Annotated in this window: 48 protein-coding genes and 1 pseudogene (2 of these 49 running past the window's edge); 24 read left to right on the top strand and 25 right to left on the bottom strand. The window is 71.2% G+C overall.

Annotated features, from left to right (window positions below):
• From OG379_RS13900 to OG379_RS13910, 3 genes are all read right to left on the bottom strand, one after another.
• Positions 1-577 carry the 5' portion of a hypothetical protein gene (locus OG379_RS13900; protein WP_405662546.1) on the bottom strand. It extends 3,068 nt beyond the left edge of the window, so the window shows 577 of its 3,645 coding nt (coding positions 1-577); the start codon lies at positions 575-577; its stop codon lies off the left edge, out of view.
• Between the two features lie 167 nt (positions 578-744).
• Positions 745-2,043: a citrate synthase gene (locus tag OG379_RS13905; RefSeq protein WP_073746777.1), complete on the bottom strand. Its 1,299-nt coding sequence runs from the start codon at positions 2,041-2,043 to the stop codon at positions 745-747.
• A gap of 197 nt (positions 2,044-2,240) precedes the next feature.
• Entirely contained in the window at positions 2,241-4,472 is a 2,232-nt protein-coding gene (locus tag OG379_RS13910; protein WP_405662549.1) for an ATP-dependent RecD-like DNA helicase, read from the bottom strand.
• A gap of 188 nt (positions 4,473-4,660) precedes the next feature.
• Between OG379_RS13910 and OG379_RS13915 the strand changes: the two genes are divergently transcribed.
• On the top strand, positions 4,661-6,082 hold the full coding sequence (locus OG379_RS13915; protein WP_405662550.1) for a hydrolase: 1,422 nt from the start codon (positions 4,661-4,663) through the stop codon (positions 6,080-6,082).
• A gap of 22 nt (positions 6,083-6,104) precedes the next feature.
• On the opposite strand, the gene OG379_RS13920 is transcribed toward OG379_RS13915, so the two are convergent.
• Positions 6,105-7,100: a hypothetical protein gene (locus OG379_RS13920; protein ID WP_405662552.1), complete on the bottom strand. Its 996-nt coding sequence runs from the start codon at positions 7,098-7,100 to the stop codon at positions 6,105-6,107.
• A 448-nt stretch (positions 7,101-7,548) separates the two neighbouring features.
• Between OG379_RS13920 and OG379_RS13925 the strand changes: the two genes are divergently transcribed.
• Positions 7,549-8,160 carry an ATP-binding protein gene (locus OG379_RS13925; RefSeq protein ID WP_405662554.1) on the top strand — a complete coding sequence of 204 codons (612 nt, stop codon included), beginning with the start codon at positions 7,549-7,551 and terminating at the stop codon, positions 8,158-8,160.
• 53 nt (positions 8,161-8,213) lie between these two features.
• Here OG379_RS13925 and OG379_RS13930 read toward each other — a convergent pair whose 3' ends face one another.
• Complete coding sequence (locus tag OG379_RS13930; protein ID WP_405662557.1) at positions 8,214-8,621, bottom strand: RidA family protein; 408 nt, start codon at positions 8,619-8,621, stop codon at positions 8,214-8,216.
• Between the two features lie 127 nt (positions 8,622-8,748).
• Between OG379_RS13930 and OG379_RS13935 the strand changes: the two genes are divergently transcribed.
• Complete coding sequence (locus OG379_RS13935) at positions 8,749-9,129, top strand: winged helix-turn-helix transcriptional regulator (protein WP_405662559.1); 381 nt, start codon at positions 8,749-8,751, stop codon at positions 9,127-9,129.
• A 73-nt stretch (positions 9,130-9,202) separates the two neighbouring features.
• Here the strand turns inward: OG379_RS13935 and OG379_RS13940 are convergent, their stop codons facing one another.
• The 4 genes from OG379_RS13940 to OG379_RS13955 form a co-directional block, all read right to left on the bottom strand.
• On the bottom strand, positions 9,203-11,140 hold the full coding sequence (locus tag OG379_RS13940) for a glycosyltransferase family 2 protein (protein WP_405662562.1): 1,938 nt from the start codon (positions 11,138-11,140) through the stop codon (positions 9,203-9,205).
• Positions 11,141-11,439: 299 nt separating this feature from the next.
• Complete coding sequence (locus OG379_RS13945) at positions 11,440-12,273, bottom strand: sugar phosphate isomerase/epimerase family protein (RefSeq protein ID WP_393759199.1); 834 nt, start codon at positions 12,271-12,273, stop codon at positions 11,440-11,442.
• Positions 12,270-13,412, bottom strand: coding sequence for a dihydrodipicolinate synthase family protein (locus tag OG379_RS13950; RefSeq protein WP_405662565.1), 1,143 nt, complete (start codon positions 13,410-13,412; stop codon positions 12,270-12,272). The genes OG379_RS13945 and OG379_RS13950 overlap by 4 nt, the downstream gene beginning before the upstream one ends.
• A complete protein-coding gene (locus OG379_RS13955) occupies positions 13,409-14,560 on the bottom strand; it encodes a Gfo/Idh/MocA family protein (protein WP_405662567.1) in 1,152 nt (383 codons plus the stop codon). The genes OG379_RS13950 and OG379_RS13955 overlap by 4 nt, the downstream gene beginning before the upstream one ends.
• 110 nt (positions 14,561-14,670) lie before the next feature.
• Between OG379_RS13955 and OG379_RS13960 the strand changes: the two genes are divergently transcribed.
• Both OG379_RS13960 and OG379_RS13965 read left to right on the top strand, forming a co-directional pair.
• A complete protein-coding gene (locus OG379_RS13960) occupies positions 14,671-15,738 on the top strand; it encodes a LacI family DNA-binding transcriptional regulator (RefSeq protein WP_393759193.1) in 1,068 nt (355 codons plus the stop codon).
• A 59-nt stretch (positions 15,739-15,797) separates the two neighbouring features.
• Positions 15,798-16,586 carry a sugar phosphate isomerase/epimerase family protein gene (locus OG379_RS13965; protein WP_405662570.1) on the top strand — a complete coding sequence of 263 codons (789 nt, stop codon included), beginning with the start codon at positions 15,798-15,800 and terminating at the stop codon, positions 16,584-16,586.
• A gap of 1 nt (position 16,587) precedes the next feature.
• On the opposite strand, the gene OG379_RS13970 is transcribed toward OG379_RS13965, so the two are convergent.
• Positions 16,588-17,508, bottom strand: a complete 921-nt coding sequence (locus tag OG379_RS13970; RefSeq protein ID WP_405662572.1) for an EamA family transporter — start codon at positions 17,506-17,508, stop codon at positions 16,588-16,590.
• Between the two features lie 91 nt (positions 17,509-17,599).
• Here OG379_RS13970 and OG379_RS13975 point away from each other — a divergent pair, with 91 nt between their 5' ends.
• The 5 genes from OG379_RS13975 (at position 17,600) to OG379_RS13995 (ending at position 23,233) form a co-directional block, all read left to right on the top strand.
• On the top strand, positions 17,600-18,511 hold the full coding sequence (locus tag OG379_RS13975) for a LysR substrate-binding domain-containing protein (RefSeq protein WP_405662574.1): 912 nt from the start codon (positions 17,600-17,602) through the stop codon (positions 18,509-18,511).
• Between the two features lie 97 nt (positions 18,512-18,608).
• Positions 18,609-19,217, top strand: a complete 609-nt coding sequence (locus tag OG379_RS13980) for a helix-turn-helix domain-containing protein (protein ID WP_405662576.1) — start codon at positions 18,609-18,611, stop codon at positions 19,215-19,217.
• Entirely contained in the window at positions 19,214-20,506 is a 1,293-nt protein-coding gene (locus OG379_RS13985; protein ID WP_405662578.1) for an MFS transporter, read from the top strand. The genes OG379_RS13980 and OG379_RS13985 overlap by 4 nt, the downstream gene beginning before the upstream one ends.
• Before the next feature lie 147 nt (positions 20,507-20,653).
• Complete coding sequence (locus tag OG379_RS13990; RefSeq protein ID WP_405662580.1) at positions 20,654-22,492, top strand: glycoside hydrolase family 3 protein; 1,839 nt, start codon at positions 20,654-20,656, stop codon at positions 22,490-22,492.
• Between the two features lie 117 nt (positions 22,493-22,609).
• Positions 22,610-23,233: a hypothetical protein gene (locus OG379_RS13995; RefSeq protein WP_405662581.1), complete on the top strand. Its 624-nt coding sequence runs from the start codon at positions 22,610-22,612 to the stop codon at positions 23,231-23,233.
• A gap of 39 nt (positions 23,234-23,272) precedes the next feature.
• Here OG379_RS13995 and OG379_RS14000 read toward each other — a convergent pair whose 3' ends face one another.
• From OG379_RS14000 to OG379_RS14030, 7 genes are all read right to left on the bottom strand, one after another.
• Entirely contained in the window at positions 23,273-24,754 is a 1,482-nt protein-coding gene (locus OG379_RS14000; RefSeq protein ID WP_405662583.1) for a S28 family serine protease, read from the bottom strand.
• 77 nt (positions 24,755-24,831) lie between these two features.
• Positions 24,832-25,233 carry a hypothetical protein gene (locus OG379_RS14005; RefSeq protein WP_405662585.1) on the bottom strand — a complete coding sequence of 134 codons (402 nt, stop codon included), beginning with the start codon at positions 25,231-25,233 and terminating at the stop codon, positions 24,832-24,834.
• Positions 25,234-25,374: 141 nt separating this feature from the next.
• A complete protein-coding gene (locus OG379_RS14010) occupies positions 25,375-29,145 on the bottom strand; it encodes an ABC transporter ATP-binding protein (protein WP_405662587.1) in 3,771 nt (1,256 codons plus the stop codon).
• 154 nt (positions 29,146-29,299) lie between these two features.
• Positions 29,300-30,163, bottom strand: a complete 864-nt coding sequence (locus OG379_RS14015; RefSeq protein ID WP_405662589.1) for a serine hydrolase — start codon at positions 30,161-30,163, stop codon at positions 29,300-29,302.
• 223 nt (positions 30,164-30,386) lie between these two features.
• Positions 30,387-32,069, bottom strand: a complete 1,683-nt coding sequence (locus tag OG379_RS14020) for a thiamine pyrophosphate-binding protein (protein ID WP_405662591.1) — start codon at positions 32,067-32,069, stop codon at positions 30,387-30,389.
• Entirely contained in the window at positions 32,066-33,034 is a 969-nt protein-coding gene (speB, locus tag OG379_RS14025; RefSeq protein WP_393759167.1) for an agmatinase, read from the bottom strand. Before speB ends, OG379_RS14020 begins: the two co-directional genes overlap by 4 nt.
• Before the next feature lie 103 nt (positions 33,035-33,137).
• Positions 33,138-34,601, bottom strand: coding sequence for a sodium:solute symporter (locus tag OG379_RS14030; RefSeq protein ID WP_405662595.1), 1,464 nt, complete (start codon positions 34,599-34,601; stop codon positions 33,138-33,140).
• Between the two features lie 121 nt (positions 34,602-34,722).
• On the opposite strand from OG379_RS14030, the gene OG379_RS14035 reads away from it, so the two are divergent.
• On the top strand, positions 34,723-36,225 hold the full coding sequence (locus tag OG379_RS14035) for a PucR family transcriptional regulator ligand-binding domain-containing protein (RefSeq protein WP_405662597.1): 1,503 nt from the start codon (positions 34,723-34,725) through the stop codon (positions 36,223-36,225).
• Between the two features lie 21 nt (positions 36,226-36,246).
• On the opposite strand, the gene OG379_RS14040 is transcribed toward OG379_RS14035, so the two are convergent.
• The 3 genes from OG379_RS14040 to OG379_RS14050 form a co-directional block, all read right to left on the bottom strand.
• Positions 36,247-36,903 carry an RDD family protein gene (locus OG379_RS14040; RefSeq protein ID WP_405662599.1) on the bottom strand — a complete coding sequence of 219 codons (657 nt, stop codon included), beginning with the start codon at positions 36,901-36,903 and terminating at the stop codon, positions 36,247-36,249.
• A gap of 260 nt (positions 36,904-37,163) precedes the next feature.
• Positions 37,164-37,784: a hypothetical protein gene (locus OG379_RS14045; protein ID WP_405662601.1), complete on the bottom strand. Its 621-nt coding sequence runs from the start codon at positions 37,782-37,784 to the stop codon at positions 37,164-37,166.
• A 109-nt stretch (positions 37,785-37,893) separates the two neighbouring features.
• Entirely contained in the window at positions 37,894-38,358 is a 465-nt protein-coding gene (locus tag OG379_RS14050; RefSeq protein WP_405662604.1) for a hypothetical protein, read from the bottom strand.
• Positions 38,359-38,463: 105 nt separating this feature from the next.
• Here OG379_RS14050 and OG379_RS14055 point away from each other — a divergent pair, with 105 nt between their 5' ends.
• Entirely contained in the window at positions 38,464-38,874 is a 411-nt protein-coding gene (locus OG379_RS14055) for a RidA family protein (RefSeq protein ID WP_405662607.1), read from the top strand.
• A 47-nt stretch (positions 38,875-38,921) separates the two neighbouring features.
• On the opposite strand, the gene OG379_RS14060 is transcribed toward OG379_RS14055, so the two are convergent.
• From OG379_RS14060 to OG379_RS14075, 4 genes are all read right to left on the bottom strand, one after another.
• Positions 38,922-39,416: a hypothetical protein gene (locus tag OG379_RS14060; RefSeq protein ID WP_405662610.1), complete on the bottom strand. Its 495-nt coding sequence runs from the start codon at positions 39,414-39,416 to the stop codon at positions 38,922-38,924.
• A gap of 229 nt (positions 39,417-39,645) precedes the next feature.
• Positions 39,646-40,773 carry a tetratricopeptide repeat protein gene (locus OG379_RS14065; protein WP_405662613.1) on the bottom strand — a complete coding sequence of 376 codons (1,128 nt, stop codon included), beginning with the start codon at positions 40,771-40,773 and terminating at the stop codon, positions 39,646-39,648.
• Entirely contained in the window at positions 40,770-42,038 is a 1,269-nt protein-coding gene (locus tag OG379_RS14070) for an ATP-binding protein (RefSeq protein WP_405662615.1), read from the bottom strand. The genes OG379_RS14065 and OG379_RS14070 overlap by 4 nt, the downstream gene beginning before the upstream one ends.
• 167 nt (positions 42,039-42,205) lie before the next feature.
• Positions 42,206-43,054, bottom strand: a complete 849-nt coding sequence (locus tag OG379_RS14075; RefSeq protein ID WP_405662617.1) for a helix-turn-helix transcriptional regulator — start codon at positions 43,052-43,054, stop codon at positions 42,206-42,208.
• Positions 43,055-43,292: 238 nt separating this feature from the next.
• Between OG379_RS14075 and OG379_RS14080 the strand changes: the two genes are divergently transcribed.
• The 6 genes and pseudogenes from OG379_RS14080 to OG379_RS14105 all read left to right on the top strand — a co-directional run bounded on the left by OG379_RS14080 (position 43,293) and on the right by OG379_RS14105 (position 48,266).
• Positions 43,293-44,234: an SDR family oxidoreductase gene (locus OG379_RS14080; protein WP_405662619.1), complete on the top strand. Its 942-nt coding sequence runs from the start codon at positions 43,293-43,295 to the stop codon at positions 44,232-44,234.
• A 96-nt stretch (positions 44,235-44,330) separates the two neighbouring features.
• Positions 44,331-44,762: pseudogene (locus OG379_RS14085) on the top strand (hypothetical protein); the annotation flags it as partial.
• Between the two features lie 119 nt (positions 44,763-44,881).
• Positions 44,882-45,490, top strand: coding sequence for an SMI1/KNR4 family protein (locus OG379_RS14090; RefSeq protein WP_405662622.1), 609 nt, complete (start codon positions 44,882-44,884; stop codon positions 45,488-45,490).
• Positions 45,491-45,752: 262 nt separating this feature from the next.
• Entirely contained in the window at positions 45,753-46,421 is a 669-nt protein-coding gene (locus OG379_RS14095) for an RNA polymerase sigma factor (RefSeq protein WP_405662624.1), read from the top strand.
• Positions 46,418-47,500 carry a CU044_5270 family protein gene (locus OG379_RS14100; RefSeq protein ID WP_405662626.1) on the top strand — a complete coding sequence of 361 codons (1,083 nt, stop codon included), beginning with the start codon at positions 46,418-46,420 and terminating at the stop codon, positions 47,498-47,500. The genes OG379_RS14095 and OG379_RS14100 overlap by 4 nt, the downstream gene beginning before the upstream one ends.
• Before the next feature lie 127 nt (positions 47,501-47,627).
• Complete coding sequence (locus OG379_RS14105) at positions 47,628-48,266, top strand: hypothetical protein (RefSeq protein WP_405662629.1); 639 nt, start codon at positions 47,628-47,630, stop codon at positions 48,264-48,266.
• Positions 48,267-48,305: 39 nt separating this feature from the next.
• Here the strand turns inward: OG379_RS14105 and OG379_RS14110 are convergent, their stop codons facing one another.
• Complete coding sequence (locus tag OG379_RS14110; RefSeq protein WP_405662631.1) at positions 48,306-49,160, bottom strand: alpha/beta fold hydrolase; 855 nt, start codon at positions 49,158-49,160, stop codon at positions 48,306-48,308.
• Positions 49,161-49,358: 198 nt separating this feature from the next.
• On the opposite strand from OG379_RS14110, the gene OG379_RS14115 reads away from it, so the two are divergent.
• The 6 genes in view from OG379_RS14115 to OG379_RS14140 are tightly spaced (at most 52 nt apart) and all read left to right on the top strand, a layout consistent with a single transcriptional unit that may run on beyond the window.
• Positions 49,359-50,651, top strand: a complete 1,293-nt coding sequence (locus tag OG379_RS14115; protein WP_405662634.1) for an ABC transporter substrate-binding protein — start codon at positions 49,359-49,361, stop codon at positions 50,649-50,651.
• A gap of 31 nt (positions 50,652-50,682) precedes the next feature.
• Positions 50,683-51,624: a carbohydrate ABC transporter permease gene (locus tag OG379_RS14120; RefSeq protein ID WP_405662636.1), complete on the top strand. Its 942-nt coding sequence runs from the start codon at positions 50,683-50,685 to the stop codon at positions 51,622-51,624.
• A 14-nt stretch (positions 51,625-51,638) separates the two neighbouring features.
• Positions 51,639-52,466: a carbohydrate ABC transporter permease gene (locus OG379_RS14125; RefSeq protein ID WP_405662638.1), complete on the top strand. Its 828-nt coding sequence runs from the start codon at positions 51,639-51,641 to the stop codon at positions 52,464-52,466.
• Positions 52,463-53,515, top strand: a complete 1,053-nt coding sequence (locus OG379_RS14130) for a LacI family DNA-binding transcriptional regulator (RefSeq protein ID WP_405662641.1) — start codon at positions 52,463-52,465, stop codon at positions 53,513-53,515. Before OG379_RS14125 ends, OG379_RS14130 begins: the two co-directional genes overlap by 4 nt.
• Positions 53,516-53,567: 52 nt before the next feature.
• Entirely contained in the window at positions 53,568-55,502 is a 1,935-nt protein-coding gene (locus OG379_RS14135; protein WP_405662643.1) for a cellulase family glycosylhydrolase, read from the top strand.
• Between the two features lie 38 nt (positions 55,503-55,540).
• Positions 55,541-57,671, top strand: the 5' portion of a protein-coding gene (locus tag OG379_RS14140; RefSeq protein ID WP_405662646.1) for a glycoside hydrolase family 3 N-terminal domain-containing protein. 203 nt of this gene lie beyond the right edge of the window; the window shows 2,131 of its 2,334 coding nt (coding positions 1-2,131); the start codon lies at positions 55,541-55,543; the stop codon falls past the right edge of the window.

The following is a 57,671-nucleotide window of genomic DNA, read 5'->3' on the forward strand; positions in this document are numbered from 1 at the left end:
TGTCGAGCCGCGGGTGGCGGGCCAGGGCGGCGCGGACACGGGAGTCGCCGTGGTCGAGGACTGCGGTGACGAGGGACGGCGCGGGGAGCGTCCCGCCGGCGAGCAGCTCCGTCGCCACCTGTTCGGGAAGGCCGGCCAGGGCGACGGCGGCGTGCTGCGGCTCGACGTGCTCCAGCAGCAGGCCGAGCGTGGCGTGGACGCTCCGGGGCGCGGGCGGGACGACAGCACCCTCGGCGGGGGGCTTCTCAGGCACCGGCGCCTCGGCGAGCACTTGGGGCAGGCTGCCCCGGTGGCCGACGAGCGCGTCGTGCAGGCCACGCCACCGCTCCACGTCACCGCCGAGCTGACTCCCGGCCAACTCACGCAGCAGCAGTGCGGTTTGGCGGTCGACTCCGCCCGCGGCGGCGACCTTGGCCGCGACCGTACGTGCCGGACGCGTCTGCTGTACGGCCCGGAGAGCGGCGCCCGCCTCGCCCTGGGCCGACACGGCGCTCCCATCACTTCCGGGTGTGCCGGAGGACGCGCCGAGGAGTGCGCGCAGCACGCGGCCGGCGGGCCCGGCCTGCATTTCTGTCATGGTCGACATGCTAGGTCCGGCCCGGGACTCGGCCGCCCCCGGAACGCCGAATCGCCCCGTACACCGCGCTCGATGATCGAGCACGGCACGCGGGGCGAAGGGAGTGGACCTCGAAGGCCCGGTACGTCAGCGGCTCCGGCAGGGCGGAACCGACGGGTGGTCGGGGATCAGCGGCCCTCGACCGGGACGAAGTCGCGCAGGACCTCGCCGGTGTAGATCTGGCGCGGGCGGCCGATGCGGGATCCCGGCTCCTTGATCATCTCGTGCCACTGGGCGATCCAGCCGGGGAGGCGGCCGAGCGCGAACAGCACGGTGAACATCTCGGTCGGGAAGCCCATGGCGCGGTAGATCAGGCCCGTGTAGAAGTCCACGTTGGGGTAGAGGTTGCGCGAGACGAAGTACTCGTCGGAGAGCGCGTGCTCCTCCAGCTTGAGCGCGATGTCCAGCAGCTCGTCGGACTTGCCGAGCGACGACAGCACATCGTGGGCCGCGGCCTTGATGATCTTGGCGCGCGGGTCGAAGGACTTGTACACCCGGTGGCCGAAGCCCATCAGGCGGACGCCGTCCTCCTTGTTCTTCACCTTCTGGATGAAGGAGTCGACGTCGCCGCCGTTGGCCTGGATGCCCTCGAGCATCTCCAGCACCGACTGGTTGGCGCCACCGTGCAGCGGGCCCCACAGGGCCGAGATACCGGCGGAGATCGAGGCGAACATGTTCGCCTGCGAGGAGCCGACCAGACGCACGGTGGAGGTCGAACAGTTCTGCTCGTGGTCCGCGTGCAGGATGAGCAGCTTCTCGAGCGCCGAGACGACGACCGGGTCCGGCACGTACTCCTGGGCCGGCACGGAGAACGTCATCCGCAGGAAGTTCTCGACGTAGCCGAGGTCGTTGCGCGGGTAGACGAACGGGTGACCGATCGACTTCTTGTACGCGTACGCCGCGATCGTCGGGAGCTTGGCCAGCAGCCGGATCGTCGAGAGGTGACGCTGCTCCTCGTCGAACGGGTTGTGGCTGTCCTGGTAGAAGGTGGACAGCGCGCTGACGACCGAGGACAGCATGGCCATCGGGTGGGCGTCGCGCGGGAAGCCGTCGAAGAAGCGCTTGACGTCCTCGTGCAGCAGCGTGTGCTGGGTGATCTCGTTCTTGAAGGCCGACAGCTCGTCGACCTTGGGAAGGTCGCCGTTGATCAGCGTGTAGGCGACCTCGAGGAACGTCGAGCTCTCGGCGAGCTGCTCGATCGGGTAGCCGCGGTACCGCAGGATGCCCTGCTCACCGTCGAGGTACGTGATGGCGGATTTATAGGCGGCTGTGTTGCCGTATCCGCTGTCCAGCGTGACCAGGCCCGTATTGGCCCGGAGCTTCCCGATATCGAAGCCCTTGTCGCCGACGGTGCTGTCGATCACCGGGTAGGTGTACTCGTCATCGCCGTACCGCAGTACTACAGCGTTGTTGGTGTGCTCGCTCACGTCATCCCTCACCGACGTAGTGCCTCTTCTTCGAGGTGCCCTGACTGTCTCCACCCTCCCCCATTTGGCGCAGGAGAGTGCACTCGGGGTCGTCCATTGGACCTACCGACGGCACTGAGTGCCGCCAACTTGCCCATCCTGCCCCCTCCACCCCGGTTCCGGAAGGGCTCAGTGATGTATCCCACCGTTTTGATCGATCATTTTTCCGGGAAGTCTTCCGACGCCCCGTCGCGGAGCCGGAAATCCAGCGCTGTGCAGCGCCTGCCTGCGGAAACCGTGCGGACGGCCTGACCGATGGCCTTGCGCGAACCGACCAGTACGACGAGCTTCCTGGCTCTGGTCACCGCGGTGTAGAGCAGGTTCCGCTGGAGCATCATCCAGGCGCTGGTGGTGACCGGAATGACGACCGCCGGGTACTCGCTGCCCTGCGAACGGTGGATGGTCATCGCGTAGGCGTGAGCCAGTTCGTCCAGCTCGTCGAAGTCGTACGCGATCTCCTCGTCCTCGTCGGTGAGAACCGTCAGCCTCTGCTCGTCCGCGTCGAGACCGGTGACGACCCCGACCGTGCCGTTGAAGACTCCGTTAACGCCTTTGTCGTAGTTGTTTCTGATCTGCGTCACTTTGTCCCCGACCCGGAAGACCCGGCCGCCGAACCGCTTCTCGGGCAGACCGGGACGGCCCGGGGTGATGGCCTGCTGGAGCAGTCCGTTGAGATGGCCCGCGCCCGCCGGGCCGCGGTGCATCGGGGCGAGGACCTGCACGTCACGACGGGCGTTCAGGCCGAACCTGGCGGGGATGCGGCGGGCCGCGACATCCACGGCGAGCACGCCGGCGTCCTCCGTCTCGTCCTCCACGAAGAGGAAGAAGTCGTCCAGTCCCTGGGTCAGCGGCGGCACCCCGGAGTTGATCCGGTGCGCGTTGGTGACGACACCGGACTTCTGGGCCTGCCGGAAGATCGTGGTCAGCCGGACCGCCGGAACCGGGCCGTCCTCGGCGAGCAGATCCCGCAGCACCTCCCCCGCACCGACCGAGGGCAGCTGGTCCACATCGCCGACCAGCAGGAGATGGGCACCGGGTGCCACCGCCTTGATCAGCTTGTTGGCGAGCAGCAGATCGAGCATCGACGCCTCGTCGACGACGACGAGGTCGGCGTCCAGCGGCCGCTCCCGGTCGTACGCCGCGTCCCCGCCGGGCTTCAGCTCCAGCAGCCGGTGCACGGTGGACGCCTCGGCGCCGGTCAGCTCCGAGAGCCGCTTGGCGGCCCGCCCGGTGGGGGCGGCCAGCACCACCTTCGCGTTCTTCGCACGGGCCAGCTCGACGACGGAGCGGACGGTGAACGACTTCCCACAGCCCGGGCCGCCCGTCAGCACGGCGACCTTCTCGGTGAGGGCGAGCCGGACGGCCGCCTCCTGCTCGGGCGCCAGCTTCGCCCCCGTACGCCCGGCGAGCCAGGACAGCGCCTTGTCCCAGTCGACGTCGCCGAAGGCCGGCATCCGGTCCTCCGGCGTACGCAGCAGACGCCGCACCTGTGCCGCGAGGGAGATCTCGGCACGGTGGAAGGGGACGAGATACACGGCGGTGAGCGGCTGCCCGTCCTCCGGACCCGGCACCTTCTCACGCACGACACCCTCGGGATCCTCCGCGAGCTCGGCCAGGCAGTCGATGACGAGACCGGTGTCGACCTGGAGCAGCTTCACCCCGTCCGCGATCAGCCGCTCCTCGGGGAGGAAGCAGTGCCCCTGGTCGGTGGACTGCGACAGGGCGTACTGCAGTCCGGCCTTGACCCGCTCCGGGCTGTCGTGCGGGATCCCGACGGCCTGGGCGATGCGGTCGGCGGTGAGGAATCCGATGCCCCAGACGTCGGAGGCCAGCCGGTAGGGCTGGTTCTTCACCACGGAGATCGAGGCGTCCTCGTACTTCTTGTAGATGCGGACGGCGATGGAGGTGGAGACACCGACGGTCTGGAGGAAGACCATGACCTCCTTGATCGCCTTCTGCTCCTCCCAGGCCGCGGCGATCATCTTCGTCCGCTTCGGCCCGAGCCCGGGCACCTCGACGAGCCGCTCCGGCTGCTGCTCGATGATGTCCAGGGTGTCCACGCCGAAGTGGGTGGTGATGCGGTCGGCCATGACCGGCCCGATGCCCTTGATCAGACCGGAGCCGAGGTAGCGCCGGATGCCCTGGATGGTGGCGGGCAGGATCGTCGTGTAGTTCTCGACGGTGAACTGCTTGCCGTACTGCGAGTGGGAGCTCCAACGCCCCTCCATCCGCAGCGATTCACCGGGCTGCGCGCCGAGCAGCGAACCGACGACGGTGAGCAGGTCCCCCGCCCCGCGCCCGGTGTCGACGCGGGCGACCGTGTAGCCGTTCTCCTCGTTGGCGTACGTGATGCGCTCCAGGACGCCTTCGAGCACGGCGGTGTTGGACATGGTTCCGACGGTATCGGGTGGGTCCGACAGCCCGCGCCGGGACTACGGCACCTGTGGCCACGACGGCTCCACACGTGCCACCTCGGTCACAGGTCCGGGAGCGGGGGCAGCAGGTCCCGCCTCTTCGGGCACCTGCCGTGCCCCGTGGCTTCCTGACTCGGCACCATAGCCACGTTTAACGTCCGGGAGTGAGCCTCTGGACTTCCCTTGAGCCCGCCTCCACGACAGTGGACCCGGGTGGCAGTGCGACTGTGCGGCTGCGTCTTCGTAACACCGGTGACGTGGTGGAGGAGTACCGCTTCGAGGCGGTGGGCTCTCTCGCGCCCTGGACCGCCGTGGAGCCGCAGTCGCTGCGGTTGTACCCGGGGACCACGGGGTCGGTGGACCTGACGTTCGCTCCGCCGCGTACGCCGGATGCGACGGCGGGGCCGAATCCGTACGCCGTGCGGATCACGCCGACGGAGCATCCGGAGGCGACGACGGTTCCGGAGGGGAACGTCACCATCACTCCGTTCACGGAAGTGCGGGCGGAGTTGATACCTCCGACGGTGAAGGGCCGTTTCCGTGGCCGTCCGAAACTTGCCGTGGACAACCTGGGCAACACGAAGCTGACGGCGTCGGTGAGCGGCAGCGACAACGGCGATCAGCTGTCGTACGAGATTCATCCGGGCCATGTGCAGATCGAGCCGGGCCGTGCGGCGTTCGTGAGGACGACGCTGAAGCCACGGCAGATCATCTGGTTCGGGTCGGCGGAGCAACGGCCCTACACCCTGGCCGTGCAGCGGTCGGGTGTGACACCGCTGGACGTGGAAGGCACGTACGTGCAGCGGGGTTTCCTGCCGCGCTGGCTGGTGGCCCTCCTCAGTCTCCTCCTGGCGCTGGCGATCACGTTCGTGATGCTGTGGATCGCCTACAAGCCCCAGGTCCGCAGCACCGCCACCGAGAAGGTCCAGGAGCCCGGCATCAGCACGCTGCCACCCTCTCCCTCACCGTCCGCCGGCGCGCCGAAGGCCCCGTCCGCCGAGGCCACGGCCCCTCCGGCCGCGGCACAGCAGACGGGCGGAGCGGGGACGGAAGGCGGCGGTTCCGAGGAGGAGGAGACCAAGGCCCCGGAGAGGACGGCGGCGACCGCCGTCCAGCAACTGGCCGCGAAGGATCCGGGCGGCCGGCACATCTGCTACCGGGTCTATGCGGCGGGCCAGGGCTGGACCGACGCCGTGTGCGACGGTGAGACGGCGGGCGCGGCGGGCGAGGGGGTGCCGCTCAAGGCCGTCAACATCGCCGTGGCCGGAACCAACGGCACATCCGGCGGCGCTTTCACCCCCGACCCCGCGTCGACCAAGGGCGAGGGACACTTCCCCGAGCCGTGGTCGAACGCCGCCGACGGCATCGACAACTACGTCGGCAGCACCAAGAAGGACGCCCCGGACCTGATGGGGTTCACGATCAGCGTCGACGCCGGCAAGGGTGCCGTCTGCCAGTCCACCTATGTCAACAGCGACGCCTGGCTCGGCCTGGCCTGCGACGATCCCCAGAACGGGCTCGAATTCACCTACGCCGGCACCCACGACGACACATCGTGGATCGAGGCGGTCAAGCTCAGGGTGTGACCGGACGTTGACCGGCGCCCGGTCAGGAGCGGCGTCGTACGTCGAAGCTGATGTGGAAATTGCCGCCCGCGTCCTTGGTCAACTCGCCCCCCGAGATGAAATACGCGCGCTCCGGGGGAAGTCCCTTCACCTTGTTGTACGTCTGCACGGTGTTGAGCGTGGATTTTCCGTTGACCGTGCCCATCATCTGCCTGTACTCATCGCTGTCCTCGGGGAAGGAGACCTTGGACTTGTCGCCGAGGATGCCACCCAGGGTCTTCTTGGCCTGCTCTCCCGAGATGTTCTGCCGGTAGATGCGGTCCGGCAGCTTGTCCGGGATCCCGGCAGAGGCGGTCTTCTCCTCCGCCAGTGCCCCCTTGACCTTTTTGTTCAGCGCGCCGCCACTGAGGCCGCCGCTCGTACCGAGTACCGAATCGGCCGCTGTCCACTGGTTGAGGAAGACGTCACTCGCGGTATAGGCGGGAGGCGGGACCACCTCCCCGGTCTCCGGGTCCTCCGTGTCCTTGCTCTGGCGGTAGTTCTCCATCATCACCGCGAAGGAACCGCCGTCGTCCTTTCCGAAAAGGTTCTTGAACGCCCCGCCCCTGAGCGGCGGCTTCCCCGAAGCGTCCTGCGGGTCGGCCTTGTAGTCCTGGGACTCTTCACCGATCTCGATCATCTCGCCCGGGACCTCCCGCCCGAAGGCCTTCAGCGCCGACGAATGCCTGGCCTTTGCACCCACGTCGGCATTCTTCTCATGCGCGTTCGTCTTCTCGATCCACGCGTCGAGCCTCTCCTGCGGGTCCTCCACGATGCGTTGCACCGGAACACCGGCCCCGGGGCCGCTCCGCATGGCCCTCTGCAAGGCGGCATTGCCGGCAGTGCCCTGAAAAGCGGCGACCTGTGACGCCGTGAGCAGCTCCCGCGAAGCCGGTGACACCCCGGCGTGCGGCCGACGGAGGCTCACCTGCGGGGGCGTACGGGCCCTGGCGCCGCGCACGGTCCAGGAGTCACGGTCGAGTCGCTCGCGCTCGGGCATGCTCGATCTCTTCTCTCCGTCTGCGGCACAGCTCCGGCTCAGCCTCACCCGGTCTGCAACGTCTGCCAAGGCCTGCCAGGGCACTTCCCGGGAGACAGTTGCCTGCCCTCCCGGTCATCCACTCCTCACCTGCGTCTGGACGGTCCCGGGAGAAAGTCGTCTCCGCGGAGCCGGAATCGCCCCCGTGGCGGCCCTCGGGCGGCGCACGGTCCGACGGGGAGCGCCATGCGTGAGGGGCAGGCGCTGCCCGCCCCTCCCGGCCCTCCAGTGCCCGTGCACGCTCGCAGCGCACCTGCTACGACCTGGTACGGCGTACCGGGCAGGACTAGATTCATGCCTCGCGAGGAAGTCCGTTCGGACGCCGCCTCGTTCGGTGGCGAGGCACCGCTTCCCCGTTCTCGATGTGGTTGCCGACGAGGCGGTCACCTGCCTGGGTGGAGATTCTCCAGTGGACAGATCAAGGGCTTCCTGGCGCAACACGACGCACGACTGGGCCGGCACCGTCGACCTCGACCATCTGTCGGACATTCGGCGGCATCCGGCCGTGTTCGCTCCCGGAGGGACCCTGCACCTGGTCCTCGAAGTCGTCGCCTACGCGGCCGACGAGGCGGAGTGCGGCGGCGGAGGGCACTGCCGCGTCACCCTCCACCCCGACGGTTCCGTGTCCGTGGCCGACGACGGGCGAGGCACCGACACCCGACTCGACGAACACGGCCAAGTCGTCAGGAAGCCGGTCATGGCCACGAAGGACCTGCGGTTCTTCGACTTCCCGGAGGCCAGGACGCTCCCGGACGGCCATCCCCGCCGTGGCATGTCCGCGGTCGCCGCGCTCTCTGACCGGCTCGTCCACACCAACCGCCGCCGCAATGGATCCTGGACCCAGCGCTACGAGCGAGGCGTCCCGGTGACCGGCCTGGAACCCGTCGCCGACGACGGTACGACCGGGACGGTCGTGCATTTCCACCCCGGTGAACTCGTGGCTCCGACGGGCCGGTCGGCGCGCGACATCGCCCGACTGGCCACGGCGTGGCCGCGGCTGGCCGTGGACGTGAGGGGCTGACCTCGTCCGCCGAGGACGCACCTGACGTGCCGCACGACGCCGGCCGGGCCCCCTCACTCCATGACCGCGGTGGCCTCGACCTCCACCAGGTGGGCGGGGACGTCCAGCGCCGCGACTCCCAGGAGCGACGCCGGCGGGGCCGCGGTGACCCCGAGCTTCTCGGTGGCCCGGGAGATGCCCGCGAGGAGCAGGGGCATCTTGTCGGGGGTCCAGTCGACGACGTACACGGTCAGTTTCGTCACGTCGGCGAAAGAACCCCCGACCCCGGCCAGGGCGGTGCCGACGTTCAGGTAGCACTGCTCGACCTGGGCGGTGAGATCGCCTTCGCCGACCGTGACACCGTCGGCGTCCCAGGCGACCTGGCCGGCGACGGAGACCAGCTTCGAACCGGTCGCGACCGACACCTGGCGGTAGACGTCGATCTCCGGCAGTCCCGCGGGGTTCGTCAGGGTGATGGCCATGCTGTCCGCCTCCTTGCCGCGCCGCCCCGGCGGGGCGACGCGTGCTCTCTTGTGGTTACTGGGAAACCGTAGGAGAGTGAGGGCTGACGTGGAAGAACGCACTTTTCGGTGACAGGGGAACCTGAAGGTGACCAAGCAGTTCAGCGGCTCGCCCGAGGAGCAGGCGGACCTGAGGCGCGCGGATTCGCTGGCGCGGGAGATCTTCTCCGACGTCGCCAACAAGTGGGCGCTCCTGATCATCGAGGCCCTGGGTGACCGCACCCGGCGCTTCGGTGAGCTGCGGAGCGCTGTCGAGGGCATCAGCCACAAGATGCTCACCCAGAACCTGCGCATGCTGGAGCGCAACGGTCTGGTCGAGCGGACCGTGTATCCCACGGTCCCGCCGAAGGTCGAGTACACCTTGACCGAGCCGGGCCAGGGGTTGCGCAAGACGGTCGACGTGATGTGCGACTGGACCCACCGGAACCTCGGCCACATCGAGGCGGCCCGGAGCGGCTTCGACGGCTGAGGCAGCGGGCGCCGGGCGCACCGCCCGGCCTCACGGGACAGGCCGCCCGGCGCCGCTCCGGCGTGCGCCCGGCTCAGCCCGACCGGCCCAGCCGTTGCCGCACGCGCCGGACCTGGCCGTTGTCGGCGACCGTGTCGAGGATCCGGCGTCCGGCACCGGCCTCGTACGCCGGGCCCTCCAGCCGGAGCAGGGCGCCGCCGCGGACCACGGCGTACGCGACCGGCGCGTCGGCCTTCGGCAGGGTGACCGGGTGGCGTCCGTCCGGGAGCTTCAGACGGGCGGGCAGGCGCAACGCCGCCGTCGGCCCGTCGGCGGCGGGGGCCACTTCGGCGGTGACCGTCAGGGCGGACACGGTGACCTCGACGGGAGCAGGGTCTCCAGGGCTCGCCGCCACATAGGGCAGCGGGAGCGAACGGCCGCCGCGTTCGGCATTCGCCGCGGCGGCACCGGCCGTGTCGGGGCCGAAGCTTCGCAGGCGCTGGCCCATGTCGAGGGCGAGCTGGCCGACACCGGCGGTCCGGTACGGGAGCGCGAGCCGGCCGCCCGTCAGCGCCGGGCCCGCGGCCGGGCCGCCCGGGACGCCCTGGCCGGTCACCCGGACCATCCGGTCGATGCCCAGCAGCTGGACGAACGCCCACACGTCGTAGACCCCGCGCTCGAGCCGCCGTCCGCCGGCCAGTCTCCGCGGGTCGAGGCGGAGCCTTCCGGAGGCGAGCAGCCGGGACCGGCCCTCCCCCAGGGGCTGGAGCCTGACCTCCAGGTCGCCGTCCGGGTACCACCAGTCCTGCCGGTCACGGTCCTTGACGACGAGTTCCGCGTACGCCATCCGGAGCGGGTCGCGGACCTCCCACCCGTCTTCCGTCCCCGGTACGCCGGTGAGCAGCTCCGGGTCGAGCCACCACTTCCCGTCACGCTCGGTCAGGACCAGCGGCTCGCCGTCGCCGCGCAGCAGTTCCAGCGTGACGTCGGCGACGAGGCAGCCGTCCTGCCAGTACGGTGCGCCGAGCTCGCTGCGGGCCGTCACGGTGCGGACGTGCTCCGCGAACGCGACCGCCCCGGCGAAGTCCCCGCGTTCCAGCAGTTCGGCCCTCACCCCGCTCACCGCGGGCAGCCCACGCCGCACGGCGTCCGGGAACTCCTCCAGCGCCACCTCGCGCGCCGTCTCGAACCGCTGTCGCTGCTCGGCCGGGTCCTCGCGCAGGATCTCGGGCTCGCGGGCCCTGGACAGGACCTCGACGTGGTAGAGGCGGTGCAGGAGCCGGTTCTGCAGGGCGTCGATGTCGTCGGAGGGGCTGGTGCCGTCCTTGACCTGCCCGATGACGGTACGGAGGTTGGGCCAGAAGCCGTGCCGCGGATTGAACCGGTGACGCGTGTTGTTCCCGCCGTCGTCCCGCTTCATCCAGTAGTAGCAGGGGTAGTCGGCCAGGACGGAGATCCGTTCCGCCTTCAGATAGGCGGCGGTGACAAAAGCCAGATCCTCCATGATCCACGGGCCCTCGGGGAAGCGCAGCCCGTGCTGCTCGACGAAGGCCCGCCGGAACATCTTGTGCGGTGACATGCTCTGCATGAGCTCGTCGTTCTCGATCGTGCAGCTGTCCAGCGTGTACCGGAACAGCCGCCGGGGCCGCACCATCGTGCTGGACATCTTGCCGATCACCACGTCGGCCCGGTTGCGCGTCGCGTGCTCGTACAGCCGCTCGAGGGCCTCGGGCCCGAGCTTGTCGTCGTGGTCGACGAACTGCACGTACTCACCCCTGGCGTGTTTCATGCCGAGGTTGCGCGGCGCGCCCGGCCAGCCGGAGTTGGGCTGGGTGTGCACCCGGACGTGGTCGTGCCCGGCCGCCAGCTTCTCCAGCCGTGCCAGGGTGTCGTCCGTGGACCCGTCGTCGACGTAGATGACCTCGTATTCGTCGGCCGGAAGGCTCTGGCCGAGCAGCGACGGGGCGCACTCGTCGACGTATTTCCCGGTGTTGTACACGGGGACGATCACGCTGACTTTGACTCTCGGCATTCCACGGACCTTCACGTTGGCGGGCGCAGGGCATCCGAACCCTCCCTCGCCGGGCCGGACGACGAGGGGTCGAAACCCTGATCCGGTCCTCCGAACCGTCCGGACGGCTCACGGACGGCTCATGCAAGCGGAATGGGGCCCGGCCCACCGGCCGGACCCCCCTCGCTTTCCCCCTCCGTCGGGCTTCCCGATCCCCCCGGACCCCTCCCCGGAAGTCCCGACGCTGAGTACGACCGGGGAGGGTGCGTAAAGGTTGCACGCCTTGACGATCTCTTTACCTTCGAGTCGTCGACCCGCTCTCAGCAGGCATGTTCCAGGTACCGGGCGGCGACTTCGGCGATCACTTCGGCTCCGTCACGGGCCCAGAGCTCCTCGTTGAAGATCTCGACCTCGATCGGTCCGTCGAAGCCGGTCGCCTCGACCTGCCTGCGCATCGCGCGGAAGTCCACGCTCCCGTCACCCAGTTGACCCCGGCCCACCAGAACTCCCGCCGGAAGCGGAGTGATCCAGTCGGCCAGCTGGAAGGAGTGGATCCGGCCGCCCGCGCCCGCCCGGGCGATCTGTGCGGGCACCTGGTCGTCCCACCAGATGTGGTACGCGTCCACGACCACGCCGACCTGCTCGGCCGGGAAGCGCTCGGCGAGGTCCAGGGCCTGGGACAGGGTGGAGACGACGCAGCGGTCCGAGGCGAACATCGGGTGGAGCGGCTCGATCGCGAGGCGGATGCTGCGCTCGGCGGCGTACGGGGCGAGCTCCGCCAGCGCGTCGGCGATGCGCTCCCGGGCTGCGTACAGGTCCTTCTCCCCGTCGGGAAGACCGCCCGAGACCAGGACGAGGGTGTCGGTGTTCACGCCCGCGGCCTCGTCGACCGCCGCACGGTTGTCGTCCAGGGCGCGGGCGCGTTCGGCGGGGTCGGTGGCGGTGAGGAAGCCGCCGCGGCAGAGGCTGGTGACGGTGAGCCCCGCGTCCCTCATCAGCTGCCCGGCACGCTCGACGCCGTATTCCTGTACCGGAGCACGCCACAGGCCGACCTGGCCGATGCCCGCCTTGGCGCAGCCCTCGACGAGCTCCGGCAGGGAGAGCTGCCTGACCGTCTCCTGGTTGATGGAGAGGCGGGAGAGTTCGCTGGTCATCGGCTTCCTCCATGGACGTCGAGCAGAGCGCGCATGCGGGCCTCGGCCAGCCCCGGGTCCGGGAACAGGCCCAGGCGGTCGGCCAGTTCGTACGCCTTCGCCAGGTGCGGCAGCGAGCGGGCGGACTGCAGGCCCCCGACCATCGTGAAGTGGTCCTGGTGGCCCGCGAGCCAGGCGAGGAACACCACGCCGGTCTTGTAGAAGCGGGTCGGGGCCTTGAACAGATGGCGCGACAGCTCGACCGTGGGGTCCAGGAGCGCGCGGAAGCCCTCGGTGTCCCCGGTGTCCAGGACCCGCACCGCGTGGGCGGCCAGCGGGCCGAGCGGGTCGAAGATGCCGAGCAGGGCGTGGCTGAAGCCCCGGTCGTCGCCCGCGATCAGCTCGGGGTAGTTGAAGTCGTCGCCGGTGTAGCAGCGCACCCCGCTGGGCAGACGGCGCCGTACGTCGACCTCGCGCTCGGCGTCCAGGAGCGAGATCTTGATGCCGTCGACCTTGTCCGGGTGTTCCGCGATGACCTTGAGGAAGGTGTCCGTCGCGGCGTCGAGGTCCGCACTGCCCCAGTAGCCCTCCAGCGCGGGGTCGAACATGGGGCCGAGCCAGTGCAGGACGACCGGCTCCGTGGCCTGGCGCAGGAGGTGGGCGTACGTCTCCAGGTAGTCGTCGGGGCCGTTCGCCGCGGCGGCCAGCGCGCGGGAGGCCATCAGGATGGCCTGGGCGCCGCTCTCCTCGACCAGGGCGAGCTGCTCCTCGTACGCGGCGCGTACCTCGGGCAGGGTGGCGGGGCCGGTGAGCTGGTCGGTGCCCACGCCGCACGCGATCCTGCCGCCCACCGACTTCGCCTCGGCGGCGGAGCGGCGGATCAGCTCCGCCGCGCCGGCCCAGTCCAGGCCCATGCCGCGCTGCGCGGTGTCCATGGCCTCGGCGACGCCCAGGCCGTGCGACCAGAGGTGACGGCGGAAGGCGAGGGTGGCGTCCCAGTCGACGGCGGCGGGGTCGTCGGCGCTGATGTCGGCGTACGGGTCGGCGACGACGTGGGCTGCGGAGAAGACCGTACGGGAGGCGAGCGGCGCCCCGGACGGTGCCAGGTCGAGCGGGGTGGCCCGGGGCTCGTAGGGCCCCTGAGGGAGGTGGATGGTCACAGGCTCAGCTCCGGCACGTCGAAGCGGCGGCCCTCGGCGGAGGACTTGAGGCCGAGCTCGGCGAGCTGGACGCCCCGGGCGCCGGCCATCAGGTCCCAGGTGTACGGCTCGTCGAGGACGATGTGGCGAAGGAAGAGCTCCCACTGCGCCTTGAAGCCGTTGTCGAACTCGCCGTTGTCGGGGACTTCCTGCCACTGGTCACGGAAGGGCTCGGTGACCGGGAGGTCGGGGTTCCAGACCGGCTTGGGGGTGGCCGAGCGGTGCTGGACACGGCAGTTGCGCAGGCCCGCGACGGCGGAGCCGTGGGTACCGTCGACCTGGAACTCGACGAGCTCGTCGCGGTTGACGCGGACCGCCCAGGAGGAGTTGATCTGGGCGACGGCGCCGCCCGCCAGCTGGAAGGTGCCGTACGCCGCGTCGTCGGCGGTGGCGGCGTACGGCTTGCCCTGCTCGTCCCAGCGCTGCGGGATGTGCGTCTGCACATGGGCCGAGACGCTGGTGACCTGGCCGAACAGCTCGTGCAGGACGTACTCCCAATGCGGGAACATGTCGACGACGATGCCGCCGCCGTCCTCCGAGCGGTAGTTCCAGGAGGGGCGCTGGGCCTCCTGCCAGTCGCCTTCGAAGACCCAGTAGCCGAACTCGCCGCGCACGGAGAGGATCTCGCCGAAGAAGCCGCCGTCGATGAGGCGCTTCAGCTTGAGCAGGCCCGGGAGGAAGATCTTGTCCTGGACGACGCCGTGCTTGATGCCGGCGTCCCGGGCGAGGCGGGCCAGGTCGAGCGCGCCCCCGACGTCGGTGGCGGTGGGCTTCTCGGTGTAGATGTGCTTGCCCGCGGCGATCGCCTTCTTGATCGCCTCGACGCGGGCCGAGGTGACCTGGGCGTCGAAGTAGATGTCGATCGACTCGTCGGCGAGCACCGCGTCCAGGTCGGTCGACCACTCGGTGAGGCCGTGCTGCTCGGCGAGCGCCTCCAGCGCGTGGGCGCGCCGGCCGACGAGGACGGGTTCCGGCCACAGCACCTCGCCGTCACCGAGGTCGAGGCCGCCCTGCTCGCGGATCGCGAGGATCGAGCGCACCAGGTGCTGCCGGTATCCCATGCGTCCCGTGACGCCGTTCATGGCGATGCGCACTGTCCTGCGTGTCACGAAAGTTCCTCCATACAGCCGTAGCAAGCGCTTTCTATGCGGTATGACGCTAGCCTGCCGACAGTGGCCCGGACAAGGGGGGCCGCGCCACAACTCCTCGGAGGAGAGCGATGACAGTCACCCTGGCGGACGTAGCGGCCCGCGCCCGGGTGTCCCCGGCCACCGTGTCCCGCGTCCTGAACGGCAACTACCCGGTGGCCTCGTCCACCCGGGAGCGGGTCCTGCGCGCGGTGGACGATCTGGACTACGTACTCAACGGCCCGGCCAGCTCGCTCGCCGCCGCCACGTCCGACCTGGTGGGCATCCTGGTCAACGACATCGCCGACCCGTTCTTCGGCATCATGGCCGGAGCGGCGCAGAGCGAGATCGGCGGCCCGGGCGACGGAACCGGCCGCGCGGGCGGCGAGAAGCTCGCCGTCGTGTGCAACACCGGCGGCTCCCCCGGGCGCGAACTCACCTATCTCACCCTGCTGCAGCGGCAGCGCGCCGCGGCCGTCGTCCTGACCGGCGGCGCGCTGGAGGACCCGGCACACCAGGCGGCGATGGCGGTGAAACTGGCCAAGCTCGCGGACGCGGGCACCCGGATCGTCTTCTGCGGACGCCCTCCGCTGCCGGGCACCGACGCGGTGGTCGCCGCACTGACCTTCGACAACCGGGGCGGCGCCAGGCGCCTCACCGAGCATCTGATCGCCCTGGGCCACCGCCGGATCGGCTACGTCGCCGGGCCCCTGGAGCGCACCACGACCCGGCACCGGCTGGAGGGGCACCGCGAGGCCATGAAGGCCGCGGGGCTGTACGGGGACGAGGAGAGCGTCACCGTCCACGGCCCGTACGACCGGAGCTCCGGCTACGACGCCACCCTCGAACTCCTGCGCAGGGAACCGGACGTGACGGCCGTCGTCGCCGCCAACGACACCGTGGCACTCGGCGCCTGTGCGGCTGTCCGGGAGCGCGGGCTCCGCATCCCCGAGGACATCTCGGTTGCCGGCTTCGACGATCTGCCCTTCTCCGTGGACGCCGTACCCGCCCTGACGACCGTACGGCTGCCGCTGTTCGAGGCGGGGGCGCGGGCGGGCCGGCTGGCGATGGGCAAGGAGACACCTCCGGCGGGAGGCACGGCGACGATCGCCGCGGAGCTCATGGAACGCGGATCGACGGCGCCGCCGCGGGTGGGATGAGGAATCTCCCCCGCTAACACGGGTACTGGTCAGACCGCACCGATGAAAGGACAGACACCGTGAAGCTCGCTTTCTCCACCCTCGGAGTTCCGGGGATGCCCGTGGCGGACGTGGTGCGGCTCGCCGCCGGGAACGGCTACCAGGGGGTGGAGCTGCGCGCCCATCCCGAGGAGCCGGTCCACCCCGGCCTGACCTCGCTCGAACGGGCCGCCGTGGCCGAGGAGTTCAAGCGCGGAGGCGTCGAGATCCTCACCGTCGCCGGGTATGTGCGCGTGGCCGCCGAGGGTGAGGACGGGCCGGTGATCGCCGCGCTCGCCGAGCTGGTGGAGCTGGCGCGCGACCTGGGAGCGGCCAACGTCCGGGTGTTCCCCGGCGGCGGGGACCAGGACCCCGCGGAGGCCGACGCGATCGCCGCGCGGCGCCTGGGAGCCGCCGCGCCGCACGCCGCCGACCTGGGCGTACGCATCCTGCTGGAGACCCATGACTCGCACCGCGCCGGGGCCGACGTGGCCCGGGTCGTGGGCACCGTCGGGCACGGGCAGATCGGCGCGATCTGGGACGTCATGCACACCTGGCTGGCCGGCGAGGAGCCCGTGGCCAGCCACGCGGTGCTGGCCCCGCACCTGGGATACGTACAGGTGAAGGACATCGCCTCGGCCGAGGACACCGTGCCGCTCGCCCTCGGGGCGGGAACGCTGCCCCTGCAGGCGTGCCTGGACACCCTGGACCAGGACAGCTGGGTCTGCTGGGAGTACGAGAAGCGCTGGTACGCGGGGGCCGCCGATCTGCCGGACCTGCTGGCGGCGGGGCGCGAGCACATCCTGCGGCTCGGCGCGCCGAAGCAGTAGGTCAGGCCCGCGCCTCCCGGGGTTCCTCGGCCCCCTTGATTTCCGGCAGCGGTGGAGCGGTGACGCGGCGGGGCCTCGCCAGGGAGGTCAGGGCCACTCCCCCGACCAGCAGCGCCGCCGCGCACCACCGCATAGGGCTGACCGTCTCGCCGAGGAGGAGTGCGGCCGAGGACATCCCGAAGACGGGCACGAGCAGGGTGAACGGGGCCACGGACGAGGCCGGGTGGTGGCGGAGCAGGAAGCCCCAGGCCGCGAAGCCGAATACGGTGGAGATCCAGGCGACGTAGACGACGGCGCCGACGCCGCTCCGGTCGAGCGTGGCGAGGGCGTCGGCGTCACGGTCCCAGCCCTCGAAGAGCAGGGACAGGGCGAGGAGCGGCAGTACGGGCACGGTCGACACCCACACCATGAAGTTGAGGGAGTCGGACGGCGCCGCCTTGCGGGTGATCACGTTGGAGACACCCCAGCAGGCCGCCGCCAGGATCACCAGGACGAAGGCGAGCACGGGTCCGGACGCCCCCTCGTCGACGGCGGCCACGCCGATGCCGACGAGCGCGACACCCATGCCCAGGACGCGTGTCCTGCCGGGCCGTTCGGACAGCACCAGGGCCGCGAACAGGGCGGTGAAGACGGCCTGGACCTGAAGGACGAGCGAGGAGAGCCCGGCGGGCATCCCACGGTCCATCCCGATGAAGAGCAGCCCGAATTTGGCCACCCCCAGGGCGAGACCCACCCCCACGACGTACTTCCACGCCACCGTGGGCCTGCCGACGAAGAACACGGCGGGCAGCGCGGCGACGAGGAAGCGCAGGGCGGAGAAGAGCAGGGGCGGGAAGTGGGCCAGACCCACCTCGACGACGACGAAATTCACACCCCAGACGGCGGCGACCAGCGCGGCCAGGGCGATGTGGAGGGGACGCATGGACCGAGCATCCGACGCCGGGACCATGTAGCACCAGCGCGGATTTCTTCATGGTTGGATTGAGGATCTCTAATGATTCCCGGAGGTCCCGGTGCTCGACCTGTCCCGGCTGCGCGCCCTGCACGCCGTCTCCGTCCACGGCTCGGTCGCGGGCGCCGCCGCCGCTCTCGGCTACACGGCGTCGGCGGTCTCCCAGCAGATCACCAAGCTGGAGCGGGAGACCCGCACGACCCTGCTCGAACGGCGCGGGCGCGGGGTGGCACTCACCGAGGACGCGCTCCATCTCGCCTCCACCGCACAGCGATTGCTGGCGATCGTGGAGCAGGCCGAGACGACTCTGGAGCAGCGCAGGGGGCAACCGACGGGGCGGCTCTCCATCGCCGCGTTCGCCTCGGCGGCACGCGGGCTGCTGCCGGGGGTGCTGGCGGAGCTGGCACGGGAGCACCCGGCGCTGGACGCGCGGCTCACCGAGGTCGACCCGCATCTCTCGGTCGACCTGGTGGCGAAGGGCGTGGTCGATCTCGCGGTCGCCCACGACTGGGACATCAGCCCGCTGCCCGCGCCGGAGGGCATCGCGCAGGCGGTGCTCGGGGACGACCGGTGCGATCTGCTGGTGCCGGAGGACCATCCGCTCGTCGGCCGGGAGGCGGTACGCCGGGAGGAGCTGGCCAAGGAGCGGTGGGTGTGCCAGCCGCCCGGCACGGTGTGCCACGACTGGCTCGTACGGACCCTGAGGGCGGCGGGGTACGAGCCGGACATCCGGCACCGGGCGGAGGAGAACCACACCCAGCTGGCCCTGGTGGCGGCCGGGCTCGGCGTGGCGATGATCCCCCGGCTGGGCCGGGGCCCGCTGCCGCCGGGCGTGGCCGCCGTGCGGCTGGACCCCGTACCGGTCAGGCGGCTGTACGCACTGTGGCGCTCGGAGGCGGCGCGGCGACCCGCGATCATCGCGGCGGTGTCGGTGCTGCAGGCGGCCTCCGAAGCATTCCAGGAAGCGGGATAGGACAGGACGGCTCACCCGCCTGCCGGGGCCGGGGTACACAACGAATCTTGCGCAATTTTTATTGCGCATATTTTCTTTTCTACCTAGGCTCAGGGGTATGGCCAAGGAGAAGAAGACGCCGAGCATCACCGATCTCGACGCCCTGAAGGTCTTCGCCCATCCCCTGCGGATCGCCCTCTACCGGCACCTGAAGACGGCGGAGGCCGCCACGGCCTCCCAGCTCGCGGAGCAGGTGGACGAGGCGGTGGCGCTGGTCAGCTACCACCTGCGCAAGATGGCGGCCCACGGCTTCCTCGTCGAGGCGCCGGAGGTGAGCACGGACGGTCGCGAACGGTGGTGGAAGCTCGCGTCGGACCGCGGGTGGAGCTTCCGCAGCTCCGACTTCACGGGGGACCCCGAGGGCGCGGCGGTGGTCGGGCAGGTGACACGTCATCTGCTCACGACCCGTGCGGAGCGGTACGCCGCCTATCTCGACCAGCAGGCGGCCTGGCCCGAGGAGTGGAGCGACGCCTCCTTCAGCTCCGAGTACACACCGCGGCTGACGGCGGCGGAACTGGCCGGGCTCGGCGAGGAGATCGCCGCACTCGTCCAGCGTTACGGCGAACGCGGCCGGGCCGCCGAGGCCGCCGGCGACACCACGGGCCGCGAGCACGTGGCCCTGCATCTGTACGGGTTCCCCTACCGCTCCCCCGGCGGCACGGCATGACGGGGCCCGCCGCGATATCGGCCCCGGCCGGATCGCCACCCGCCCACCGGGACGCGAACGTGCTGCGCTGGCTCGGCGCGCTCACCCTCTCGCTCCTGGGCGACAACGTGTACTTCCTGGCCCTCTCCTGGGCGGCGATCCACGTCGGGGGCCCCACCGAGGCGGGGCTGGTCCTGGCCGCCGGATCCCTGCCGCGCGTCGTGCTCATGCTGGGCGGAGGCGTGCTGGCCGACCGGCTGGGACCGCGCAGGGTGATGATCGGCAGCGATCTGACCCGCTGCGTGGTGATCCTGGCCATGGCGGGCATCTTGGCCGTCTCGACACCGGGCGTGTGGCTGCTGGTGCTGCTGGGGCTGGTCTTCGGCGCGGTGGACGCCTTGTTCCTGCCGTCGGTCGGCGCCCTGCCGCCGCGGATCACCGGGCCGGACCAACTGGCCCGCGTGCAGGGCCTGCGGGGCCTCGCCACCCGTGCGGCCACCATCGGTGGTTCGCCGCTGGGCGGCCTGGCCCTGGCGCTGGGCGGTCCGGCCTCCGCGTTCGCGGTCGCCGGCGCGATGTTCGCGGTGTCCGTGCCGCTGCTGATGGCCTTGAAGGTCGCACCCCTCCCCCGGACCGACGGTGAGGAGGCCGGGGCACGCGGCACCCCGTGGCACGACCTCTCCGACGGACTCCGGCACATCCGGCGCGACCGGGTCCTGGCTCCGCTGGTGCTCGTCATCGCGATAGGCGACCTCGGCTTCGCCGGCCCGCTGAACATCGGCCTGACCCTCCTGGCGGACGAGCACGGCTGGGGCGCCGCCGGGCTCGGCTGGATCGTGGGCGGCTTCGGCCTGGGGGCGGCCGGCGCGTCCCTCCTCCTGGCCGCCCACGGCCGTCTCCCGCGCGCGGGGCTCGTGCAACAGGGGTGCCTGGCCCTCGGGGCGGTGGCCATCGGCGCGCTCGCCTTCGCCCCCTCCCTCGGCGTCGCGGTCGGGGTCGGCGTCACCATCGGTCTGACCGCCGGACTCAGCGGGGCCCTGTGCGCGGCCCTTCTGCAGACGGCCGCCGACCCCGCGTACCTCGGCCGGGTCACCTCGGTGGCGGCCCTGTCCTCGCTCGGCCTCGCTCCGCTGACGTATCCCCTCAGCGGAGCGGCCATCGCCGCCTGGGGGACGCAGCCTGTGTTCACCGTCAGCGCCGCGTTCGTGGCGCTCGGGGCGCTCGTCGGGCTCAGCACCCGGTCGTTGCGGTGCGCCGAGCTGCCGGGGCCGCGGGCGGGTGCGGCCACGTCCGGGCCGGCCGGAGACTGAGGGACCTCCCGCCGCACCCATTGCCGGGCATGTCCACCCCTTGTCCCGCGTGTCACGCGCGTTCTCGGACCACCCCCTTGACTGGTAGTTACTTTCCATATATCCGTACCTTCTTGGAAGTTTCTTTCAGCACCGGAAGGGGCTCACGTGCACTACCGCACCTCCAGACGCACCCTCCTCACCGCCACCGCGGCGACCGCCGCAGCCGCGGCCTCCGGCGTCGCCGCTCTCCCCGGCGCCGCGCAGGCGGCCACGACAGGCACCTCCCCGGACAGCCGCCTCAAGCGGCTCATCGCCCGGATGAGCCTGGAGGAGAAGGTCGGCCAGCTCTTCGTGATGCGGGTGTACGGACACTCCGCGACCGACCCCGACCAGGCGGACGTCGACGCCAACCTCGCCGAGATCGGGGTCCGCGACGCCGCCGAGCTGATCTCCACGTACCACGTCGGCGGAATCATCTACTTCGCCTGGGCGCACAACACCCGCGACCCGCACCAGATCGCCGCCCTCTCCAACGGCATCCAGCGGGCCGGGCTCGCCGGTCCCACCCCGCTGCCACTCCTCGTCTCCACCGACCAGGAACACGGCATCGTGTGCCGGGTCGGCGAGCCCGCGACGCTGCTGCCGGGTGCGATGGCACTGGGCGCGGGCGGTTCACGCTCCGACGCGCGCGCGGCGGGCAGGATCGCCGGGGCCGAGCTGGCGGCGCTGGGCATCAACCAGAACTACGCGCCGGACGCGGACGTCAACGTCAACCCGGCCAACCCCGTCATCGGCGTACGCTCCTTCGGCTCCGACCCGGAGTCCGTCGCCGGGATGGTCACCGCGCAGGTGAAGGGGTATCAGAGCGCCGGGATCGCCTCCACGGCCAAGCACTTCCCCGGCCACGGGGACACCAGCACCGACAGCCACACCGGTCTGCCCGTCATCTCGCACACCCGCGAGCAGTGGGCCGAGCTCGACGCCCCTCCGTTCCGGGCGGCCGTCGCCGCCGGCATCGACTCGATCATGACGGCCCACATCGTGGTGCCCGCCCTGGACCCGTCGGAGGACCCGGCGACCCTGTCCCGGCCCATCCTCACCGGCATCCTGCGGGAGGAGCTCGGCTACGACGGTGTCGTGGTCACCGACGCGCTCGGGATGGAGGGCGTCCGCACGAAGTACGGCGACGAGCGCGTCCCCGTCCTCGCGCTGCAGGCCGGCGTCGACCAGCTGCTCAACCCGCCGCACCTGGACGTCGCGTGGAACGCGGTCCTGAACGCGGTGAAGAGTGGCGAGATCAGCGAGGCCCGCATCGAGGAATCGATCCTGCGCATCCTGCGGCTGAAGACGCGGCTCGGCCTGTTCCGCGACCCGTACGTCACCCGGCGGGGCGTCGACCGCACGGTCGGCATCCCGTCGCACCTCGCCGCCGCCGACCGGATCGCCGAGCGGACGACGACGCTGCTGGCCAACACCGGTTCGCTGCTGCCCCTCTCCCGCCGGTCCCACAAGAACCTCCTGGTGGTCGGGGCCGAGCCGGCCTCCCCCTCCGGCACGACCGGCCCCCCGACGACCACGCTCGCCGGGGCGTTCGAGGAGCTGGGGTACGCGGCGACGGCGTTGTCGACGGGCACGGCCCCGACCCAGGCGAAGATCGCCGAGGCGGTGGCCGCCGCCGAGGGCAAGGACGCGGTGATCGTGGGCACGTACAACGTCACGGCGTCCAGCACCCAGCGCACCCTGGTCAGCGCCCTCGCGGCGACCGGCGTCCCGGTGATCACCCTCGCGATCCGCAATCCGTACGACATCGCCCACCTGGCCGGTACGGGCTACGCCGCGAGCCTCGCCACGTACTCCTGGACGGACGTCGAGCTGCGGGCCGCGGCTCGTGTGATCGCGGGGCGGGCCCGGCCGGAGGGCAGGCTGCCGGTCCCGGTGCAACGGGCGGACGCGCCCACGCAGGCGCTGTACCCCGTCGGCTACGGGCTGTCGTACAGGAGCTGAGCCACACCCTCGCCGTGACCACCCGAACGAGCTAAAAACACCCCGTGCACCTGGCGTGTGCCCGCCCCGGCGGGTCACGCTGGGTGCACGTCCGTGTGGACGCACCGGGGGTCATTCATGGGGAAGTGCCGTGTCGCGGGGGTGTCGCGCGCCCTCCTGCCCGTCGTCGTGGCGGTCTGCCTGAGCGCCTGCCGGCAGCCGGCGGGCGGCGCAGCGGGGGCGCCGTCCGGCCGGCCCCAGGACGGCACGGCGCCGTCGGGTTACGGGATGGAGTTCCTGGGTCCCGCCGACTGCAGCTCGCGAGGACAGGTGTTCCGCGAGGTGTCGTGCGGCAGCGAGAGGGCGGGGGCCCGGGTGCTGGCCCGCCACACCGGGACGCCGTCGGACGGGCCGGCCTGCCCGCCACCGACCGACTTCGTCCTGCACATCTCCCCCGGCGGCGCCGCCCCGTCGGGAAGCCCCGCCGCCGCGCCCCGCGGGTACGCGTGCATGCGCAACCTGGAGTCCCCGCATCCCGGCGACCCCGGGCAGGGCGGCGGCCCGCTGACGGTCGTCGGCGACTGTGTCCACAGCTTCCGCGAGAGCGAGGTCAGGGAGACCGCCTGCGACGGATCGGGCGAGCGGCCACCGGAGTTCGAGATCGGCTCGGCGGTGGCGCGACGCGCGCTCTGCCCCGACACCACGGATCTGTACGTGCACTTGGGCGGGGACATGCCGGTGGGCTGCGCCCACCGGATGTGAACATCCGGCAGGCCCAGCCCACTTCGGCGCGGAGTGGCCCTACGGCCGCAGTGTGCCCCGGTCCCTCTGGAGTTCGGCGTCACGCACGTCCAGGCGCGCGTCGAACTTCGCGAGGGGCTTCGCCTTCGCCGGATCGGCCTCGACGGCCGCGGGAGCGACCCCGGCCCAGCGCAGGATGGCGGCGGTCGCCTTGGCCTTCTCGTCGGCGACGAGGCCGGCGACCTTGGAGCCGTGGTTCCCGCCCGGCACCGTGTAGACGTAGCTGTCACGGGCGCCGCGGCCCAGTCGGAAGGGCTCGGCTCCCCACGGGTCGTTCTCGCCGTAGACGTACAGCATGTGTTCGGCGTTGTTCCGGACCCAGCTGTCCACGTCACGCATGGCCGAGGGCTGGAACTTCATCGGGATGGAGCGCGGCACGAAGTTGCGCGGCGGCTGGTAGCCGTAGCGGCTCAGATTCCCCAGCCAGGGCTGCTTGATGTCGGGCGAACCGAGCTGTGTGCCCGCCTGGTAGTAGTACGGCGTGTACGTCTCCAGGCCCTGGTCGGCGTAGGCGGAGAAGCCCGAGATGCCGTCGATGGAGTCCCAGATCTCCTGGTCGGTGGCGTTCGGGGCGTCGGCCGGGATGGAGTCGCAGTCGGCGAGCAGGCTGTACTGCCAGTAGGCCCAGACGTAGTCCATGACGACGGCCTCGTACGCCTTGTCGAGCGTGCCGACGGTCTCGAAGGTCAGGCCGTTCTCGGCGGCGTACGCCTCGAACTTCTTCTCCAGCGGCTCCCGGCGGACGAGGGCCTCGCGCTGGACACCGCTCAGCCGGTCCCGGCACTCCTTGGTGCCGACGCGGGCGAAGAACCGGTCGTACGCCGAATCCTCCTTGTTCACCACGTCGTTGGGCGCGACATAGGCGACGACGCCGTCCATGTCCTTCGGGTAGAAGCGCTCGAAGTAGGTGGCGGTCATGCCGCCCTTGGAGCCGCCGGTGGTGAGCCAGTTCTCGGAGTAGACCTTCTTCAGCGCCTTGAAGACCCGGTGCTGGTCGCTGGCGGCCTGCCAGATGTCGAGCTTCGACCAGTCGGCGGGGGCCGGGCGGGACGGGGTGAAGAACCGGTACTCCAGGGAGACCTGGTTGCCGTCGATGATCTGCGTGGGCTCGCTGCGGCTGGGGTTGGTCGAGACGTTGTAGCCGCTGGTGAAGAAGACCGTGGGCCGGGTCGTGTCCTTGTGCAGCAGGGTGAGCCGCTGCTGGAACGTGCCCTTGGACGGGTGCCTGTGGTCGACCGGCTGGGTGTAGTTCAGGACGAAGAAGCGGTAGCCGGGGTAGGGCTTCTCCTCGATCAGACTCATGCCCGGGATGGCCAGGATGCGGTCCTTGATGTCCTCGCTGCTGCTCTCGTTGCTGCTGAGGCCGCTGCTCTGCTTCGCGGCCGGTTCCGCGGCTGTGGCCGCACCGGCCGAGGCTCCGGTCGCACTCACTGTGCCTATGAGCACCGCGAGCGACAGAACGCCTCTGAGCGCCTTGCGCATGCACCCTCCCCTTGATTCACGACAGTCGCCGTGAACCTAGCGGTGGTAACACCCGTCACGCCAGACCCACTCGCGCGTCAGCACCCGATCCACCCCGTGGAGCCGGAGGATCCCCCGACGGAACCTGAGGCGCGGACGCAGCGGTTGAGCGCGTGCACCGTGACCGGGCCGGCCAGTTCGGTGAACCTGCCGCTGTCGACGACCGCCCGGCCGCCGCGCGGCTGGAGCGAGACCCGCATCGCCCTGCGTGCGCCCGGCTTCCTGGCGACGGTGACGGCGCACGCGTAGGCGCGGCTCTTGTAGACGCGCAGCGAACCGGTGGAGAACTTGACCGTCTTGACCAGCCGTCCGGAGCAGGGCGACGCGGCCTGCGCCGGGGCCTGCCCGACGGGGCCCGTCACCAGCACCAGGGCCCCGAGCAGCGGTAGGAGGAGGAGCGACACCGTCCTGCGCCGACCCGTCGCCGTCCTGCGCCGCACCGGTCCCGTCCGTCCCGATGACCTCGGCTGTCTCACCACACGGTCCACCCCATCCACCCCTCGAACATATCGACCCCCATCAGACACACGTACGCATGGGTGTACGACGCGGGAGGACGGCGTTCAGTTGCGGAAGGGGTGTCATACGCCCGCCGGGGCGTCCTCCCCTATGCCCTCCCCTATGAAGGTGCGCCACAGCCGGGCGTACGTGCCTTCCCTGGCCAGCAGCTCGGCATGCGTGCCGTCCTCGGCGACCCTGCCCCGGTCCATCACCACGACCCGGTCGGCACGCGCCGCCGTCGTCAGCCGGTGGGCGACCACCAGGGTGGTGCGCCGTCCGGCCAGCCGGTCGGTGGCCTGGTTGACCTGCGCCTCGCTGGCGAGGTCGAGGGAGGCCGTCGCCTCGTCGAGCAGGAGGATGTCGGGGTCGACCAGTTCGGCGCGGGCGAGCGCGATCAGCTGGCGCTGGCCGGCCGAGAGATTGCGGCCCCGTTCGGCGACCTCGTGCAGATAGCCGTCCTCCAGGGTGGCGATCATGTCGTGGGCGCCGACGGCCCTTGCCGCCGCCTCCACCTGGGCGTCGGTGGCCTCCGGGAGACCGTAGGCGATGGCGTCGCGGACCGTCCCCTCGAAGAGGTAGGCCTCCTGCGGCACGACCCCGAGCCGGTGCCGGTACGCCGTCCTGTCGAGCTGCCGCAGATCCGTGCCGTCCGCCGTGACCCGTCCGCTCGTCGGGTCGTAGAACCGGGCGACGAGCTTGACCAGCGTGGACTTGCCCGCCCCCGTCTCACCGACGAAGGCGACCGTCTGGCCCGCCGGGATCCGCAGGTCGATGCCGGTGAGGGCCTCCTCCTCGTCTGCGTAGGCGAACGAGACGTTCTCGAAGGCGATCTCGCCGCGCAGCGACGTCACGTCCACCGGCTCGTCGTGGTCGGCCGTGGAGGTCGGCTCGCGCAGGAGTTCCTGGATCCGGCCGAGGGAGACGGTGGCCTGCTGGTAGCCGTCGAAGACCTGGGACAACTGCTGCACGGGAGCGAAGAACAGGTCGATGTAGAGGAGATAGGCCACCAGCGCGCCCGTGGTCAGCGTGCCGTTGTCGACACGGCCGGCACCGACGATCAGCACGGCGGCCGCCGCGACCGAGGCCAGCAGCTGGACGAACGGGAAGTAGACCGAGATCAGCCACTGACCGCGCACCCTCGCCTGGCGGTAGTGGTCGCTGCGCGCCGCGAACCGCTCGGCGCCGTCACGCTCGCGCCGGAACGCCTGGACGATCCGCAGACCGGAGACGGACTCCTGGAGGTCGGCGTTGACGACGCTGATGCGCTCACGGGCGAGCTCGTACGCCTTGACGCTCTTGCGCCGGAAGAAGAACGTACCGACGATCAGCAGCGGCAGCGTGGCGAAGACGACCAGGGCCAGCTGGATGTCGAGGACGAGCAGCACGACCGTGATGCCGAAGAAGGTGACCATGGAGACGAAGGCGGTGACCAGTCCGGTCTGCAGGAAGGTGGAGAGCGCGTCCACATCCGTGGTCATCCGGGTCATGATCCGGCCGGTCAGCTCGCGCTCGTAGTAGTCGAGTCCGAGCCGCTGGAGCTGGGCGAAGATCTTGAGACGCAGGGAGTACAGCACGCGTTCGCCGGTGCGGCCCGTCATCCGGGTCTCACCGATCTGGGCCGCCCACTGCACGAGGACGGCCAGCAGACCGAGTCCGGCAGCCGCCCAGACCGCGCCGAGCGCCATCTTCGTGACGCCGTCGTCGATGCCGTGCCGGATCAGCACCGGCAGCAGCAGTCCCATGCCCGCGTCGACGGCGACCAGTGCCAGGCTCACCAGCAGCGGGGCTCCGAAGCCGTGCAGCAGCCTGCGCAGACCGTACGACTTCTCCGGTCGCACCGCGCTCGCCTCGTCGATACCGGGGGCGTCCGTGGCGGGCGGCAGCGCCTCGACCTGGGCGAGCAGCTCGGGGGTGGCGGGCATCCCGGCGGCCGCCGCGTCGCGCCGCTCCTCCTTGCGGATCCACAGCCCGGGGGTGAGACCGCGCTCGGCGTCGAACTCCGCGTCCAGCTCTTCCAGGAGCGCTCGGTCGTCCTCGGGTTCGGCGGTGACCGACGGCTGGTGCCCGGGTGAGGTGCCGCCCATCTCGTCGGGGTCGGTGAGCAGCCGGCGGTAGAGCGCCGAGCGGCGCTCCAGTTCCGCGTGCGTGCCGATGTCGGCGAGCCGCCCCTGGTCGAGGACGGCGATGCGGTCGGCGAGACCGAGCGTGGACCTGCGGTGAGCTATCAGCAGGGTCGTGCGGCCCTCCATGACCTGGGCCAGGACCTCGTGGATCTCGTGTTCGACCCGGGCGTCGACGGCGGAGGTGGCGTCGTCGAGGAGCAGCAGGCGGGGGTCGGTGAGGATGGCGCGGGCGAGCGCGACGCGCTGGCGCTGGCCACCGGAGAGGGTGAGCCCGTGCTCGCCGACCTTGGTGTCGTAGCCCTCGGGCAGTTCGGAGATGAAGCCGTGCGCCTGGGCGGCGCTCGCGGCGCGTTCGATCTGCTCCTGGGTGGCGCCCGGGTATCCGTACGCGATGTTGGCGCCGACGGACTCGGAGAAGAGGAAGCTGTCCTCCGGTACGAGGCCGATGGCGGCCCGCAGCGAGTCCTGGGTCAGCTCGCGGACGTCGTGGCCGCCGACCAGGACGGCGCCGTGCGACACGTCGTAGAAGCGGGGCAGCAGGAGCGAGACGGTGGACTTGCCGCTGCCGGAGGCTCCGACGACGGCGACGGTCTCGCCCGGCTCGATGGTGAGGGAGAAGCCGTCCAGGACCGGCCGGTCGTCGTCGTAGCCGAAGCGGACGTCGTCGAACTCGACGCTCGCGGGGGCGTTGGCCGGCAGCGTCTTGGTGCCGTCCTCCATGGACGGCTCGGTGTCGATGAGCTCCAGGACGCGCTCCACACCGGCGCGGGCCTGCTGGCCGACGGTGAGGACCATGGCGAGCATCCGGACCGGGCCGACGAGCTGGGCGAGGTAGGTGGAGAAGGCGACGAACGTGCCGAGCGTGATCTCGCCCCGGGTGGCAAGCCAGCCGCCGAGAGCCAGCATCGCGACCTGGCCGAGCGCGGGGACGGCCTGGAGCGCCGGGGTGTAGCGGGAGTTCAGCCGGATGGTGCGCAGCCGGCCCGCGAAGAGCCTGCGGCTGACCTCGCGGAGCTTGCCGGTCTCCTGCTCCTCCTGGCCGAACCCCTTGACGACCCGGACGCCCGAGACTGCGCCGTCGACCACTCCGGCGACGGCGGCGGCCTGGCTCTGGGCGTACCAGGTGGCCGGGAAGAGGCGCGCCTTGGACCGGCGGGCGATGAACCACAGCGCGGGGGCGACGGCGAGGGCGACGAGGGTGAGGGGCAGCGAGAGCCACGCCATGATCACCAGGGAGATCAGGAAGAGCAGGATGTTCCCGATGGTCATCGGGAGCATGAAGAGGAGGCTCTGGATGAGCTGGAGGTCGCTGGTGGCACGCCCGACGACCTGCCCGGTGGAGAGCTCGTCCTGGCGCTTCCCGTCGAGCCGGGTGAGGGTGCCGTACATCTCGGTACGCAGGTCGTGCTGGACGTCCAGGGCGAGCCGCCCGCCGTAGTAGCGGCGGACGAAGGTGGAGATGTAGACGAGGACGGCCGCGCCGATGAGCAGGCCGGTCCAGACGCCGAGGGAACGGGTGTGGCTGCCGACGACGTCGTCGATGATCACCTTGGTGATGAGGGGGACCAGCGCCATCACGGCCATGCCCGCGAGCGACGAGCCCAGCGCGAGGACGACGTTGCGCCGGTAGCGCCAGGCGTATCCGCTCAGCCGCCGGCCCCACCCCTGTGTCTCGGGGTCCTGCGTCCCGGCGCCCTGTTTCTCCGCGCCCTGTTTCTCCGCGCCCACGCGTGCCTCCTGTGTCGCCCCGTTGCCCCGCCTGGGCCTACCGCAAGACTCCAACGCGGTCGGCCGAAGATTTCATCCTCCCGCAACAATTCTCAGCCGATGGGCGGATCCCGGGGGCCGGTGGTCCTAGGACTCAAGGGGGCAGCGGCGGCGCTCAGTGGGTGGCGGGCCCGATGTCCTTGTGGACGGCCTTGGAGACGGCCTGAATGGTGTCGATGCCGTCCTCCATCGTCTTGTTGTCCTGCGTGAGCACGGTGATCGCGTAGTCGTGTCCCTTGCCGCTGAAAGCGCCGACGCTGTGGACGCGCCAGCCGTGTGTGGAGCGCTCCAGCCAGCCGTTCTTGAGCTGCACCGTCGCGTCGCCGGGGGCACCGGCCGGAACTCCCCAGCGCTGTTCCGGGACGACCTTGCGCATCCGGTCCAGGACGAAGGTCCGCGAGCTGTCGTCGAGGACCTTGTTCCTGGCCGTCACGAGGGTCAGGAGACGCTGTTCGTCATGGGCGGTGATCTGGGTGAGCCCCCACGCGCCCTTGGCGTCCAGTGCCGTACGGGTCATTCCCGCGGCCTTGAGGAAGCCCTTGACCTTCGCGGGGCCGAGCTTGTCCCACAGCTCGGTGGTCGCGTCGTTGTCCGACTCGGTGATCATGGCTGTGGAGAGCTTGCTCTCGTGCGGGGTGAGCGGCCGGCCGGTCTTCTGCGCGTCCCAGAGCAGTGCGGCGAGGACGGTGACCTTGACCACGCTCGCCGAGTCCACCTGCTGGGCGGGCCGCAGCGTGCAGCTCGTTCGCGTCCGGTGGTCCTGCACCGCCAGGGCGGGGGTGGACTTGTGCCCCTTGAGGGCCGCGGTGATGTCCTTGGACATCTTCGCGGCGAGTCCGGCCCGGTCCGAGGCGCAGGAGACGGCGGGGGCCGGTGCCGCGGTGGCGGGCGACGCCACGGCCGCCGGGGCGAGGGCGCCACCGATCAGGGCGGCGCCGAGCGCGGCGCGGGAGTACCGGGTCATCCGCTGGTGAGTCATACCGTCCTCCGCACCGTCTCGCTGGTCGCCCCTGCGGAGCACCCGGACATGATGCGCGGAACGGACAGACCGAGCTATGGCCTGGGACACAGGCAGGAGGGCCGTCCCGGCGCCGGTCCCACGCCGCAAGGCCTCCGGGCCGGGCCCGGTGACCGACGCCACGGCGCTCTCCCCGGCAGGTCCCGGGCCGGAAGCCGGTCCGGGACCCGGCGGAGGGCCGGGGTCAGAGGTGCGTCGGCTCGAACATCTTCAGCAGCGCCGGGAGCACGACGACCGAGGGCCCGGGGGCAGCCAGGGCCTTGCCGAGGTCGGCGGCGAGGGCCTCCGGCGTCGTACGGACCGCGGGGACGCCGAAGGACTCGGCGAGGGCGACGAAGTCCGGGCGGGAGAGTTCGGTCGCCGTGGCCTCGCCGAAGGCGCCCGTCATGTACTCCCGCAGGATGCCGTAGCCCCCGTCGTCGACGATCAGCCAGGTGACGGGCAGGTCGTACTGCCGCACGGTGGCGAGCTCGGCGATCGAGTACATCGCGCCACCGTCGCCGGAGACCGCGAGCACCGGCTTCGTCGGATCGGCCGCGGCGGCGCCGATCGCGGCGGGGAAGCCGTAGCCGAGACCGCCCGCGCCCTGGGCCGAGTGCATCGTGTTCGGACGGCGGGCGTCGAAGGCGGACCAGGCCCAGTAGGCGAGGATCGTCATGTCCCAGAAGCTGGGCGAGGTGTCGGGCAGCGCCTCGCGGACCGAGGCCAGCACCTGCTGCTCAAGCGTGAGGTCCTGTGCCGCGATGCGTTCGTGGACCCGCTCCAGCAGCGACCGGACGCGCTCCGGCGCGGTGTCGTCCTCGCGGGGCTCCACGGCGTCCAGGAGGTCGGCGAGGGCCTCGCGGGCGTCGGAGTGGATGCCGAGCGCGGGGTGGTTGGACTCCAGCTTCCCGGCGTCGGCCTCGATCTGGATGACCCGGCCGCGCGGTGCGAACGTGTGGTAGTTCGAGGAGAGTTCACCCAGTCCCGAGCCGACGACCAGCAGCACGTCCGCGGACTCCAGGAAGTCCGTGGTGTGCCGGTCCTCCAGCCAGGACCGGAGCGAGAGCGGGTGTTCCCAGGGGAAGGCGCCCTTGCCGCCGAACGTGGTGACGACCGGGGCGTTGATCTTCTCCGCGAGCGCGCGCAGCTTTCCGGAAGCGTCGGAGCGTACGACTCCGCCGCCCGCGATGATCGCCGGACGTTCCGCATTCGACAGCAGGTGGGCGGCCGCGAGCGTCAGCTCCGGCCGCGGGTACAGCTCACGCGGGGTGGCGTCGAGCGCGCTGACGACGGGCAGGATCGTCTCGGCGAGCAGCACGTCCTGCGGGATCTCGACCCAGACCGGGCCGTGCGGGGCGGTCAGCGCGGATTCCCAGGCGGCGGCGATCGCGGAAGGGATCTGTGACGCCGTACGCACGGTGTGCACGGACTTCACGATGTCGCGGAAGGACGCCTTCTGATCGCGGAGTTCGTGCAGATAGCCGTGGCGCCCGCCGCCGAGCCCGGCGGTGGGGATCTGGCTGGAGATCGCCAGCACGGGCGCCGACGCGGCGGCGGCCTCCTGGAGCGCGGCCAGGGAGGTCAGGGCGCCCGGACCGGTGGAGAGGAGCAGGGGCGCCACCTCGCCGGTGATCCGGCCGTAGGCGTCGGCGGCGAAACCCGCGTTGTTCTCGACGCGCAGTCCGACGTACGAGAGCGAGGAGCGGCGCAGTGCGTCGAACATCCCGAGCGCGTGCTGGCCGGGCAGCCCGAAGACCGTGGTGGCGCCGAGGCCCTGGAGGGTCTCGACGACGAGGTCGCCGCCGTTGCGTCCGGACGGAGGGTTCAGGGCGGCCTCGGCCTGCGCGGCGGTGAGCTGCGGCCGGTCGTCGTGGTCGTGACTCACTGGGTGCGGCCCTTCGCGATCTGGCGGGACATGATCGTCGTCAGCTCGTACGCCGTGTGCGAGGCGGCGACGGAAGTGATCTCCGCGTGATCGTACGCCGGGGCCACCTCGACCAGGTCGGCCGAGACGAGGTGGCAGGAGGAGAGTCCGCGCAGGATCTCCAGGAGCTCGCGCGAGGTGAGGCCGCCGGCCTCCGGGGTGCCGGTTCCGGGGGCGTGCGCCGGGTCGAGCACGTCGATGTCGATGGAGATGTAGAGCGGACGGTCGCCGATGCGCTGCCGCAGCTGGTCGGCGATCTCGTCGACGCCGCGCCGCATGACGTCGGCGGAGGTGACGATGCCGAAGCCCATCTTGGCGTCGTCGGTGAGGTCCTGCTTGCCGTACAGCGGGCCGCGCGTGCCGACGTGGGAGAGCGCCTCCGTGTCGAGGATGCCCTCCTCGACGGCGCGGCGGAACGGGGTGCCGTGGGTGTACTCGGCGCCGAAGTAGGTGTCCCAGGTGTCCAGGTGCGCGTCGAAGTGGAGCAGGGCCACGGGGCCGTGCTTCTTGGCGACGGAACGCAGCAGGGGCAGCGCGATGGTGTGGTCGCCGCCGAGCGTCATCAGCCGGGCGCCGGTGGAGAGCAGGTCGTCGGCGGCGGCCTCGACGGTCTCCACGGCCTCGTTGATGTTGAACGGGTTGGCGGCGATGTCCCCCGCGTCGGCGACCTGGGCGAGGGCGAAGGGGGAGGCGTCCTGCGCCGGGTTGTAGGGGCGCAGGAGGCGCGAGGCCTCCCGGATCGCGTTGCCGCCGAACCGGGCGCCGGGCCGGTAGGAGACGCCGCTGTCGAAGGGCACGCCGACGACGGCGACATCGGCGGAGCCGACCTCGTCGAGCCGGGGCAGCCGGGCGAACGTCGCGGGTCCGGCGTACCGCGGGACGCGGGAGGAGTCGACGGGTCCGCGCGGCGATTCGTTGCTGCTCATGGGTGCGGGTGCCTTTCGTTGTGCCATGCGCGCCTTGTGGGCGTTCATACGGTATTCAGTCTGCCAGGGGCCCGTCCGGGTCCCTGGGCCGGTGGAGGGGCGGTCAGACGGCGACCGGGTCCGGGGTGGCCGGGTCCTCGGTCCCGCGCCCGGCCAGGCGCTCACGCCAGGCGGTCAGCACGGCGGGATCGGTCGGCCTGGTCGCCAGCGAGACGACGACGTAGACCACGAGTGAGGCGATCAGCCCGTAGTAGACCGGCTCGTTGGCGAGGATTCCGTAGGCGGCCATCAGTCCGATCACCGCGACACCGCCGACGGCCACGGCCGCCAGCGCGCCCGCCGCCGTGCCCCGGCGCCAGAGCAGGCCACCGAGGATCGGCACCAGCAAGCCGCCGACCAGCAGGTTGTAGGCGACGGTCAGTGCCTCGACGACATTGTTGAGCGCGATGGCGATCACGATGACGGCGACGCCCATGATGAGGATGAAGGCCCGGTTCCCCTTCACCTCGTCCCGCTCCTCGCCGCCTTCCCTGGCGACCACGCCCCGCAGCCGCGACCAGATGTCGTTGTTGGCCACGGTCGCGCAGGCGATCAGGGCGCCGGAGGAGGTGGACATCACCGCGGCGAGCGCGGCGGCCAGCACCAGTCCCCTCACGCCGACCGGCAGTTCGTCCTTCACGATCGTCGCGAAGGCGGCGTCGGCGCTGGGCAGCTTCGGGTACATCACCTTGGCCGCCGTCCCGATGACGGCACCGGCGACGGCGTAGACCAGACAGTACGTACCGGCGACGGTGCCGCCCCAGCGTGCCGTGCGGTCGCTGCGCGCGGTGAACACGCGCTGCCAGATGTCCTGGCCGATCAGCATGCCGAAGGTGTAGATCAGGACATACGTGAAGATCGTCTCGCCGCCTATGCCCAGCGGGTCGAAGTACTCCGTCGGCAGCTTCGCCTTCATCTCGCTGAAGCCGCCGGCCTTGACGACGGCGATCGGCAGGAGCAGCAGCAGGACGCCGATCGTCTTGACGACGAACTGCACCATGTCGGTGATCGTGATCGACCACATGCCGCCGAGCGTGGAGTACGCGACGACGATGGTGCCGCCCAGGATGATCGCCACGGTGCGGTTCACGTCGAACAGGACGTCGAAGATGGTGGCGTAGGCGATGGTCGAGGTGACCGCGAGCATCAGCGTGTACGCCCACATGACGACACCGGAGATGACCCCGGCCCGGCCGCCGTAGCGCAGATCGAGCATCTCGGAGACGGTGTAGACCTTCAGCCGGGCGATGCGCGCGGAGAAGAAGACGGACAGGGCGAGCAGCCCGAGGCCGATCGTGAAGACCATCCAGGCACCGGAGAGCCCGTACTGGTAGCCGAGGCCGACTCCGCCGATCGTCGAGGCACCGCCGAGGACGATCGCGGCCATGGTGCCCGAGTACATCCAGGGGCCGAGCCGTCGTCCGGCGACCAGGAACTCGCTCTTGGACTTGGCGCGGCGCATGCCCCACCAGCCCATGGCGAGCATGCCGGCCAGATAGACCACGATCACCGCGTAGTCGACAGCCATGGGCTTTCCTCCGTCTCGGTTCCGCTCAGGGGGTGTGGTGATGAAGACGGTAGGTGGCTGGAAGCCGACGCTGAAGTGTACGTTTCCTCCATCCTCATGAAGCTGAATGGATGGACCATCCATGCCGGACTCCCCCGCAGGGCCACCCGCCCCTCCCATCGCCCTCTCCGAGCTGTTGGCCCGGGAGGAACTCGGGCTGCGCCGGATCGCCGGCCCGGACCACGCGGAGCTGCTGTGGGTACACACCTCGGAGATGGCCGACCCGTATCCGTATCTGCTCGGCGGTGAGCTGCTGCTGAGCGCCGGGGTGCAGCTCACGGACGCGGACACCTATGTGGCCCGGCTGGTGCAGGCGGGGGCGGCGGCGCTCGGCTTCGGGGTGGCGCCGGTGCACGACACGGTGCCGGCCGCCCTGGTGGAGGCGTGCGACCGGCACGGACTGCCGCTGCTGGAGGTGCCGCCGGAGACCCGCTTCACCGCGATCGCCCAGGCGGTGTGGCGGCTCATGGCGGAGGCCCGGCACCGCGAGCTGCGCCGGGTGACCCGGGCACAGCAGGCCCTCGCGACGGCGGCGGCCCGCCCGGACCCGGTGCCGGCGGTGCTGCGCCAGCTCGCGGTGCAGCTGGAGGGCCGGGTCGCGCTGCTCACGGCGGACGGCGGTGTGCTGCACGCGGCGGGCGGGCGCCCGGCACCGGATGTGCAGACGGCACTGGCCCGGCTGGCCCGGGTGGTGGCGCCCACCGCGCCCACCGCGCCCTCAGGGTCCACGGGTCCGGCCCCGGACCGTAAGCCGAGCCCCTCGTCGGCGACCGACACCCGGGGCGGCACCCACCTCTTCGCGTACGCGCTCGGGGGCGGGCAGGGGCTGGCCCTCGCCCTGGCGACGCCCCGGCGAGACTTCGGCGACCACACCGTCGCGGGGATCGCCGTCGTCCTGCTCTCCCTGCTCACGGCCCCGCACCAGGGCGCCGACGCCGCGGGCCGTTCGGCGGCGCTCGTACGGCTGCTGCTGGGCGCGGCCCCGGAGGACGTGGCCCCGCTGCTGGGCGACGGCGACTCCTGGACGGTGGTCCACGCCCGGCGGGCCGACGGCACCCCGGCCGGCGCGCTGAACGCCGGGGCCCTCGGCGCCGCGCTGGGCTCCGCCCTCTCGGACGTGGACCGCGAGACCGTACGGGTCCTGCTCCCCGGCCGCCACGAAGCGGTGCCCCCGCAGCCCGGCTGGACCCTCGGCGTCTCCGGCCCCGCTCGGGTCGCCGCCCTGCCCGACGCCGACACCCAGGCGGCCCGCGCGCTGGGCCACGCCGAGGCGACCCGCGCCCCGCTGACCACGCACCGCCCCGGTACCGGCGGCCTGGCCGCCCTGATCCCGCCCGACCGCGCCGAGGCCCACGCCCGCACGCTCCTGGCCCCCCTGACCGAGCCCCTGGCCGAGACGTTGCGCTGCTGGCTGAGCCTCCACGGCAGCTGGGACCGCACGGCGGTGGCCCTCAAGGTCCACCGCAACACGGTCCGCCAGCGCATCGCCCGGTGCGCGGCGCTGCTGGACGCGGACCTGGACGACATGGACGTACGGACGGAGCTGTGGTTCGCGTTGCGGGACCATGGGCCCGCGCGTGCGTGAATCCTGGCCTCGGGCGAGAGCTCAGCCCTTGTTGACCTTGATGACGACGGTCTTGCACACCTTGTCGGCGAAAGTCTGGTTCTTCTCGTCCCACAGCGGCCACAGCCAGCCGAGGTAGCAGGCGAAGCTGTCCAGGAAGTGCGCGAGCTTACGGACGAACGCCATGCCGAACCCCAGCGGCCTGCCGTCGGCCTCCCGGTGCAGGCTGATACCGAGGACCTTCTTGCCGGTGGTCTGGCCGGTCTTGCCCTCCAGGTAGAGCTGGAAGAAAGCCATGCCGAGGGCGTAGACCACGCCGATCGCGAAGAAGATCCCCGGCTCGGCAGTCGCCGGGTCATCGCTACCCGCGAGGTCGATGAAGCCGAGTGCGTACATCGGGCCGGCAATGATCAGCACGTCCAGCAGGTACCCGCCGACGCGCTGCCCCCAGTGGGCCAGCGGCGGCAGCCCTGCCCCCGGCATGCCGGGCGGCGGGTACGCCCCGTACTGCTGCTGCGGGTAGCCGTACTGAGGAGGCGTGCCCTGCGGCGCCTGCTGGGGATAGCCGTACTGCGGGGGCACGCCTTGCGGCGCCTGCTGCGGGTAGCCGGGCTGGCCTTGCGGCGCCTGCTGCGGGTAGCCGGGCTGGCCTTGCGGAGGCTGCTGGCTGTAAGGGTTGTTGGGATCGCCGAAGCTCATGGCGAAGCTCTCCAGTTTCGAGGTGGGGACGGAGCGACCTGAGCGGAGGGCTGTTTCACGCCACGCGCAGTTGCCCCCGTACAGCCGCGGTTGTGCGCGCTCATCGTGTTCGTAGGACAAGCCGCTTGTCTAATCGGACCAGGACCTGTCCGGCCGGGCCCTGTGACCCGTGACTGAAGAGCGCGGGCATGCCTTCCTCACCGTCACCACGGCGGTCGCGCTCAGTGGGTGGACGACCACCCGGCGCCCCGTCATCGGTTTCAGGAGCGGAAGCCGATGACGCCGTAGCCCGGTCGCGCTTCTGCGTACCGCATCCAGTCGAGGCACTGCATGACGGCCTCCACGACTTCCGGCTCCAGGGGCGGCGCCTGTCCCGCCGCGTCGGCCGCGCGCTTGGTGGCCTCGAACTGCTGGAGCGCCAGGGCGATCTCGTCGGGCGTCCACTCTCCGCAACCCGGCGTGTGGGCGTAGGGCACGGGAGCGGGCGGAGCGCCGTGGCTGAACGCCTCCACGGACACAGCGGTGATACCCAAAGCCTCCAGGCCCTGGTCTACGACGGACAGCCAGTCACCCTTGTGCGGTGTGAAGCAGTCGTTGGGCAGGAACGCGCCGGTGAGCGAGCACAGCCGCTTGTAGGCGTAGCCGTACTGGAAGGCATGGTTCTGGTCACCGCTGAAGGGGCCACCGTGGACAACCGCGCGCAGCGCCTCGTCCGCGGTGGGGGCGCCCTTCTCGATCTCGTAGCTGTGGTACTCGTCGTCGCGAACCAGGTCATCCCCGAAGTCATCGCGTATCACCTTCAGCAACTGGTCATCGCGGGAGCCGATCAGGGCATGCGTAGCGGCCACATCGAGCAAGTAGACACTCAAAGAAGAACTCATGGGACGAAGCTAAGCGATGCGGGGGATGCCCCTGCGAACACACCGGCCGCGCACCGCCACGTCGGGAAGCCCTGTGCCTGTCCGGATGCCGGAGTCGTGTCGTGTCGTGTCACCGGGGCAGGTACGCCTGGACAGCGCGGACTTCGTCCAGCTTGAGGGCCATCCGCACCAGCGTTCCCGACTCGCTGATCAGCAGTTCCGGCACATGGTCCTCGTAGAAGCGGATCTGCCCGATGACGCCCCCGGTGCTGGAGTGCCGTGCCAACTGCTCCAGAAGCGGGTCCAGGTCGGAGAGGCACTCCGCGTGCACCTCCTGGCGGGCCATGAGAGCCCAGCCGCAGTCTGTCCGGTACAGCTCGCCCACCAGCAGGCCACCGATGCGCCACGCCGGTCCACGCTCGGCGAGGAGGGGGAACGCGTCGTCCGGTCCGGCCAGTTCTTCCGCAGGAGCGCCTGTCGTCCCCTCCGCCGGCCCGGAGGCAGTGCCGAGATGCCATCTCAACTCGTCCACGACCGCGCTCGGCACCGTGGCACGGAGATTCAGAGCGAGGTCGACTGCGTACATGTCACCCATCCCCGCAGCCTATTCATCTGCGGTGGGCAGAGAAAATGAGGGGAAGCCCCGACGACGGTCTGCTAGGAATACGCATTCCCGCCCCTCCGCAAGGACTTGGACGCCATGCCCCGTGCAGTCACGCTCATCCGCTCCACCGCCCTGTCCGACGTGGCCGAGTACGCCTACGCAGCCACCGCGCCCGCCGACGCACGGCTGATCTTCCTCGCCGGGGCGTGCCCGCTGAACGAGGACGGGTCAACAGCGGCCGTAGGTGACTACGCCGGCCAAGCCGCGAAGGCCCTCGAGAACATGAAGACCGCACTCGCAGCGGCGGGGGCCGGTCTGCAGGACGTCATCAGTACACGCGTACTGGTGGCCTCCACGCGGCAGGAAGACCTGGTGACCGCCTGGGAGGTGGTCCGGAACGCGTTCGGCGACCACGACGTCCCGAGCACGTTGCTCGGCGTCACCGTTCTCGGATACTACGACCAGCTCGTGGAGATCGAAGGCGTCGCCGCCGTACTCGACTCCTGATCATCACGGGGCAGCTGAGCCCCTGTGTCGTGCCGTCCGCCGAACCCTCAGACCCCGGCCGTGCAGAACACGCACGCCTCCCAGAAGGGCAACGCGTCCAGCACCCGGTGACGTACGCACGAGGCCATCGCGGCCTCCTGCGGACCGGGAAGGACGCCCGCGTCGCCCCTCGCGGTCGCAGGGTCGAACACCTCCACCATCGCCCGGTACGTGCGCAGGTAGCCCTCGGCGCGGGGCGGCTCGTACGTCAACTCGTCCCATCTGTGCCTGGACAGCGCCAGATCGAGGACGCGCAGCAGGAAGTTCTTGGCCGCGGCCCGCTCCTGCGGTGTGTCCCCCCAGTCGAGCTCCGACAGATCGAAGCCGACCACTCCACGCCCCATCACGCTCTGGTCCTGGAGCGTCAGCAGGGCGGCGAAGCGGAAGTGCCACGGCTCACGGGCCAGCGCGGACACGGAGAGCATCAGCACGTCCACGAACACCGCCGTGCCGCCGTTGGTCATCTTCAGGCGCCGGCCGCCCCCGCCGCGAAACACGTTCATGGTCCGAGGGTAGAGAGAGGGAAGGCGCCGCACCCGGTACGGACTTACTGACTCAGCCCGACGACGCCCCAGCCTCGAGAGCGAGGCTGCCGTCTTCGTCCAGTCGCCGACGGAGAAGCTCCCGGGTGAGCCCGTAGTCCGGCTTTCCGAAATCCGGTGCACGTCGCACAGCGCCCCGGCCAGACCGGCCACGGAGTGGTGGAGTTGCGCGGGCCCCAGGGCGCCGGGCTCAGCCGGTCTTCTTCCGGTCGAACCACATCGTCGCCACCGTCGGCACCACGCCGGCCCAGAACAACACGAGCGGAACCGTGCGTTGCGTCCAGGGGATCTGGGTGATCAGCAGCGCGCAGAGCATGGCCCATGCCGCCTGACCCAGGACGATGCGGGGCCAGGTACGGCGCCGGATGAGCGACAGCAGGTTGACCTGAATGCCTGCCCGCAGGCGGCGATACCGCAGCAGGGCTCCCAGGACCCAGATGGCGGCCATGGGGACGAGGTCCCAGAGCCGCTGGCCGAGCACCAGCGGCAGCTCCCGCTGGGTCTCGCCCTCCGTAGCGAACAGGTCGATGCCCGCGGCGGAGAGGGCCAGGCAGAGCAGGGCCAGCCAGCGGACGCCGCGCAGCAGGCGGTAGGAGGCCTCGTCCAGGCCTCGCTGCATCAGCGTCGAGCCGGGGGCGGAGGACAGCGCGTCGGCGTACAAGGTGGCGGCCTCCGTCGCCTTGACGCCGGGGGCCGTCGCCGCCTTCTTCGCCCGCCGGGTCAACGCCTCCTCGTGCTGCGGGTCGATCCGGAGGATGGCCCCCTCCCACTGCTCGGCGGCGGCCCGGTCGCCCGCCATGTCGGCGATCAGCAACGCCACTTCGTAGGCGTACACCTCCTCGGGACCCAGCCGGATGGCCTCCCGGACGAGTTCGTCGGCCTCCCGCAGGCCGGCCGTCATGTCCTCGCGCCGGGCCGTGCCGCCGTTGGCCTGTCCGGAGCTGATCATCCTGATGCGCCAAAGCCAGTTGGCGAGCAGCGCGTAGCCGTGCCAGTGGCCGGGGTCCAGGCGGATCACCTCGCGCAGCACGCCCTCGGTCTCCGGGAAGCGGCCCGACGCCCGCAGGGCGTGGGCGCGAATGGTGAGGGCCCCGGTGTCCTCGGCATCCAGGGCCAGCGCCCGGTCGGTGGCTTCCAGCGCCTTCGCGCCCTCTTCCTTGTCTCCGAAGAGGTGGCTGCGGGCGAGCTTGACCCAGGCCCGGACGTCTTCGGGGTCCTCCGCGAGCCGCCCGGCCAGCAGTTCCCTGGCCTCCTCGTACCGCTTGAGGTCGATGAGCAGGTCGGCCCGCTCAACGGTGGGGTGCAGGGTCGCAGTCACAGCTTGCGCCTCTTCTTCAGATACGCCACCAGGTCGTCGTACATGCCGCCCTCGTTGGCGAACATCGCTACGTTGCGCGCGGAGGCGAACCACGGTTCGGCGGACGGTACTGCGTCGCGCGCGGCGGCCAGCAGGTCCTTCATGTCGATCATCCGTACGGTACCGGTGCGCGCCGAGTCCAGTAGTGCCCGCTCGGCCGCGGCTTCGCAGACATGGGCCAGGTCCGCGCCGGACAGACCGTCGGTGATCTTGGCCAGCTTGCCCAGGTCGATGTTCTTGATGGGCCTGTCCCGCAGGTGGTGGCGGAGGATCGCCTCCCGGGCGGGTCCGTCGGGTGGCAGGACGAGGATCGTCCGGTCCAGGCGGCCGGGGCGGCGCAGGGCGTTGTCCACGTCCCAGGGCACGTTGGTGGCTGCCAGTACGAACACGCCCTCGTTCGCGGCCGAGTCGATGCCGTCCAGCTCGCTGAGCAATTGGTTGACGGTGTTACGCATACCGCTGTGCGCGGTGCGGCTGCGCTTGGCGCCGAGGGAGTCCAGCTCGTCCAGGAAGACCACGCAGGGCGCCTGGCGGCGTGCGGTCTCGAAGATCTCGTGCATGTTGCGTTCGGAGTTGCCGATCCACATGTCGAGGACGTCGTTCACGGACACGGACAGGAACGCGGCGCCGAGTTCACCGGCCACTGCCCGCGCGACGAACGTCTTGCCGCAGCCGGGCGGCCCGTACAGCAGCAGCCCGCCGCGGAGGCTCTTCCCGTACAGCTTGCGCAGCTCGGGGTTGCGCAGCGGGGCGAGGAAGGCGGCCTCCAGGCGGTCCTTGACGTCCTGCATGCCGCCGACGTCGGCCAGCCGCAGAGTGCCGGGCTCCTCGACGTCCCACGCGTCGGCACCTGCGGAGTCGTCCTGCCCGTCCGCGCGGATCGGCGTCTCGGCGAACCGCGGCGGCACTGCGTCCCCGACCTGTTCCGCGGCGGCCTTCCAGTCGAACCCGGCCCGCTGGCGAGAGGTTTGCTCCGACTGCGGGGGTTGCTCCGACGCCGGGGGGTTCTCGACCGGGGACGCCAGGCCCATGGCCCGGGCCATCAGGGTCCGGGCCTGGGCGTCACCCGGTGCGTGCTGCAGGGCTACGGCCGCCTCGGCGACGGCGTCATCGGACCGTCCCTCCTCCAGCAGGAGCTGGGCCAGGTGCAACCGCAGCGGCACATCGGCGGGAGCGGCGGCGACCGCGGCACGCAGGCTCTGTATGAGAGGGGAGTCGTCCGGCATGATCGTCAGACTAACGCCGCGGTGCGACACGTCAGGCCATCCAGCCGCGGGGTCGCTGGGGGGCGTTGGGAAGATACGGACAGAAAGTGGCCCCCATATGTCCGGCATGGACGTCCGTAACTTCCCAACGACCGGAGTCACGGCGCCCCTGCCGCGCCGCACTCAGGTCAGCGCAGCGCGGGCGGGCCTATGACTGCGAGGAGGCGCAGTTTGTCGTGGCTCTCGCTGCCCGGGACCGCCGTGTAGACGAGCAGTCGGTGTGACTGGTCCGGGTCGAGGAGGTTCTGGCAGTTGAGTTCGAGGGCGCCGACCTCCGGGTGGACGAAGCGCTTGACGTGATGGGGGCGGACGCCGACCTCGTGCTTGTCCCACAGGCCGCGGAATTCGTCGCTCCGGGTGAGGAGCAGCTCGGCGTAGCGCGCGGCTCGGGAGCCCGGGCCCCGTAGAGCGGCGACTTCACGCAGGCCGGACGCGAACATGCGGGAGAGAAACGCGTGGTCGTCCGGCGCGTAGAGCTCGCGGGCGGCCGGGTCGGTGAACCAGCGGTAGCCGATGCTGCGCGCCGGACCGGTGTATCGGGTCGTGTCGCCCGTGAGGGCTGTGCCGAGCGGGGTCTGCCGCAGCGTCTCCCCGAGCTCGGTGACCACCTCCGCGGGCGTGTCGTCCAGCCGGTCGAGGATGCGCAGCAGGCCGGGGCTGATGTGCTCGCTGACGGTGCCTGTGCCCCGTACGGGCGGGGTGTGGCCCGCGAGGCGGAAGAGGTGGTCCCGCTCGTCGAGGGAGAGGTGCAGTCCCTGCGCGATCGAGGCGATCATCGGCTCGGAGGGCTGGGGGCCGCGCTCGCGCTCAAGCCGGGCGTAGTAGTCGGTCGACATGTGGCAGAGCTCGGCGACCTCCTCGCGGCGCAGCCCGCTGGTCCTGCGCCGCTGTCCGCGCGGGAGGCCGACATCCTCGGGTTGCAGCAGCTCGCGGCGGTGCCGCAGGAACGCCGCGAGTCCGGCTCGGTCGATCTCCATGCGCTCTCTCCCTCTCGTACTGCTCCTTTGTAGCCCGCGCACCCGCGCTTATCCACGGATCGTCGATCCCCCTCTGCGGCGGGGACGGGCGGGCGGCAGGCCTGTCCCCGGCGCTGTCTGTGCAGGTCAGCTCCAGCCTGGCCGCGCCGGCCGCGCGTATCGGTGGATCGGGAGTCCCTGGATAGGTCCGGTCGTCGGGGTCACGGTGGGGGCAACGACTTCATCAGGGAGTGCACTCATGCCACGACAGGACATCGACATCACCGTTCCCGACCTGACCGGCCGGCGCGCGGTCGTCACCGGAGCGAGTGACGGGATCGGGCTCGGCATCGCCACGCGGCTGGCCGCCGCCGGCGCGGAGGTCGTCATGCCGGTCCGCAATCCGCGTAAGGGCGAGGCAGCAGTCGCCAGGATCCGTGATCAGGCCCCCGGCGCGAACGTGTCGCTGCGCGCCCTCGACCTCTCCTCGCTCGCCTCGGTCGCGGAGCTCGGCGAGACCCTGCTGGACGAGGACCGCCCCATTCACCTCCTCGTCAACAACGCCGGCGTCATGACCCCGCCCGACCGGCAGACGACGGCCGACGGCTTCGAGCTGCAGTTCGGCACCAACCATCTGGGCCACTTCGCCCTGGTCAACCACCTGCTGCCGCTGCTACGAGCCGGCCGGGCCCGTGTGACGTCCCAGATCAGCGTCGCCGCGAACCGCAACGCGATCCACTGGGACGACCTGAACTGGGAGCGTTCGTACAACGGCATGCGCGCCTACAGCCAGTCGAAGATCGCCTTCGGTCTCTTCGGCCTCGAACTCGACCGCCGGAGCAGGGCAGCGGGCTGGGGCATCACGAGCAACCTCTCCCACCCGGGAGTGGCGCCTACGAGCCTGCTCGCCGCCCGCCCCGAGGTCGGCCGCGCCAAGGACACGCTGGGCGTGCGCCTGATCCGCGTCCTGTCCGCCCGCGGCGTCGTGGTCGGAACGGTGCACACGGCGCAGCTGCCCGCCCTCCACGCCGCCACGTCACCCGAGGCCGTGGGCGGCGGGTTCTACGGACCGAGCGGGACCGGGCACCTGGGTGGCGGCCCGGCGGAGCAGCATCTGTACGGCCGCCTGCGCGGCGGCGAGGACGCGCAGCGTATCTGGCAGATCTCCGAGGAACTCGCGGGCGTTCGCTCCTGGGGATAGGCCGATCAGGCCGATGCCGCTGCTCTTCCGGGCCTGCGCCCTTCCGATCGGCGAACACACATGCTGACGTCAGTGACGTGCGCTTTCATGGGCCGCATGACTGTTCATGACGTCGCCGAAGTCCTTCCTGACATCCCGGTGCTGCGGGACCTGTGCCGATCGATAGCCATGTTGGAGGCCGTGCTGAACCCTGACGGTGAGCGCTACTACTCGTTCAGTTCGACCTGGTCGGAGACGGAGGAGGTCGCCTCCATGCGGAACGGTTCAGGGGACGAGTTCGACGTCGTCTTCTCTCCGGCGGGTACTTACATCCGAGGCTTCGACCACGAGTCGGCGATGAGCCCGTATGTCGACGACGAACCCTGGCCAGGCGTGGTGGACTCGGTGCCGGAGGTGTTCCGCAGGTACGTCGAGGAGCCGGCCTTCCCCGATGGCGGAGTGCCTACGGTCACGGCCTGCCTGTGGCGTGAGGTGGGGAGTGAGCACGGGCAGGCGGGGGAATTCGACTTCCCCGAGAACAGCACCGACGCGGCCACCGCGATCGGTTGTGCCGTCGCGGTCGGCGCATCTTCCTGACCTGGACCCGCCCGGACAGGCTCCATGAGTGGGGAGCTCACCTGCCGGAGCTCCTTGAGAGACTTACGGCCATGACCACGAGCGATCAAGAAGTGCACACGTCGCGGGATCGCATCGAAGCCTGGTTCAGGGACCGTCTTCGGACGAGGCCCCTCCGACCGGCTGCGGCCGAGAGTCGGCTCCGCGCGGTGGAGGCGGACCTTGCGGTGGCACTTCCCACCGACGTGCACGAGTGGTGGGGCCTGGAGCGTGTCAGCGCCGAATACTGGATTCCTGGACCGTTCGCTCCGGTGAGCTTGGAAGAGGCCCTGGAGACTCGAGACATCTGGTTGCTGATCGCTGAAGAGGAAGGGGCATCCTTCGGCGCGAACGGAGAACCGGAGCCGCGGTTCCTGCCGTTGTTCCTGCCGATCGCGATGAGCCCCGGCGACGACGGACTCATCGTCGACCTGCGCCCCGGCGATTCCCATGGCGCGGTTTTCCGGTGGGACCACGAGACGTGGCTGCTCGGGGTGCCGCTGTGGAGTTCGGTGGGCTCCATGCTCCAGGACATCGCTGCCGCCCTCGAATCGGGGACGCCGGTTCTGCTCCGGCACGCTGCCCTCGGCGGCACCGAGGAGACCTGTGTCGCTGTCGTGGATCATGCCGGTGATCTGGTCTGGGATGCAGCAGAACACTGATTTCGGCTCACACCCTCTCGGTGAGGACGGCACCTCTGAGGGCGGTGCATGAGCCTTCGGGTGTTGGGGATCCCGATACCTCACCCGCTCCCGGCCGGCGTCCACGAAGACCGGCCGGGGACCGGGACCGGGCATCGCCACCGGCCGGGCAGGAGCTGCCGCGGCCCCACGCCCCGCGGTGTGGCGCGGGTCACCGGAACTCAGAGGCCCGGCCGGAGAGGTAGGTGGTGTGAGGTGTAACGAACACGGAGATCGGGAGCGCATGCGTGCACGGATCAGGGCGGGCGACCGCGAGGCGTTCGCCGCGCTCTACGAGGAGTACGCGCGGGCGGTCTACAACCACGCCTACCGGCTGACGGGCGACTGGTCGACGGCCGAGGAGGTGCTGTCCGAGACCTTCCTGGCGGCCTGGCGCACCCGTCACGCCGTCGAACCGGAGGGCGACTCGCTGCGGCCGTGGCTGCTCGGGATCGCCACGAACAAGGCGCGCAACGCCAACCGCGGCATCGGGCGGCGTCTGGCCTTCCTGGCCCGCCGCCCCGCCCCGGAGCCGGTGGCGGACATCGCGGACGCCACGGCAGGGCGTGTCGACGACGCACGGCGGCTCGCCGCGGTCCAGCGGGCGCTGGGCGGGCTCCGCCGCCAGGAACGCGAGGTGCTGGTTCTCTGCGTCTGGTCCGGTCTGGACTACGCCGAGACCGCCGAGGCCCTCGGCATCCCGGTGGGCACCGTGCGGTCGCGGCTGTCCCGTGCCCGCGCCCGGCTGCGCCGGCTCACCGACGAGGAGCTCGGCCGGGCGCCGGACGGGCCCACGCGGGAAGCACGCCCCGGAGAAGCGGTCCGATCCGGCCGGGAACCCCGCCCCGGCCGCGGAGAGGTAGAGAGCAGGGCCCCGTTCGTGGCCCTGCCCATCCAGGAGGAAGCCCGATGAACGACCGCACCTCCGGCCCCGAGCAGGCCGAACGCGAGGAACTGGGCCGGCTGTTGCCGGCCCCGGCCGAACGGGATCTGCCCCCGGGCCGTCATCTCCACCACAAGGACACCCTGATGCGTCTGATCGACCAGGACGGCGACCGCGCCACCGCCCTCCCCCGTCTCCTGCGCCCTGCCGTTCTGCTGCCCGCCGCCGGACTGGCCCTGGGCGGGGTGCTGCTGACCACGCTCGCCGTGACCGGCCAGGACGGCGCTCCGTCACCGTCCGCCGCGGGCACAGGCTCCCACGCACAGGCCCCGCGCGGTGCGGCCGTACTGCTCGACCGGATCGCGTCGGTCGCCGGGGAGAGCGACGAACAGACGGTGACCGGCGACCAGTTCGTGTACGTCAAGACACTGCAGACCGGGAGCGAGGGGGAATTCGGTGGTCCGTTGAAGCTGGGCAAGCCCCACGAGCGTGAGGTCTGGATGGCGCAGAAGGCGGGACCGGTGATCGATGTCGGCCTGATCCACGAGGAGGGCTCGTACCTCCCGATCACCGTCGGGGTCCCGGACGGCGAGACCCCCGTCGGCTACCCGGCGGGCCTCAACCGGCCGACGTACACCTGGCTGGCCTCGCTGCCCACCGACCCCGACGTCCTGCTCCGGCGGCTCACCACCGAGATCACCCGGGACCAGGACGCGCGCGACACCCCGGCCGAGGATCGTGACCAGGCCCAGGACGCCTTCGACGCCATGGGTGAACTGCTGCGGGAGACGGTGATGCCGCCGAAGACGGCGGCCGCTCTCTACAAGGCGGCGGCGAAGATCCCCGGCGTGACCGTGGACTCCGACGCGGTGGACGCGGCCGGCCGGCACGGGATCGGCGTGGCCCGCGACGACACCCGGGCCGGCTGGCGCACCGCCTGGATCTTCGACCCGACCACCCTGGAGTACCTGGGCGAGCGCACTTACCTCATCCGGGACACCACCATGGGCAAGAAGGGCGCCCTGCTCAGCAAGTCGGCTGTCCTGGAGCGCGGGGTCGTCGACGCCCTCCGCGAGAGGCCGTCGGCCGGGAAGCCGTCGACGACCTGATCCCCGCGGGGGCCTGCCGGGGCGTGACCACGCGCCCCGGCACCGGTTTCTCTCCTGAGCGAGACACCGTCGGGCCCGGGCGCTTCCCCGTCCGGGCGGCGCGTCCCGCCCCGATAAGGTCGCCGGCATGCGCGGTGTGCGAGTGGTGCTGATCGGCGGCACGTCGAACGTCGGGAAGTCGACCGTCGCCCGAGCGGTGGCGGACAGGCTCGGCTTCGAGTGCCTGTCGACGGACAAGCTGGCCCGGCACCCGGGAAGGCCCTGGCGAACGCCGGAGTGGGAGGTGCCGCCGCACGTCGCCGAGCACTACGGCACCCTCACGGTCGACGAGCTGATCCGGTCCGTCCTCGACCACTACGAACGGCTGTGGCCCCGCATCGAGGAGCTGATCACCGCCCGCGCGGCCGAAGGCGGCACCGGGACGGGCCTGGTCCTCGAGGGGTCGGCGCTCCTGCCCGTACCCGTCGCGGAGCTGGAGGTCCGGCGTACTGCCGCGGTGTGGCTCACCGCGGACGACGCGGTGGTACGCGCCCGGGTGCGTACCGCCGGACGCTACGAAACGGCGACGGCGGCGGAACAGCACCTGATGGACCAGTTCCTGGCCCGGACCGGGCGCTACCAGGAGCTCATGCTGGACGCCGTCGACAGGCTGGGCCTGGACCGCGTCGACACGGGCGCGGGGCGCTCGGTCGCGGAGTCGGCCGACTCGGTGCTCGCGGCCGTCGACGCGCAGGTCGCCGTGGGGCGCTCGCCCGCCGGGGGGTGAGAGGCCGCACCCCCACCGGCGAGGGCCCCGCGAGGAGTGTCAGTGCGCCGCGAGGTCCGCGAGCAGCTCGGCGGCGGGCTTCGGGTGGACGAGCCAGCGCAGGTGGCTCCCCTCGAGTGTCCGGACGTCGAAGGGATTGTCCGGTGTGAGCGCGTCAGCTTCACGGATCATGCGGTCCTGCACGGCGGGCGGAACGCTGGTATCGGCGGCCAGGCGCACATAGGTCCTGGGAATCCGGCCCCAGGTCGCGGCCTGGGCCCGGTCGGCGGGCGTACCGCCGTCGAGGTTCTCGTCGGGCTGGAAGGTGTTCAGGAAGGTCCGGAACTCGGCATCGGTGAGGTCGGCGGCGAACGCCTGCCTGAACGCGGCGAGCGCGACCGGGTCGGCGGTGCGGAAGTTGACCCGCAGAAGGCCCAGTTCGGCCGGGTTTCCGACGAGCGCGGGAGCCAGGGCTCCCGGGTCGACCTCCGCCATCTCCGGCTGGGTGTAGTAGCCGGCCACGTCCAGATCGACGGGGCACCAGGCGGAGACGTAGACGATCCGGTCGATCAGATCGGGCCGGGCGTTGGCGACGGCGGTGACGGTGATGCCACCCCTGCTGTGGGCGACGAGGATGGCCGGGCCGTTCCGCTTGGCCCGCTCGAGGGCTTCGATCACGCGGGCGACGTTGTCCGCGAGCGTGACTCCCTTGATGCTCCCCGGCTCCCCGGCCAGGGCGTCCAGGTCCTGAGGGGTCTGGTAGGCCGCTGGGAAGGTCGCCTCGAACCCGTGCCCGGGAAGGTCGACCGCGGCCGAGCGGTGTCCCAGCAAGGCGAGTTCGGCTTGCAGCGGGGCGAACGAGAACGAGTTCGCGAAGGCGCCGTGGACGAGGACGAAGGTCGGCAGATTCTGCATGCCTCAGCCTCCAACAGAATGATCTTCGGAACAATACCCGTGCCAGGGTCACCGCTACTCACCCGCCTGAAATGTCCGGTCTTCCAGCATGTGCAACCGGGGGTTGACCGTTCCGCCACGCGCCCCTAAGTTTCTCGCAACCCGCTGGTACATCGATTAACCACCCCCGGTTAACGTCCTGGTTGGAGACATCCCGCTGTGCGCTCACCCCTGAGTCGGCGCGGTTTCCTTGCCGCTGGTTCCGGCCTCGCCGCCGCTGCCGCGCTCCCCGCAATGTCCGGCTGCTCCACGCTCGCCTCGGCCGATTCCGACCCCGGCTCCCTACTCGTCCACACCCAGCTCGGGACCACCGCGCCGGGCTCCGCCACGTACACCGCCGTCGTCAAGGCCTTCGAGAAGGAGAACCCGGGCATCCGGGTCAAGAACCTCGTCAACGGCGACGACCTCCCCCAGGTCTACGAGACCTCACGGCTGGCCCGTAAGGAGCCGGACGTCGTCATGGTCAACCTGTACGACAAGACGCTGGCCTGGACCGACGTCGGTGCCACCGTCGACGTCAAGGGCTACCTCGACGACTGGGGGCTGCGCGACCGCGTCCTGCCCGCCGCCCTGACCGAGTGGACCGACGACAAGGGCAGGCTCCGCGCCTTCCCGTACTTCGCCACCAACTGGCCCGTCGCCTTCAACACCCACCTGCTCGACCGGGCCGGCGTCGGCTCCGTCCCCACCACCGGGGACCAGCTCATCGGCGCCGCACGGAAGTTGCGCGCCAAGGGCATCGCCCCCGTCACCGTCGGCGGCAACGACTGGACGGGGCAGAAGCTGCTCGCCCAGATCATCCAGACCTTCCTCACCCCCGAGGAGGCCAGGCAGGTCTACACGACCGGCGACTTCAGCGGCAGCCGGGGAGCCCGCGCGGGCATCGACTACTTCGTGACCCTGCGGGACGCCGGTGTCTTCGCCGACAAGGCGCAGGGGCTGACCTCCGACACGATGACCACGCAGTACAACACGGAGGCGGCGGCCATCCAGTCCGCGATGTCCTCCGCGCTGGCGAAGGTCCCGGCGAAGGCGGCCGGGCACACCGAGATCGGCGGCTGGCCGCTCGCCCCGGGTGCTGCCCACGAGAAGCCGACCATCCTGCGCTCGTACACCCTCATCGGCTTCTGGATCAGCCCCAACGGCGTCAAGAAGCTGCCCTCCGTCGAGAAGTTCCTCCGCTTCATGTACCGCCCCGACGTGGTGTCGCGCTTCATCACCGAGAGCGGCCGGGACATGGCACTCGTGACCGACACGGTCAGCAAGGACTTCCCTCTGGTGGCGAAGGCCCAGCAGCTCGGCGACCGGGTCGGCCAGGCGCTCCTGCCCGACCTGTACGTCCCCCCGACCGCCACCCAGCCGCTGATCACCGCGACCAGCACCGCATTCACCCGGGGGACGAGCGCGGCCTCCGTGCGCTCCGCCCTGGAATCCGCCTACCGCACGGCCTGATCCGCGCGCCCGAGCCATTGCGAGTCCTCCCATGACGATGCTCTCGTCCGCCCCGGGCGGCGCCTCGGTCCGCGGACCGGTCCCTCCCCCGCCGTCCGCCCCCACCACGAAGCGCCGCACGCAGGGCGGGGTCATCCTCGCCGTGCCCGCGCTGGTCTGGTACCTCGTCTTCATGGTCGGCCCGCTGGTCGCCATCTTCGTCATCGCCGTCCTGCACTGGCCCGGCATGCTCCAGCCGGTCTCCTTCGCCGGCACCGGCAACATCAGCGCGGTCCTGGACGACCCGGTCTTCTGGGACGCGGTACGCAACACCGCCGTGCAGCTCGCCGTGGCCGTGCCCCTGATGATCATCGGGGCGTACATGCTCGGGTACTACGTCGCGCAGAAGCCGCCGGGCCACCGCGTCCTGCGCTATCTGCTCTTCATCCCCGGGCTGATCTCCACCCCGGCCAAGGCAATGGTGTTCTACGCGGTCCTCTCCCCGGACGGCCTGCTCAACGGTGCCCTGGACAAGGCCGGTCTCGGCTCGCTGACCGATGCCTGGCTCGCCTCGCCGTCCACCGCGCTCGGCTCCCTCATCCTCCTCGACGTGTGGAGCGGCATCGGGTTCACCGCCGTGCTGTTCGCGGCCAGGCTCGGCAGCGTCCCGGACGAGATCGGTGAGGCCGCGCAGCTCGACGGCGCCGGGCACTGGCGGGCCATGTGGCGCATCCACTTCCCCGTCATACGTGACTTCGTGGGCGTCGTGACGATGCTCCAGTTCCTCTGGACGCTGTTCGGCTCCGCGCAGAACGTGCTGCTGCTCACCCAGGGCGGGCCGGGGAGCTCGTCGACGACGTTGTCCTTCCTCGTCTACCAGAAGGCGTTCATCGCGGCCGACCTCGGCTACAGCCAGACCGTCGGTGTGGTCCTCTTCCTGGTCGGTCTGGCCGGGCTGCTGACCATCCGCCGCGTCTTCCGCCAGAACTACTGATCGGAGCTGGTCCCATGAAGTTCGGAAGGTCCTGGCTGCCGGCGCACATCTTCGCGTGGCTGTACATGGTGCTGCTGGTCGTCCCCCTCTACTACCTGCTGGTCTCGGCGTTCAAGACGAACGACCAGATCTTCGGGAGCCCGTTCTCCCTCCCCACCTCCCTCTCCACCGCGAACTTCACCGAGTCGTTCTCCTCGGCGCACCTCGGGCCGGCGATCCTCAACTCGATGCTCGTGACCGTGCTGGCGCTGCTGCTCACCCTGGCGCTCGCGATACCGGCCGCCTTCGCCATCGCCCGGGCGGAGGGGCGGCTCGGGGCCCTGGTGGAGCGGGTGTTCTCGCTGGGCTTCCTGATCCCCACGTTCGCCGCGCTCTTCCCGACGTTCCTGCTGGCCGCCGCCACCGGGCTGTTCCACACCCGCGCGTTCATGGTGCTGTTCCTGCCGGCCACGGCGATGCCGCTCTCCGTCGTCATCCTGGTGCAGTTCATGCGGACCATCCCGCGTGAGATGGAGGAGGCGGCGCGCATGGACGGCGCGTCCACCTTCGCCGTCCTGCGGCACGTCTACACACCCATGTGCATGCCGGGGATCGCGACGATCCTGCTGCTGAACTTCCTGACCTTCTGGAACGAGTACCTCTACTCGCTCGTCATCATCGGCCCCGACCCGGACCTGCGGACCGTGCAGGTCGCCCTGCCCACGCTCAAGTCCCTGACGGGCACGGACTACGGCATTCTTACGGCGGGCACGGTGCTGACCCTGGTCCCGGTCTGGGTGGTCTACACCGTGCTCCAGAAGCGGATGCAGCAGGCCCTCGTCAGCGGAGCGGTGAAGATGTGAACAAGCCTCTCGAAGGGCGTACCGCCGTGCGCCCCACCATCAAGGCCGTGGCCGCCGCGGCGGGTGTGTCCACCGCCGCGGTCTCCCAGGCCGTCAACGGCACCGGCCGGATCTCGGAGGCCACCCGCCGCCGGGTCCTGGACGCGGCCACCGAACTGGGCTGGTCCCCCAGCGCCTCCGCGACGGCGCTGCGCCGGGCCCGCACCCGTACGATCGCGCTCGTCGTCCGGCGGCCCACCGATGTGCTGGGCTCCGACCCGCACTTCAGTGAGCTGATCACCGGTCTGGAGGGCGAGCTCGCGCCGCGCGGTTACGGTCTGCTGCTCCACCTGGTAGCCGACATGGCCCAGGAGAACGCGCTGTATGAACGGCTCGTCGCGGAGGGCCGTATAGACGGCGCGGTGCTGACCGACGCCCGTGCCGACGACCCCCGCCCGGACCTGCTGCGCGGCCTCGGGCTGCCCGCGGTCCTGCTGGGCGCACCCGACGCCGGGTCGCCCGTGCCCCGGGTGGGGCTCGGGCAGCAGGGCGCGGGCGTGAAGGAGGCCGTGGCCCACCTGCTGGACCTCGGCCACCGTCGCGTCGCCTACGTCGCGGGCCCGGCCGAACTGCTGCACACCCGGCTGCGGTTGAACGCTTTCGAGGAGGCCCTCGCCGAGGCGGAGCTGGCGCCCGTCGCCGTACGGCACAGCGACTTCACCGAGCAGGCCGCAGTAGCCGTCACCGAGGAACTGCTCTCCCTGCCCGACCGGCCGACGGCCCTCGTGTTCCCGAACGACTCCATGGCCGTCTGCGGCATCGGCACGGCGCAGCGCGCCGGGCTCCGGGTGCCCGGCGACCTGTCGGTGGTCGGCTACGACAACCTCTCGCTCGGCCGCTGGGTCCACCCCCGGCTCACCACCGTCGACCAGCAGGTGCAGCGCGTCGGTGCCGCCGCCGCCCGCACGCTGCTCGCCGGGTGCGGGGAGGACGTGCCCCCGCCGGAGCTCGACGGCCGGCCCCGGCTGGTCGTACGGGAATCGACCGGCCCGCTGACACCCCCGACCTGAACCGCCGCACCACCCCGGCACCGCCCGCACATCGAAGAGGACCAGAAACACCATGCGACGCCACAGCGCCCAGCTCACCCACGACTCCGCCGTCCTCCCGTGGCTCGGCGCCAACTTCTGGTCCCGCACCGGCGGTCCGCTGATGTGGCGGAACTACGAGCCGAAGACGGTGCGCGAGGAGCTGGCCGTGCTCGCGGAGCACGGTCTGAACATGACCCGGTCCTTCTTCTACTGGCCCGACTTCCACCCGGAGCCCGGACGGATCGACGAGGAACTCTGCGACCGTTTCCGTGACTTCCTGGACGCCCACCACGAGCTGGGCATGGGCACGGTCCCTACGTTCATCGTCGGCCACATGTCGGGCGAGAACTGGGACCCGGCGTGGCGTGGTGACCGGGATCTGTACGAGGACGTGTGGCTCGTCGGCCGGCAGGCGTGGTTCGTGTCGCAGATGACCCGCCGCTTCAAGGACCACCCGGCGGTCACCGGCTGGCTGATCACCAACGAGATGCCGGGCTACGGCCGGATCTACCAGGTCGACCCGCCGTCGAGCGATGTCGTCACCGCCTGGGCGCAGTTCATGTGCGACGCCGTACGCGCGGCGGGCGGCACCCAGCCGGTGTCGCTCGGCGACGGCGCCTGGGGCATCGAGGTCACGGGGCGTGACAACGGCTTCTCGCTGCGGGAGACCGCCGAGTACGTCGACTTCGTCGGCCCGCACGTCTACCGCTCCGACACGGACCGGCCGCGCCAGCACTACCGCGCCGCGTTCGAGTGTGAACTCGCCGCCGTCACCGGCCAGCCGGTCGTCCTCGAGGAGTTCGGGCTCTCCACGGACACGGTCTCGGCCGCGAACGCCGGCATCTTCTACCGGCAGACCCTGCACAACTCGCTGCTGGGCGGGGCCACCGGCTGGATGGCCTGGAACAACACGGACTACGACGACCTGTGGGAGCAGTCGCCGTACGACCACCACCCCTTCGAGATGCACTTCGGGATCACCGACAGCGCCGGGCGTCCCAAGGAGCCGCTGCGTGAACTGGCCGCTTTCGCACAGGTCCTGGAGCAGGTCGACTTCCCGCGCTGCCGCCGTACGGACGCGGACGCGGCTCTCGTCGTGCCGGCCTTCCTGGAGCGGGGCTACCCCTACAGCCGGCCCGCCGACCGCCCGCTGATCTTCACCTCGCTGCACCAGGGTTATGTGGCGGCGCGCGGCGCGGACCTGCCGGTGGCGTTCGCCCGGGAGGCCGACGGGCTCCCGGACGACGCCTCGCTGTATCTGCTGCCGTCGACCCGCCAGCTGACCACCCGCGCCCGCCGCGCGCTGGAGCGCCGGGCGAGGGAGGGGGCCACGGTCTATCTGTCGTTCTGCTCGGGCGAGTACCCCACGACCCGTGGTCCGTGGTTCCACGACCTCGACGGGCTGTTCGGAGTGGAGCTCCAGCTGTCCTACGGCGTCGCCGAGCCGATCGAGGACGACGTCCTGGAGATGACGTTCACCGAGGACTTCGGCTCGATAGCCGCCGGAGAGGTGCTGACCTTCCCGGTCGCGGGCAACGAGGACAGCCGCGCCTATCTCCCGGTCGTCCCGGACGGCGCGCGGGTGGTCGCCACCGACGCGCACGGCCGCCCTGCGCTCCTGCGCTACGAGACGGGCGCGGGCCGCACCGTCCTGGCCACGTATCCGCTGGAGCACATGGCCGCCCGGACGGCCCGTGCCAACCCCGAGCAGACCCACCGGCTGTACGCGGCGCTCGCCGAACTCGCCGGTGCGGCACGCCCGGTGACAGTGGACACCCCGTACGTCAGCGCCGACACGCTGGTCCGCGAGGACGGCACGCGCTTCGTGTGGCTGGTGAGCCAGTCCGGCGAGGAACTGGCCGTGCGCCCGTCGGCGGACGGGGAGCTGCGCGAGCTGACCGGCGGGGACCCGGTGCGGGACGTGACCCTCGCCCCGTACGGCGTGCGCGTACTCGAACTGCGCTGATCCCGCGACCCGTCCCTGCTTCCGAGGTGAGTCACCCCATGTCCGAGCCACTGTTCCGCGACCCGGAGGCATCCGTCGCCGACCGGGTGCGCGATCTCCTGTCGCGGATGACGCTCACCGAGAAGGTGGGCCAGGTCAACCAGCGGATGTACGGGTGGGACGCGTACGAGCGCACCCCGTCCGGTCACCGGCTGACGGATGCGTTCCGTGCGGAGGTGGCGGCCTACGACGGGATGGGCGCGCTGTACGGACTCCAGCGCGCCGACCCCTGGTCCGGTGTGACGGCGGAGACGGGGATCGGCGCCGCGGACGGGGCGCGGGTCTCGGACGCCGTGCAGCGGCACGTCGTCGAGAACACCAGGCTCGGCATCCCGGTGCTCTTGGTCGAGGAGATGCCGCACGGCGTCCAGGCGCTGGACGGGACGGTGCTGCCGGTGAACCTGGCGGTCGGCGCCACCTGGAATCCGGAGCTGTACGAGGAGGCGGCGGCCCTCGCCGCCGGGCAGCTCCGGGCCCGTGGCGGCCATGTGGCGCTGGTGTCCGCGCTCGACCTGGTGCGGGATCCGCGCTGGGGCCGCGCGGAGGAGTGCTTCGGGGAGGACCCGTATCTGGCGGCGCGCTTCACCGAGGCGCTGGTGCGCGGGGTGCAGGGGCCGGCCGGGGAGCGCATCGGGCCGGACCGTGCCGCCGTGGTCCTCAAGCACTTCGCCGGGCAGGGAGCCACGGTCGGCGGCCGCAACAGCGCGGCCACGGAACTGGGCGCGCGGGAACTGCACGAGATCCATCTCGTGGCGGCGCTGGCGGGCGTACGGGCCGGAGCCGCGGGACTCATGGCGGCGTACAACGAGTTCGACGGCGTCCCGTGTGCGGCGAGCCGCCGGCTGCTGACCGGGATCCTCCGGGAGCAGTGGGGCTTCGGCGGCCTGGTGATGGCCGACGGGCTCGCGATCGACCGGCTGGTGCGGATGGCGGGTGATCCGGCGGCTGCCGGTGCGATGGCGCTGCGGGCCGGGACCGACCTGAGCCTGTGGGACGACTGCTACCCCCGGCTGGCGGAGGCGGTCCGGCGCGGGCTGGTCGACGAGGCCACGCTCGACACGGCGGTCGGGCGCGTCCTGGCGCTGAAGTTCCGCCTCGGGCTCTTCGAGGAGCCGTACACCAGCGCCCGGGTGACGGACCCCGCGCGCGTGGAGGAGCTGAGTGAGCGCGTCGCCCGCGAGTCCGTGACGCTCCTCGAACACGACGGGGTGACGCTGCCGCTGGCCGGACGCCCTGTCGGGACCGTGGCGGTGATCGGGCCGAACGCCGACTCCGTGCCGCAGCAGATCGGGGACTACACCGCGCCGCAACGGCCCGGCACGGGCAGCAGTGTGCTCGCGGGCCTCCGTGCCGCGGCGCCCGCCGGCACGGACGTCACGTACGCCCGGGGCTGCGGCCTCATCGGCGGCGACCGGTCGGAGCTGCCGGAGGCGGTGGCGGTCGCCTCCGCCGCCGATGTGGCGGTGCTGGTCCTCGGCGGGTCGAGCGCGCGCGAGTCCGGGACGCGCTTCGACGCGAACGGGGCGGCCGTCGTCGCCTCCGGGAATCCGGTGGAGATGACGTGCGGCGAGGGCGTCGACCTGGCCGAACTCGCTCTGCCCGAGGGACAGTCGGCGCTGCTGGACGCCGTCTCGGCGACGGGCACCCCGGTGGTCGTGGTGCTGGTCCAGGGCCGGCCGCACGCCCTGCCCGACCTGACCGACAGGGCGGCGGCGGTGCTGAGCGCCTGGTATCCGGGCCCGTGGGGCGGAAGGGCGGTCGCGGACGTGCTGTTCGGCCGGTCGGCCCCCCAGGGGCGGCTGCCGGTCTCGGTGCCCCGCTCGGCGGCCCAGCTCCCCGTGTTCTACAACGGGAAGGACCACGGCTACCGGGGTTACGTCGACCAGCCCGCCACCGCTCGTCACGCGTTCGGCCACGGGCTGTCCTACACGACGGTCGAATACGGCACGCCCCGGCTGTCCGTGCCGTCCCTGGCGGTGGACCGGTTCGACGGGCCGGCACCGCTGTGCTGCACGGTCCGCGTCGCCAACACGGGCGCCCGGCCGGTGCGGGAGACCGTCCAGCTCTACGTGCGCCGGGTGCTCGGGGGGACGTCGTGGCCGCGGGTGCGCGAACTGCGGGGCTTCGTCC

This window comes from Streptomyces sp. NBC_01166 (genome assembly GCF_045039765.1).
Lineage (GTDB): Bacteria > Actinomycetota > Actinomycetes > Streptomycetales > Streptomycetaceae > Streptomyces.

Excerpts from the sequence above, each read along its gene's own strand:
- OG379_RS14030 (WP_405662595.1), bottom strand. The coding sequence starts at position 34,601 with ATGGCTGTCGACTACGCGGTGATCGTGGTCTATCTGGCCGGCATGCTC.
- OG379_RS13940 (WP_405662562.1), bottom strand. The coding sequence starts at position 11,140 with ATGCCGAGAGTCAAAGTCAGCGTGATCGTCCCCGTGTACAACACCGGG.
- OG379_RS14080 (WP_405662619.1), top strand. The coding sequence starts at position 43,293 with ATGCCACGACAGGACATCGACATCACCGTTCCCGACCTGACCGGCCGG.
- OG379_RS13920 (WP_405662552.1), bottom strand. The coding sequence starts at position 7,100 with ATGCCCGAGCGCGAGCGACTCGACCGTGACTCCTGGACCGTGCGCGGC.
- OG379_RS14015 (WP_405662589.1), bottom strand. The coding sequence starts at position 30,163 with ATGACTCACCAGCGGATGACCCGGTACTCCCGCGCCGCGCTCGGCGCC.
- OG379_RS13945 (WP_393759199.1), bottom strand. The coding sequence starts at position 12,273 with ATGACCAGCGAACTCTCCCGCCTCTCCATCAACCAGGAGACGGTCAGG.
- OG379_RS14110 (WP_405662631.1), bottom strand. The coding sequence starts at position 49,160 with ATGCAGAATCTGCCGACCTTCGTCCTCGTCCACGGCGCCTTCGCGAAC.
- OG379_RS13985 (WP_405662578.1), top strand. The coding sequence starts at position 19,214 with ATGACGGGGCCCGCCGCGATATCGGCCCCGGCCGGATCGCCACCCGCC.
- OG379_RS14070 (WP_405662615.1), bottom strand. The coding sequence starts at position 42,038 with ATGCCGGACGACTCCCCTCTCATACAGAGCCTGCGTGCCGCGGTCGCC.
- OG379_RS14120 (WP_405662636.1), top strand. The coding sequence starts at position 50,683 with ATGACGATGCTCTCGTCCGCCCCGGGCGGCGCCTCGGTCCGCGGACCG.
- OG379_RS14095 (WP_405662624.1), top strand. The coding sequence starts at position 45,753 with ATGCGTGCACGGATCAGGGCGGGCGACCGCGAGGCGTTCGCCGCGCTC.
- OG379_RS14105 (WP_405662629.1), top strand. The coding sequence starts at position 47,628 with ATGCGCGGTGTGCGAGTGGTGCTGATCGGCGGCACGTCGAACGTCGGG.
- OG379_RS13995 (WP_405662581.1), top strand. The coding sequence starts at position 22,610 with ATGGGGAAGTGCCGTGTCGCGGGGGTGTCGCGCGCCCTCCTGCCCGTC.
- OG379_RS13930 (WP_405662557.1), bottom strand. The coding sequence starts at position 8,621 with ATGGCCATCACCCTGACGAACCCCGCGGGACTGCCGGAGATCGACGTC.
- OG379_RS14000 (WP_405662583.1), bottom strand. The coding sequence starts at position 24,754 with ATGCGCAAGGCGCTCAGAGGCGTTCTGTCGCTCGCGGTGCTCATAGGC.
- OG379_RS14090 (WP_405662622.1), top strand. The coding sequence starts at position 44,882 with ATGACCACGAGCGATCAAGAAGTGCACACGTCGCGGGATCGCATCGAA.
- OG379_RS13960 (WP_393759193.1), top strand. The coding sequence starts at position 14,671 with ATGACAGTCACCCTGGCGGACGTAGCGGCCCGCGCCCGGGTGTCCCCG.
- OG379_RS14125 (WP_405662638.1), top strand. The coding sequence starts at position 51,639 with ATGAAGTTCGGAAGGTCCTGGCTGCCGGCGCACATCTTCGCGTGGCTG.
- OG379_RS13980 (WP_405662576.1), top strand. The coding sequence starts at position 18,609 with ATGGCCAAGGAGAAGAAGACGCCGAGCATCACCGATCTCGACGCCCTG.
- OG379_RS14075 (WP_405662617.1), bottom strand. The coding sequence starts at position 43,054 with ATGGAGATCGACCGAGCCGGACTCGCGGCGTTCCTGCGGCACCGCCGC.
- OG379_RS14100 (WP_405662626.1), top strand. The coding sequence starts at position 46,418 with ATGAACGACCGCACCTCCGGCCCCGAGCAGGCCGAACGCGAGGAACTG.
- OG379_RS14055 (WP_405662607.1), top strand. The coding sequence starts at position 38,464 with ATGCCCCGTGCAGTCACGCTCATCCGCTCCACCGCCCTGTCCGACGTG.
- OG379_RS14040 (WP_405662599.1), bottom strand. The coding sequence starts at position 36,903 with ATGAGCTTCGGCGATCCCAACAACCCTTACAGCCAGCAGCCTCCGCAA.
- OG379_RS14035 (WP_405662597.1), top strand. The coding sequence starts at position 34,723 with ATGCCGGACTCCCCCGCAGGGCCACCCGCCCCTCCCATCGCCCTCTCC.
- OG379_RS13970 (WP_405662572.1), bottom strand. The coding sequence starts at position 17,508 with ATGCGTCCCCTCCACATCGCCCTGGCCGCGCTGGTCGCCGCCGTCTGG.
- speB (WP_393759167.1), bottom strand. The coding sequence starts at position 33,034 with ATGAGCAGCAACGAATCGCCGCGCGGACCCGTCGACTCCTCCCGCGTC.
- OG379_RS14135 (WP_405662643.1), top strand. The coding sequence starts at position 53,568 with ATGCGACGCCACAGCGCCCAGCTCACCCACGACTCCGCCGTCCTCCCG.
- OG379_RS14060 (WP_405662610.1), bottom strand. The coding sequence starts at position 39,416 with ATGAACGTGTTTCGCGGCGGGGGCGGCCGGCGCCTGAAGATGACCAAC.
- OG379_RS13910 (WP_405662549.1), bottom strand. The coding sequence starts at position 4,472 with ATGTCCAACACCGCCGTGCTCGAAGGCGTCCTGGAGCGCATCACGTAC.
- OG379_RS14045 (WP_405662601.1), bottom strand. The coding sequence starts at position 37,784 with ATGAGTTCTTCTTTGAGTGTCTACTTGCTCGATGTGGCCGCTACGCAT.
- OG379_RS14050 (WP_405662604.1), bottom strand. The coding sequence starts at position 38,358 with ATGGGTGACATGTACGCAGTCGACCTCGCTCTGAATCTCCGTGCCACG.